The following is a 57213-nucleotide window of genomic DNA, read 5'->3' on the forward strand; positions in this document are numbered from 1 at the left end:
ACCAATAGTGACGGTCTGCTCTTTGCCATCGGCCTGGGCCAGCAGCAGACCGGTGGCAGCTTGGCCTTTAGGTCTGACGACAAGCCAGCGTTTGCCGTCCGGCAGCGACTGATCGGACAGACACTCGAAACCGAGGCTGCCGCAATAAAACGCCTTTGCGCGATCGTAATCGTCAACAACAAGCGAGACGAGCGCAATGTGTCGTAAGGACGTAAAGCCGGACGTCATGGATCTGCCTCGGCCTTTACATCCGACTTGACCTTGCCCTTGCGCTTCAGACCGCGTTTCACCATGCCGAGATTTGCACCGCCGGAGGCAAAGGCCACACCGAAATAGATGATCATGGCACCGAAGACGAGCGCGAGCAGCGTCCCTGCCCTAACCGCAAGATTGGAAGCGGACGACAGCTCATAGGAGAAGTAAGATAGCGCATAGTGAATAGCGAGCGCCATGAGCCCTGCCGCCAGAATGAGCCGGGGAATGCGCAGAAGAAGCGGCATGTCGAGCGTCCAGTGGCCGCGCCACATCAGCATGCCGAAGAGCAGTGCGGCATTGACCCAGCCGGCAGTAATTTCCGCCGTAGCAATTCCCGGACCGCCGTAGATGGGGAAGAGCGTCAAGGCCAGCGAGACATTCACCACTACGGAAATGGCAGCGAAAATCATAGGAGTTCGCGTATCTTCGCGGGCGAAGAAGCCGGGAATGAAGGCCTTGATCAGCACGAAGGCCGGCAGACCAAGTCCATAGATGCCAAGGATTTGCGAAACGGTGATGGTGGCCGAGGGCAGGAAGTTGCCGCGCTCATACAAAAAACGGACGATTGGCTCTGCCATCACGAGCAACGCGGCTGCCGCAGGCAGGGTCAGGAACAGAACGAATTCGACCGAGCGGTTCTGCAGGTTGGCCGCTTCCGCCGCTTGGCCGCCGCGTAGCGCGCGCGCCAATTCCGGCAACAGGACAGTTGCCACTGCAATCCCGACAACGCCGAGCGGCAACTGATAGATGCGATCGGCATAGGCAAGCGACGAGATGACGCCATTGCCGCCGGAGGCGATGTTGGTGTTGATCAGAAGATTGATCTGAGTGATCCCGCCGGTGATTGCCGCAGGGAGCGCCAGAATCAGCAGACGCTTGACATTGCTCGTCAGTTTTGGACGGCGAAAGCCGATGCGAATTCCGGCATGACGGACAGCCACCCAGACGATGGCAAGCTGAACGAAACCTGCGGCCATCACACCCCAGGACAGTGCGTAGCCGACCTGCAACGGATCGTAATTTTTCCACCAGGCGAGCGCCAGCACCCCGATCAGGATGACGTTGAGAAAGACGGGCGCGATGGCGGCGGCGAAATAGCGATGCAGCGAATTGAGCATTCCGCCCATCATTGCCGCGAGAGACATGCAGGCGAGATAGGGGAACATGATGGTGGCGAGACGCACCGTATTCTCAAACTTCGTGGGATCTTCCACGAAGCCCGGCGCGATCACGGTGCGCACCAGAAATGGCATGGAGAGCTCCATGATGATGGTGAGCGCCATCAGAACCGTGAACAGAACCCCAAAGACCTCTTCGGAGAAACGGCGCGCTCCCTCCATGCCATGGGCTTCGATTTCCTTGGCAAAAAGCGGCACGAAGGCGGAGTTGAAGGCACCTTCGGCAAAGAGGCGACGAAATGTATTGGGAAAACGGAAGGCTGCATTGAAAGCATCCGCCACCGGTCCCGTTCCCACAGCCGCCGCCATTAGCATTTCACGGATGAAGCCGAACAGGCGGCTCCCGAGCGTCGCGCTACCGACGGTGGCGAATTTGCCGATCAGACTCATTTTATGTTCAAACCTTTGCGGTTCGGGCTGCAGGAAGTGCTGCCACATCGGGATGCGCGATGATGCCGGATGGCATGCGGTCGCGTAACTCGTCTTCCTGCTCGGCCATGACGGCTTTCAGCCGCAGCGCGATGTTGGATTGGCGGTTTTCGGTCATCACCTTCTGGCCGAAGAGATCAGTGACGTAAAAGGTATCAATGACTTTTTCGCCGAAGGTGGTAATGCGTGCCGAGGTGATGTCGAGCGACAGATCCGCCAGCACCGCCGTCATATCTGCAAGCAGGCCCGGGCGGTCAAGGCATTCCACCTCGATGACGGTGAACTTGTTGGAAAGCCCGTTGGAGATGGTGACGGATGGCGGGATGTTGAAAGTCTTGCTCTTCTTGCGGCTCTTGGTGCGCGTCGCGATGATTTCCGGAAGCCGCTTCTTGCCAGCCAGAACCTCTTCGATCAGCTTGCCGATATTATTGGCGCGGCGGGTTTCATCCTCGTCGATAGGGAACTCGCGGTTGATCAGGATGGTGTCGAGTGCGCGGCCATCCGATGTGGTGAATATCTGGGCATCGGCGATGTTGGCGCCGGCGGCCGAGCACGCACCGGTGATGATCGACAGCAGACGCGGATGGTCGGGCGCCAGAACGGTGATCTCGGTGATGGCGTGAAAGGAATGCGTGCGGGCCATCGTGGCCAACGCTTTTTCCTGCTTGTCCGCCTCGCGCAGGAAGCGGGTGTGGCGGATCTGATCTTCGAGCGCGACCGAAAGCAGATAGGCATCGTAATGCAGGTTGATGTATTTGCGTCTTGCCTTCTGACCCCAGTCGTCCAGTGCGTCATAAAGGCGCTGACGGGCGATCTTGGCGCGCTCCTTGCGTGAACTTTCGGAAAAGCCGCCGGAGAGAAGAAGCTCGGTTTCGTAGTACAGCGTACGCAGCAACTGCCCCTTCCAGCCATTCCAGACATCCGGCCCGACGGCGCGAATATCGCAAACGGTCAGAATCAAGAGCATCTTCAACCGCTCCATCGACTGCACCTTGTCGGCAAAATCGGTGATCGTCTTGCGGTCGTGCAGATCGCGGGTCTGCGCCACCATCGACATCAGGAGATGCTGCTCGATTAGCCACATGACCGTTTCGGTCTGCTTGGTGGAGAGGCGGAAGCGCTGGCAGAGCTTACGCGCAACGCGCGCGCCGGCAATCGAGTGATCCTCCTGCCTGCCTTTCGCCACGTCGTGGAGAAGGACAGCCACATAGAGAGCGTCGCGATCCTCGATGCCTGGCATCAACTGATTGACGAGCGGGTGGGTATCGATCGCCTGACCCTTCTCGATCTCGGAGAGAACGGCCACGGAGCGGATCAGATGCTCATCGACCGTATAGTGGTGATACATGTTGAACTGCATCATCGCGACGATCTTGCCAAATTCGGGAATGAACTTGCCAAGAACGCCAGCCTCGTTCATCCGCCGCAGCGTCAGCGCGGGATCGCGTTTCGAGGTGAGGATCGCAAGAAACAGCCTATTGGCTTCCTCATTCTCGCGAAGCTCGTGATTGATGAGACCGAGCGAGCGGGTGACGACACGAAGGGCATCCGGGTGTAGCTCGAGATTGTTGATATCGGCCACATGGAAGAGCCGGATCAGGCTGACCGGATCGTTGCGGAAGACATCGGCATTGGCAAGCGCAATGCGCCCGCGATCTTCGACGAACTCGGTGGAGCCAGGAATCTTGCGAAGCCGATGGGCAAAACGGCTGAGGACGCCGGAGAGGCCTGGAACGTCCTTCGCCTGACGATCCTCAAGCGCGGCGCAGAGAATGCGCGTCAGGTCGCCGACATCCTTGGCCACGAGGAAGTAATGCTTCATGAAGCGCTCGACCGCGGATAGGCCGGGTCGTGGCTGGTAGTGCAAGGCAGCTGCGATTTCGCGCTGGATATCGAAGGACAGACGCTCCTCCGCCTTGCCGGTGATGAAATGCATCTGGCAGCGCACCGCCCAGAGAAAATCATCGGCCTTTTCGAACAGCTTCAGTTCGCTTCTGGACAGAACGCCGAGCTTTACGAGTTCCGCCGTATCGCGCACATGGTAGTAATACTTGGCGATCCAGAACAGTGTGTGCAGGTCGCGAAGACCGCCTTTACCTTCCTTCACATTCGGTTCGACCAGATAGCGCGTGTCTCCTGCCTTGCGGTGGCGCTGGTCGCGCTCGGCAAGCTTGGCGGCGATGAATTCTGGGCCGCTACTGGTAACGACCTCGGTTTCGAAGCGTCGCTCCAGCTCGTCGGCGAGAGACTTCTTTCCGCAGATCGGACGCATTTCGAGAATGGCGGTACGGATCGTCATATCCGCTTTGGACAGTTTGATGCACTCGTCCACAGTACGGGTGGCGTGACCGACCTTGAACCCCACATCCCAGAGAATGTAGAGAATGAACTCGATCGCCTTGTGCATATCCGGCGTGTTCTTCAGCGGCAGCAAGAACAGGAGGTCGATGTCCGAGCCCGGCGCCAGCGTTCCGCGTCCATAACCACCGACAGCGGTAATTGCGATGTGGGGCGCATCCTTTGGATAAACATATTGGCAGGCCAGATCGTACAGCACCTCGATCAAACGATCCTGGAGCCAGGAAATGCGCCGCGCGCAGTCGATGCCGCCGCCTTCAGAATCCAACAGATCACGCGCTCTCTGCCGCCCATCATTGCTCGCCTTTTTGAAGATCGGCAGAAGATCGGAACGCACATCGGAAACGCGCTTTCCGTCGCCTTGAAAGACGAGATCGCATTCGTGCTTGAGTGCTGCGACATCCAGTATCGCGGAGAAGTCCAAATCCTTAGAGGCCATTGAGCCGGTATCCATTCCATGCGTCTTGCGCTGCTGGCGCAGCGCTATAGCGATTTTTAGGCCGAATGGACAGGCACTCTACGCGTCAAGCATTGCCAAGTTGTTTCTTGAGCGCATAGAGCGCGTCCAGTGCCTCGCGTGGTGTCATCTCATCGGGGTTGAGCGCTTTCAACGCCTCATCCACCTGGGAGTTGCCACCTGCCCGCGCCGCTTCGCGCCTGACCGCCACCTGAAAAAGTGGCAGATCGTCGATCAACTGGCTTGCCGGGTTCTTGCGATCGGCATCTTCAAGCTGATTTAGAACTTCTCGCGCGCGCTCCACCACAGCGGAAGGGAGACCTGCAAGCTTCGCTACCTGAATGCCATAGGAGCGATCTGCGGCCCCTGGTCCGACCTCATGCAGAAAGATAACATCGCTTTCCCATTCGCGCACTTTCATCGTGACGTTGGAAAGACGTCCGAGCTTTTCGGAGAGTACCGTCAACTCATGGAAGTGGGTGGCGAAAAGACCGCGGCAGCGGTTGACCTCATGCAGATGCTCAACCGTTGCCCAAGCAATCGAGAGACCATCGAAGGTCGCGGTGCCGCGTCCGATCTCATCGAGAATGACAAGCGAACGTTCGGTTGCCTGATTGAGTATCGCCGCCGTCTCGACCATTTCCACCATGAAGGTGGAGCGGCCACGGGCAAGATCGTCGGAAGCGCCGACGCGCGAGAACAGGCGGTCGACGATGCCGATATGGGCGGCTTCCGCCGGCACGAATGATCCGATTTGGGCGAGGATAGCGATCAGCGCATTCTGGCGCAGGAAGGTGGACTTACCCCCCATGTTCGGGCCGGTCAGCATCCAGATCGCGCCATTGCGATTGCCGTCGGTGGCAGAGAGATCGCAGTTGTTCGCGATGAAAGGACCGCTCGACTGTCGGCGCAGCGCCTGCTCCACAACCGGATGACGCCCACCGCGGATCGCAAACGTCATGGAGCTATCGACCACCGGGCGGCAATAGGCCTGCTCGGAGGCTAGATGCGCGAGGCTTGTCGCGACATCGATGGCCGCAAGCGCCAGTGCGCCCGCCTTGATGACTTCGGCCTCAGCCACGACCGCCTGCACCATCCGATCGAAAGCCTGCAATTCCATGGTCAGTGCCTGGGCGGCGGCATTGGCGATACGGCTTTCCAGATCGGCAAGCTCAGTCGTCGTGAAGCGCATGGCGCCCGCCATTGTCTGGCGATGAATGAAGCGGGCCTTGGCCTCGTCGCTGCCCATCATCACGTCCGCATTGCCAGCCGTGACCTCTATGAAGTAGCCGAGCACATTATTATGCTTGATCTTCAGCGACTTGATGCCGGTCTCTTCTGCATATTGCAGTTGCAGCCCGGCAATCACCCGGCGCGACTGGTCGCGCAATGCACGCACCTCGTCAAGCTCGGCATTCGACCCTTCACGGACGAAGCCACCATCGCGCTTCAGAAGTGGCAGATCGTCTGCCAACATCTCCGACAGCATGGCTTCGAGCGCAGAAGGCAATGCTTTCAGATCGGCGAGCGCCTCGGCCAACTCATTCGGCAACAGCCCCTGGTCGAGCAATTGCCCGACGATGGCCGCAGCGGCCAGTCCTTGGCGGATGGCGCCAAGATCACGCGGTCCACCTCGCTCGAGCGCCAGGCGTGACAGCGCACGCGGCATGTCCGCCACCTGTTTCAGCGCGTCGCGCAAGCCATCGCTCAAGGACACGTCGTCGATCAGATACGCGACCGCATCGAGACGAGCGTTGATCCTGTCGGGATCGGTCAGCGGCGACATCAACCTTTCGGCCAGTAACCGCGCTCCGCCGCCGGTGACCGTGCGGTTGATGGCCTGAAGCAGCGATCCGTCCCTCTCTCCGGCAAGCGTCCTGGTCAGCTCCAGGTTTGCGCGGGTGGCAGGATCTATAAACAGCGTCGAGGCAGAGCTTTCCCGTTCCGGCGCACCGAGCGGCGGTCGTTCGGCAATCTGGGTCTTTTCCACATAGGCCACGGCAGCGGCGGCGGCGGCCAGTTCGACGCGAGAGAACGCGCCGAAGCCATCCAGCGTCGAAACGTTGAAGTAGCGGGCGATGCGCCCCTCTGCAGTCGCGCTATCGAAGAGGACGGCAGGCTGCGGGACGGCCACGCGACCCAGCATGTCGAAGGTCGGGCGCAGTTCCTCATCGTGAAACAGGCTGTCGGCCACGATCAGCTCACGCGGATCGATGCGCCATATATCGGCAAGCAGACGTGTCAGCGTGGTTTCCGCCAGCCGGAAAACGCCGGTGGAAATATCAATCCAGGCAAGCGCGAATTGCGCTTCCGAACTGCCGCGGATGCGGGCAAGCGCCATAAGATAGTTGGATTCAGTCGGCGAGAGCAGCTTTTCCTCGGTCAGGGTACCGGGGGTCACGAGTCGCACGACATCGCGTTTGACGACGGATTTCGACCCGCGCTTCTTGGCTTCTGCAGGATCTTCCACCTGCTCGCAGACGGCAACGCGATAACCGCGCATGATGAGCTTTTGAAGATAGTCGTCCGCCGCATGAACCGGCACGCCGCACATGGCGATATCCTGGCCCATATGCTGGCCACGCTTGGTCAGCGTGATCCCGAGCGCCCTCGACGCTTCCACCGCATCTTCGAAGAACAGTTCGTAGAAATCGCCCATGCGATAGAAAAGCAGCGAACCGGGGTTATTCGCCTTGATCTCGATATACTGCTCCATCATCGGCGTTGCCGATGCGCGGCTTTCTTCGGAAATGAGCGAGGCGGTGGAATGGACGTCCGTCAATGGCTTGATCGTATCTGCTTGAGGCTCAAGAAAACAAAGCCGGAGACTACCGGTGCGATCCCTCAAGGACAACACGCACAACGACGAACCCACAGGAAGCTTGACAGTCTGCGCAAGAACCACCGTCAATCGACGGCAAGGTTCGGACGGCATCAGCCGTTAAAGCGCTCGGCATCCCCGCCATAGTAGGTGATGTAGCGACCGGCTATCGACGACACCGGCAGAATGACCAGGACGTCGGTGGTATTGAAAGCCTGATCGACCACGGCTCCCGCGCCGAACATGGCGCCAAGGCGCATGTAGCCCTTGATCAGCGGCGGCATGGCATTCAGCGCCCGGCGCGGATTGATGGCTTCGAGCGGCATCATGTCCATCTCACAATAGAGTTCCGGCAACGCTTCAGCGCGCCAGTCGTCCTTGGCGCCGCAGGTGTGATGCAGGAAGGAGAGCGCCAGCGCATGGGCTTCCGGCTGGATGCCGGGGAAGGATGCACAGCCAATCATCGCATCCATGCGATGACGAACTGCATAGGCCCAGTTGCCCTGCCACAGAAGCTCGACAGTTCTCTTCGTGCGGTATTCCGGCAGGACGCAGGAGCGGCCGAGCTCCATAAAGCGCTTGCCCGGATGGCGCGCAATCAGGCCTTCGATATTGAACTCGCTCGCCGAATAAAAACCCTTGTTTGCCTGCGCCGTCTCTTGCCTCAGCAGGCGATATGTCCCGACAATCTGATCTTCGGGATCCCCTTCGATAGCGTTGTCGAGAACAAGGAGATGGTCGCAAACGGCATCGAAAGCATCGATATCGCGTCTCCGGCGCATCGCGTCTGCGGGAAGCCTCGCACCCATTTCATCGACGAAGACGCGGAAGCGCACCTGCTGGGCCGCGTCAATCTCGCGCTCGTTTCTGGCAAGGCGCGTTTCGAGGGAGCCGATACGGCCAAAAACATCGGCCTCTCGCTTTTCGGCAGCCGGCAAAACAGCGCCGCCCAAGCTCTTGCCAATGATGCTGCGTTCCAGAACTTCCGAGACCATGGAGAATCGCCCCGCCACCGTTTGATCTTGGCGTCATAAATCACTTCTTGACGACAAAACAGTGACAGTTAGCCGCGTAAGTGACGTAGCGTAAGTTAAATTTTGCCGCGCACTGTCTCAGGGGGTTCGTCAAGTCTTCTTTCTTGCCGACTTTGCATGGAGCAACTCGTCGAGAATGACGCAGCCCGCACCGATGGTGATGAAGGAATCGGCCAGGTTGAACACGGCAAACGACCATGTCTCCGTGTGGAAGAGAATGTAGTCCACCACATGCCCGTAGAGAAAACGGTCGAAGATGTTTCCAGCAGCACCCGCGATGATCAGCGCAAAGCCGAGATGGGCGAAGGTGCGCTCACCATCGGTCTTGCGCCAGAGCCAAATGACGAAGGCGACGATCAGGAGCCGCATGGTGACGATGGCCCAGCCCTCCATGCCAGACAACATGGAAAAGGCCACGCCGAGATTATAGGTGCGGTAAAGCGCCAGAAACGGAATGACCGGCACCATCTCCTGCAAAGGGAGATATTTTTCCACCAGAAGCTTGATCACCTGATCAGCAATCACCGCCAGAAGAATAAAAGCGATGGCGGGAGCGGGTTTGGAGAAGAGAGCGGGCTTAGCCATTACTTTACCGTCGCAAGTTCGAGAAGATGACGGCGCGCTTCAAACAGCATGACTGCGCTTGCGATCGCCAGATTGAGAGAGTCGGCGCGGCCCTGTTGCGGGATGCGGGCAAGCTGGTCGGCCTGAGAGGAAAGCTCCGGCGGAAGGCCCGACTGCTCGTTGCCCATGAGGAGCACGACCGGCTTCCGCTTGTAATCGATCGTGCGGTAGTCCACCGAGCCGGCAAGATGGGTTGCGACGACACTGACACCAGCACCCTTTCGCCAGCTCAGGAACTCGTCGACCGAAGCGCGCGCCACTGGCATGGCGAAGACTGAACCCATGGTGGCACGCACGGTTTCGAGGGAGAAGGGATCGGTACACTCGCCGACAAGGATCACGCCCGAGGCACCGGCTGCATCCGCCGTGCGGATGATCGTGCCGAGATTGCCGGGGTCGCGCACCCGGTCGAGCGCGACATAAGTTTCGCCCGCAGCCGGTCTGATGTCTCGAAGAGGCTTCCATTTCTGGTCGAAGATGCCGACGACCATCTGCGGATTATCGCGACGGGTGATGGACGAGATGACTTTCTCGCTGACTTCAAGCACGAGACCACCCGACGCCACCGTCTTGACCGCGGCCTGCTCGACCAGCGGCTTGCCCTTGGCGGCCTTGGCATAGACCAGCGTGCGGATCGTCCAGCCAAGCTCCAGCGCATCGATGACGAGCTTCAGCCCTTCCGCCATGAAGGTACCGCTTTCTTCGCGGCCTTTTTTCTGGGTAAGGTTCTTGATGTCCTTGATGATCGGGTTGGCAAGGCTGGTGACTTCCTTGACCTGCCCCACCCTGCGTGGGCCGTTTTCATGGCGGTCGTTCATTTCGGCACCCAACGGCTGAAGAGAGAGGTTGAAAGCACGCGGCCCGGCGTCTTCCCATCGAGACCCGCTTCGCGGATCACCAGTTCGCCTGAGGCCACTTCGCCGCCTGCACCGCGCATGGTTTCGCGCATCAACTCATGCATGGAATAGAAGCTGGCGCGAATGGAATAGGCGGTCAGCACGAAGCCGAGCGCCTTGGGCGACAGGATCTCGCGGCAGACATCCAGCATTAGCGGCAGGTGATCGTAGAGATCCCAGATCTCGCCATGGGTTCCGCGGCCAAACTTCGGTGGATCGGTAAGGACGATGTCGTAGCTGTTGCCACGACGCTCCTCGCGCAGGACAAATTTCATGGCGTCTTCGCAGATCCAGCGGATCGGCGCGTTTTCAAGCCCCGCAAGCCTCTGGTTTTCGCGCGCCCAGCCAATCGCCTTCTTCGACGCGTCCACATGGGTGACTTCCGCTCCCGCGGAAGCCGCGACAAGCGAGGCGACACCGGTGTAACCGAACAGGTTCAGAACCTTGAGCGGGCGGTCGGCCTTCTCGATGGTCTGCTTCAGCCATTCCCAATGAACGATCTGTTCCGGGAAAACACCAACATGGCGAAACGCGGTGAAGCGGCCGAGAAAATCAACGCCGAGCAGAGAGAGCGGCCATGTCTCGCCAAGCGCCTGTTTGGGAAAACGCCAACGGCCACTGCCTTCTTCATCCGTATCGCCGGTAAAGATCGCATCGGCATTGTCCCACACGCGCTCCGCCAAGCTTGGGCGCCAGAGCGCCTGCGCTTCGGGGCGAACGATGCGGTACTCGCCATATTGTTCGAGCTTCAGGCCGTTGCCGCTGTCGATCAGGTGAAAGTCACCGGCGCCGAGCGATTCGAGGATGACCGGCACCTGTTCTGTCGGAAGTGTCCCGGAACGCTCCTTCAACGGGCGTGGAGGGGTTGCTTCGACGGCTGGAGCGGAGGCTTGCACCTTTTCCTTTTGGGCGGTGGCAGCGGGGCGAACGTAATCTGGAGCGCGTGCGCGCGCAGCGTCCTTCTGGCGAGGCGGCTTGCTGCCGGGCTTGCCTGAGCGATTGTCCTGTCCGGCGCGCGGTTTTGCGCCCTGGCGGTTGTCTTTCTTCTTCAACGACGGTCTTTCCACGTCTCGACGCGAGAGGTACGGAGAATGGCCATACCACTCGCGCTTTCCTGTCTGCATCCCGGGCCAACGGCGGCCCGGATGCGGTTGCAAAGCGCATATCACTAGAATGGGGGATTATCAAAGGGCGTGGCAAAATGATGCGCCTTGGCGACGGATCAAAGAACCAAGAGCCGCCGCCTATTTTGCGGCAAGCTGTCTCGACACGGGTGATGCCGTTTGCGTGTTAGCCGCTGCCTTGGTGGCCTCATCGTGCCAGCGAATGGCTTCTCGCGCCTCGAGACGAGCGCGCTTGCGGTGCTTGCCCTGCGAAATCCAGGTCGCTGCAGAGCCGAGCAGAATGCCGAACAAAACCGACAGAAAAATGAAAACGAAGAAGGGTGCGGTAAACGAGAGAACGCTGTCACTGGGTTGGAACGGATTGAGCGCCAGTGTCACACTCTCGCGGTTTGCCACGCACAGGATGATCAGAATGATGGCCAGTGGCAAAAGGATCAACAGGTTGACGATCTTCTTCGACATTCAAGGTACTCCGTCTTTGGGGGCCTTCATGCAATCTGGACGAACGTCACGCCGGACTTAAGGATTGTCGAGCGTCGATTACGCTCAATCCTCGTCTTCGACGTCGCCCATGCCCGGGTTGAGCCTTTCGCGAAGCTCTTTGCCGGTCTTGAAGAAGGGAACCCATTTTTCCTCGACAAAAACGGACTCACCCGTGCGCGGGTTCCGTCCAGAACGAGAGGGCCGGTTCTTGACGGAGAAAGCGCCAAATCCGCGGAGTTCGACCCGGTTACCGGCTGCGAGCGCATCGGTGATTTCATCGAGAACCGCGTTGACGATATTTTCGACATCGCGGTGATACAGGTGCGGGTTACGCGCAGCAACAATCTGCACCAGTTCAGACTTAATCACGATTGCCCCCTGAAAGGATTGGTCTTTTAACGGCCATCAACCTGCCAAACCGAAACAAGACCGTCAAGAAACAACTTGTCGGTGCTGAGTTGGCTCGGCGCTGCAATCGGCAAAAACGCGTCGAGGCCCAGCATTTTTGCAAGGCCTGCGATGCTGAAGATGGAAAAGGGCGAGCGCTTCGAGGGAGCAGTCCATTCAACGATCGGCAGATCCTTGGGCAGGCCGCGGCTTTCGAAATAGGATTTGATCTCCTTTTCGCCGCCCAGCGTATCGATAAGCTTGACCGCGATAGCCTGACGGCCGGTGAAAATCGATCCGTCAGCAAGCTTCAACACCTCTTCGCGAGGAAGCTTTCTGCGATCGGCCACCAGATCCACAAACCAGTTGTAGCTGTCCATGATCATATTGCGGATCATGACTTTCGATTCTTCAGGCGGTTCGTGGAAAGGAGACGGCTCCGCCTTCATAGGGGAGGATTTGATTTCCTGTAGCGATACGCCAAGCTTATCGAGCAGCGGCCCTACTTGCGGGTATTGGAAGATGACGCCGATGGAACCGGTGATGGATGTGTCGCCCGCAATGATGGTATCTCCAGCGGTGGCGATCATATATCCGGCAGACGCCGCAAGCGTGCGGACATCGGATACGACAGGCTTTTTCTCAGACACCGCGCGGATCGCCTTGAAAATGCGCTCGCCGCCATAAGTCGTGCCCCCGGGCGAAGAAATGGAGACGATCAGGCCTTGAGCGCTGGTGCTGTCGGCGATTTTCTGAAGCCGCTCCAAGAGCTCGGTGTCGTCCTGGATCAAGCCACTGATCTCGATCTTGGCGATGTGGGGCCGAGCACTCGATTCAGGCGCTGCGAGTGTGAATCGGTAAAGGGCAAAGAGAGCCGCAACAGCCAACAGAACAGCAGCCACCCGCCAGAATGTGAGCTTGCGGCGCAGTTGCCTGCGGTCTGCGATTGCCATCTGGTCCATCAAATCACCTTCGCTTCAGGGCAACAACAGCATCAGCACGAAAATCGGAACGGTTTTCGCAAAGCACGATGCGTAAATTAAAAAAGACAGAGCGGCCTTTTTGCGTCCATGGACGCCAGGCGCTCCAAGCTCCAATCTCGCCTCCGGCATATGAACCTTGTAACGGCCTCTTGCAAGCGCGAGACCTTAACGAAGGTTGAAATTTATAAAAAACACCCGGCTCTTGCGCTCTTTCTGAGAAAAACCATATTGGCAGAGCAAGGCCATCGTGCCAAACACATTAGATAAACATGTAGAGGGCCAGCATACCACCTTGGAGTGTATGGTGAGGTCCCCGGATTTGACGAATGCTCGAAAGACTTAACCAGGCGGCACCCGGCATGGCGGCGGCTGACAAGATGTCAGACGCGTATGCTATGGCTAAGCGGCACTCTGCGCGCGTGAGACGGCTGAAGGTCGCGCTTCCGATTGCGGCAACCGCTATTTCGCTTGCCTTTATTGGAGTATCGCTCGCCCGCACATGGATTCCGGATGAGGTTTCGCTACAGAGCGCCTCGATCGAGGACGGCAAGATCGTGATGGAGAAACCGGCTCTCGCGGGGCGAAACAACAAGGGTTTCGATTATTCGATGAATGCCGATCGGGCCTTGCAGGATATTTCCAGTCCCAACCTCATGACGCTGGAGAAAGTGTTGGCAGCCGTACCTATGAACGATATCGTGGCGCAGGTGGTGGCGCAGGAAGGCATCCTGGACAGGACGACAAATCGGTTGAAAATGACCGCGCCCTTTGACATCAATCTGAGCAATGGCCTAAAAGCCAGATTTCAGTCTGCAAACGTCGACCTTAAAGCGGGAACGATGGAGAGCGACCAGCGGGTCGACATCACCACGAAGGAAGGCTCGATTGTTGCGGAAAGCCTACGCATAGCCGATAATGGCAAAACGATTGTATTTTCGGGGCAGGTACGAGCTCGTATTGCTGCATCCACCATTCAGAACGCAGGCAAGTGAGAGCCCGACCAGATGATGCAGATTTCCCGCAAGTCCCACTTCAAGACGACCGCCGGCATCCCGGCACTCTTTCTCCTGTCGTGCCTGGCTGCCCCAGCATTGGCGCAGAACACGACCAGCAAGATGGACGGCATGAAGCTTTCCAGCGACCAGCCGATTGCGATTGAAAGCGATCAGCTCGAGGTTCGCGACCAGGAGCACAAGGCCTACTTCACGGGCAACGTGAAAGTGGTTCAGGGAACCACGACGCTGCAGGCCGGCAAGATGACGGTTCTCTACAAGAACAAGGGTGACGGGCAGACGACATCGGTCACCGGCGGCAACGCTGATATCGACAAAATTTTTGTCGACAACTCAGTTTACCTCACATCCGGTACGCAAAAGGCGACCGCCGATCATGGCGAATTCGACATGGCGTCGCAGACCTTCACTCTTTCCGGCAAACAAGTCGTCCTGTCACAGGACACCAACGTGTTTACCGGCTGCAAGCTGACCGTGCTGATGAATACTGGCGAAGCGAAGCTTGAAAGCTGTGGCGGCCCGGTCCGCATCATGCTCGATCCCAAGTCGCAGAAAAAGCAGTAAGTCTGATCATCGTGAAAATGCCTTCGATTTCAAAGCTGCTTGGCAGAGATTCCGCACGTCCGTCCGCAGATGCGGCGAGCGCAGCCGAGAAGGCTCGCTATGAAGGCACGCTGATCGCGCATGGCCTGACAAAGACGTATAATACGCGCCGTGTCGTCAATGGCGTGTCGCTCGTCGTGCGCCGCGGGGAAGCTGTCGGGCTCCTCGGGCCGAACGGTGCCGGCAAGACAACCTGTTTTTACATGATCACCGGCCTCGTGCCGGTGGATGACGGCAAGATCGCGATCAACGGCAACGATGTGACCGGTATGCCGATGTATCGCCGTGCGCGTCTTGGCGTCGGCTACCTTCCACAGGAAGCATCGATCTTTCGCGGCCTGACTGTCGAGGACAATATTCTTGCCGTTCTGGAAGTCCACGAAAAGGACGCCAAGAAGAGAAACCGCAAGCTCGATGAGCTGCTTGAAGAGTTCCATATTTCGCAGCTGCGTAAATCCCCAGCGGTTGCACTTTCGGGCGGCGAACGTCGTCGCCTTGAAATCGCGCGCGCTCTGGCAACCGATCCCACCTTCATGCTGCTGGACGAACCCTTTGCGGGCGTCGATCCGATTTCCGTCAGCGATATCCAGAATCTGGTGCGCCACTTGACGGCGCGCGGGATCGGCGTTTTGATTACCGACCATAACGTCCGTGAAACACTCGGCCTTATCGATCGTGCCTATATCATCCATGCGGGTGAAGTGTTGACCCATGGTCGCGCCGACGAGATCGTCAATAACGCCGATGTTCGCCGCCTCTACCTCGGAAACAACTTCAGCCTCTAGCCTTGCTCAGATCCAGGCACGGCCTCGATTTCTGACGGTAAGATGATGAGTTGACGTCTTTTTGCGGCAAAGATTCTTACGACCTTCCCTAGTCTTGATCTTGACCAAACCCAAATAAAAAGCAATTTTTGGGCCAAGTTCTTTTCGTTTTACCGAAAAATCAAAAAATCTGGTAAAATGGGGTTCGTTTGGGAGTCGAGTGTCGGTCATGGCCTTGTCAGCCAGCTTGTTATTGCGTCAAAATCAGTCACTTGTGATGACTCCGCAGCTGATGCAGTCGATCCAGCTGCTTCAGATGACGCATATGGAACTGGTCAACTTCATCGCACAGGAAGTCGAAAAAAATCCTCTGCTTGAAATTGCGGCAAATGATAGTGAGTTTGGCGAAACATTCAGCAATGACAATAGGGACGGGACACCCGTTGCGGATGCGATAGAGCCGCCGCACGCGTCGGAAGCGACCGAATGGTATGCCGATGATGCGCCCATTCTCAACGAAGCGCTGGACACCAATTTTGGCAATGTCTTTCCAGACGACGAAAGCGGACGCAGAGCAGATGCGCCGGAGCTTCTTGGACAGTGGAAGTCTATGCCCGGCGCGGAGGTCGCGGACGACTACGACCTTGATGATTTTGTCGCACGTAAGCCGAGCCTGCACGACCACATTGCACAGCAGGTGCCGTTTTCGATTACCGGCACGACTGACCGCATGACGGCCGACGCCCTTCTCGATCATCTGGACGAGAGCGGTTATGTCGCGGTCGACGCCATCAGCGATATTACGGATCGCCTTGGCAGATCGGCAAAAGATGTCGAGCGGGTCCTACGCATTCTCCAGACCTTCGATCCGCCAGGCGTCTTCGCCCGCACGTTAAGCGAATGTCTGTCCATCCAGCTTCAACAGAAAGACCGTCTGGACCCTGCCATGCGTGCATTCGTCGGCAATCTGGAACTTCTGGCAAAGCGGGATTTCGTTACGCTGAAGAAGCTGTGTAACGTGGATGAGGATGATCTTCTCGACATGCTGAGCGAGATCCGCAGTCTCAATCCGCGGCCGGGCGCAGGTTTCGAAACAGGCGCGTGCGAAACCATCATTCCAGACATCATCGTTCATCCATCGAACGATGATGGCTGGCTAATCGACCTCAATCCAGAGACGCTACCGCGTGTCTTGGTCAATCACAGCTATTTCACCGAGGTTTCCAAGTTGAAGCCCCGGGCAGGAGAAGACGACGAATTTCTCTCGACGTGCATGCAGACGGCCAACTGGTTGACACGCAGTCTCGACCAGCGGGCGAGGACAATCATGAAGGTGGCTAGCGAAATTGTGCGCCAGCAGGATGCGTTTCTCCAGCATGGCGTCGATCATCTTCGTCCACTCAATCTGAAGCAGGTTGCCGACGCCATCAAAATGCATGAATCGACGGTGAGCCGCGTCACGTCGCGAAAATACATGCTGACGCCGAGAGGCGTCTTCGAGCTCAAATATTTCTTCAGCGTTTCGATCGGCTCCTCGGAAGGCGGCGACAATCATTCAGCAGAAGCGGTACGACATCGTATCCGTATGATGATTGCCCAGGAGGCCCCGGAGTCCGTTCTCTCCGATGACGATATTGTCGATCAGCTAAAGAAAAATGGCATTGATCTGGCGCGACGCACGGTCGCAAAATATCGTGAAGCGATGAACATCCCCTCCTCCGTTCAGCGACGTCGGGAGAAAAAAGCGCTTGCGCGACTGGCGTCGGCTTAACGCCTTTCTTTCATATTTTACAAACACTTAACATTGACGATTGACTTGCCATACCGACAAGGCTAGAAGCTCGCCGCAGACGAGGCTGGGGCCTCAATGCGGAATTTCGTTGAGGGGGCAGCGGCATTCGGCGGCAAAGACGCGAAAGAGATCGCGAAACGCTTGGATGAGCGCTCAGCTTGACGTAAGCTGGTACACGCAAATCACTGAAAAAGGAAAAATTCCATGAGTGTGCGTGTATCTGGTAAACATATGGATGTGGGCGAGTCTTTCCGTCAAAAGATCGAGGACAATATAAGCCAAGCCGTTACCAAATACTTCGATGGGGGGTATTCAGGCCAAGTGACGGTCGCGAAGTCGGGCCAGCTTTTTGCTTCAGACTGCAAGATCCACCTCGACACCGGGGTTGTTCTGCACGCGGCAGGACAGGCCAATGATCCGCAGGCCAGCTTCGATGCGGCGGCAGAGCGTATCGAAAAGCGCCTGCGTCGTTACAAGCGCCGGCTGAAGGATCACCATAACGGTTCATCCGCCAAAGGCATCGATGAGGAAGTCGCCTACAGGGTGATGGACGCGGTTCCGGATGAGGATGAGGAAATCGCGGAAGATTTCGCCCCGACGATCGTGGCCGAGACTTCCAAACAGATCAAAACCATGACGGTTGCGAGCGCAGTCATGGCTCTCGATATGACCGACGAGCCAGTTCTGCTGTTCCGCAGCCCGTCGAAAGAACTCAACATCGTCTACCGTCGCCACGATGGAAATATCGGCTGGATCGACGCGGCGATGATCAAGAGCTGAAGTCTAGAAGATCCGGGAGACGCTTCACGCGTCTCCCGGTTCGTCTCGATGGCATGAAGGAAAAAGAAATGGCATTGGCAGATTTGCTGCACCAGGATGCGATTATTCCCGCACTCAAGGTCAATTCCAAGAAGCAACTCCTTCAGGAACTGGCAGCAAAGGCATCCCGTATCACCGGGGTTTCCGAGCGGGATATATTCGACGTCATCCTGCAGCGCGAACGGCTTGGCTCCACCGGCGTTGGCCACGGCATTGCCATTCCACATGGAAAGCTCAGCAGCATCTCCTCCATCACCGGCGTATTCGCACGCCTTGAAACACCCGTCGATTTCGAGGCGCTGGACGACCAGCCTGTCGATCTGGTCTTTCTCCTGCTTGCCCCCGAAGGCGCTGGCGCCGACCACCTCAAGGCTCTGTCTCGCATTGCGCGCGTCTTGCGCGATACGGAACTGGTGGCGAAGCTTCGTGCGACAGACTCCGACACCGCGATTTACACGTTTCTTAACCAAGAGCAGGTGAACGCCGCCTGAACGCCGAAATAGGCTTCACGAAAACTGTCGTTCTGGCATTCATACCATAGAGCAAAGGCCCGGACATCGATAGGATGTCCGGGCCTTTGACTTATTCACTCCGATGAAGCGAAGATAATTCTCAGGCGTCTTTCTCATTGAAGACGCTGGTACCGGGTTCGGCACCGGCAGGGGCTTCAGCCTTCGGGCCACCCTTCGCAACGCCGACCATGGCCGGGCGAAGAACGCGGTCGCCAATGGTGAAGCCCGCCTGCACCACCTGAACGACGGTGTTGTTCGGTACGGTGGTGTTGGGGATTTCAAACATGGCCTGATGAAAATTCGGATCGAATTTTTCGCCTTCGGCCTCGATCTTCTTCACGCCGTGACGCTCGAGTGCCGACAGCATGGAGCGTTCGGTCATATCGACGCCTTCGATCAAGCCTTTGATATTGGCTTCGGCGCTCGCCTTCAGCTCTTCCGGGATCGTGTCCAGCGCGCGGCGAAGGTTGTCGGAGACGGCCAGCATATCGCGCGCGAATCCAGCGACGGAATAGGCCTTTGCGTCCTTGACCTCACGTTCTGTGCGACGGCGAAGATTGTCCATCTCAGCCGCCAAACGCAGAAACTTGTCGCGTAGATCGGCATTTTCCGCCTTCAGCACATCGATTGGATCGGGTTCTGCCTGCTCAGGCACCGCATTTTCCGCCGTGGTCGCTTCCACTGCATCGTCGGCAGCGCCCGCGTCAGGTCCGGTCTTGTTGGTGTCATCAGTCATGACGTTCTCCAGATTATATGTGTCTTATGGCTTGCAAATTGGATTGAGCCCGATATCGAGCTTTGCCATGCAAAAATCAAGGCTTACGGGGAAAAGGAGCAATTTTTCAATCAACGTCGCGCTTAGCGCCGCTTGGTCGAGAGCCGCGCCATGATCTGGGCGGTGTAATCCACCATGGGAACGATCCGCGAATAGTTGAGCCGGGTCGGACCAATGACGCCGACAGCACCCACCACCCGGTTCTCGTCGTCCTTGTAGGGCGCGACAATCAACGACGAGCCCGAAAGCGAAAACAGCTTGTTCTCCGAGCCGATGAAGATTCTGACGCCGGAACCCGTTTCCGCAAGATTGAGAATCTCGATCAGGTTTTCCTTGCGCTCCAGATCGTCAAAGAGAAGCCGAACGCGATCTATATCCTCTTCGCCAGCCAGTCCTTCGAGAAGATTGGAGCGGCCCCGCACGATAAGACGGCCAAGTTTTCCTTCCTCATTGTCACCTGACCAGACGGCAAGGCCTCTTTCGACCAGATCCTGCGCAAGCGTACTCAGTGCGCTTTGAAGCTCATTCTTTTGTCGCGCTATTTGGGAGCGCAGTTCCGGCAGCGTCTGGCCACCAAGATGCGCATTGATAAAATTGGCAGCCTCGGTCAATTGCGACGAGGTGATGCCGGCAGGCAGTTCGATGATCCGGTTTTCCACCTGGTTATGGTCACCGACCAGAATCGCGAGCCCTTTCGTGGGCTCGAGCCGGATGAATTCCACATGTTTCAGAACGGCGTCGTTCTTGGCAGTTAGCACCAGCCCAGCTCCGCGCGACATGCCGGACAGCATGCTGCTCGCTTCGTAGAGAAGGCCTTCCAGGGACTGCTCGCGACCCGAAATCGGGCCGATATGACGGTCGATATTGGCGCGCTCTGCCTCGGGCAATTCACCCACCTGCATGAAAGCGTCGACGAAGAAGCGCAATCCTGTCTGCGTGGGCAGCCGACCGGCACTCACATGCGGCGAGTAGATTAGGCCGAGTTCCTCCAGATCGCTCATGACATTGCGCACGGAAGCAGGCGACAGCGACATGGGAAGCAGGCGCGAGAGACTGCGCGAACCGAGCGGTTCGCCTGTTTCGAGATAACCTTCCACGATGCGCCTGAAGATTTCTCGCGAACGATCGTCCAGAAGCGCACCGGGCTCTTTGCCAATGGGAGGAGTTATGCCCATGCCGCTCATTCTTCCCGAAGCTGTTTTTGACTGTCCTGAATATAGTCACTCGGTCTTCCAAGTAAAAACGGAAATTCGGCTCTTCGGCCACCTGTGCCGCTTTTCCTTTGCAAAACCTGCTCCCTGACCTTAGAAGGCGGGCATCACAGACGGAGACAGATCATATGCGGCCTTCAGGCAGAAAAACCGACCAGATGCGCAAGGTGTCCTTCGAGCGCAACTTTTCCAAGCATGCCGAAGGATCCTGTCTGGTGAAGTTCGGCGATACGCATGTGCTGGTGACGGCAAGCCTCGAAGACAAGACGCCACCGTGGCTGCGCAATAGCGGCAAGGGTTGGGTCACCGCAGAATATGGCATGCTGCCACGCTCCACTCATGAGCGCATGAAGCGTGAAGCATCTTCCGGCAAGCAGGGTGGCAGGACGCAGGAAATCCAGCGCCTCATCGGTCGCTCGCTACGCGCAGTCGTTGACTTGCAAGCGCTCGGCGAGCGACAGATCAGCATCGATTGCGATGTCATCCAAGCCGATGGCGGTACCCGCACCGCCTCCATCACCGGTGCCTGGATTGCTCTTCACGACTGCCTGAAGTGGATGGAAAGCCGCAACATGTTGAAGGTCGAGAAGGTTCTCAAAGACCATATCGCCGCCATCTCCTGCGGCATCTTCGCCAATCAGCCGGTGATCGATCTCGATTACCTGGAAGATTCCTCTGCGGAGACTGACGCCAATTTCGTCATCACCGGTTCCGGCGGCATCGTGGAAATTCAAGGGACCGCGGAAGGCAAGCCTTTCTCGGAAGAAGAGTTCCTGACGCTGCTTGGCCTTGCCAAGGCCGGCTGTGCCGATCTTGTAGAGATGCAGAAGCAGGCGATTGCCTGAACGGGACGCGAAACATGCGCAAGCTTGACACCAAAACCATCGTCGTTGCCAGCCACAACAAGGGCAAGATCGCCGAGATCGCCGATCTAATCGGCCCACTCGGGTTTTCGGCAAAATCGGCAGCCGAATTGAACTTCAAAGAACCCGCCGAAACCGGCACGACTTTCGAAGAAAACGCTGCCATCAAGGCGCTGGCGTCTGCCACTGCATCCGGCATGCCGGCGCTCTCCGACGACTCCGGTCTGGTGATCGATGCGCTGGACGGCGCGCCGGGCGTCTATACCGCAGACTGGGCTGAAACCGGCAACGGCACGCGTGACTTTGCCATGGCGATGCAGAAGGTGGAAGACGCGCTTCGGGAGCGTGGAGCGACAAAACCTGATCAACGCACCGGCCGCTTCGTCAGCGTTCTTTGCCTGGCCTGGCCTGACGGCCATACCGAGTTTTTCCGCGGTGAAGTGGAAGGCACGATCGTCTGGCCGCCTCGCGGCACGAGCGGTTTCGGCTACGATCCGATCTTCCAGCCAGAAGGCTATGCAACCAGCTTTGGCGAGATGACTTCCGACGAAAAGCATGGCTGGCGCCAGGGCGATGCGACAGCGCTGTCGCACCGCGCACGCGCTTTCAAGATCTTTGTCGAAACCTGCCTGGAGGCATGAGCAGCACGATGACCGGGAGCGGCCTTTTTCCTGCGCCCGGCGCACATCCGTCCGGATATGCGGACCTTCTGCCGGATACAGGCGAGCCGGGCTTCGGCATCTATGTTCACTGGCCTTTCTGCGCGGCCAAGTGTCCCTATTGCGATTTCAACAGCCATGTCCGCCACCAAAAGGTGGATCAGGAGCGGTTCGTTGCCGCCTTCCTTCGTGAAATGGAAACGATGCGGCAGTTGAGCGGCCCGAAGGTCGTCACCAGCATTTTCATGGGCGGCGGCACTCCATCGCTGATGGACCCGCAGACGGTCGGTGCAATCCTTGACGGTATCGCCCGCCACTGGAGTGTGCCGAATGGCATCGAGATCACCATGGAGGCTAACCCCTCCAGCGTCGAGGCAGAGCGTTTCCGTGGTTATCGGGCAGCTGGCGTCAACCGTGTTTCCATGGGTGTGCAGGCGCTGAATGACCGCGACCTGAAATTCCTTGGACGCCTTCACGATGTCGCGGACGCGCTCAAAGCCATCCGGCTGGCGCGCGAGATCTTTCCGCGCATGTCTTTCGATCTTATCTACGCCCGGCCCAATCAGACGGTAGAAGAGTGGGAGAAGGAGCTTGAAGAGGCAATCTCCTATGCCGTCGACCACCTGTCGCTCTACCAGTTGACCATCGAGGAAGGGACCGCTTTTTACGGTCTGCATAAGGCAGGCAAGCTGATCGTGCCGGATGGCGAGCAATCGGCAGTGCTCTATGAAGCAACGCAGGAGATCACCGCGCGCCATGGGCTTCCGGCCTATGAGGTTTCCAATCACGCACGTCCCGGTGCTGAAAGCCGCCACAACCTCACCTATTGGCGCTATGGCGACTATGCCGGAATCGGCCCCGGCGCCCATGGACGCTTGACAAAAGGCGGTGAGAAACTCGCGACCGCCACAGAGCGGCATCCTGAAACATGGCTGCAATCAGTGGAGCGCGATGGACACGGCATGGTGGATCAGGAATTGCTGGGGCTTGACGAACAGGCCGACGAGTTGCTGCTCATGGGATTGCGCCTGCGCGAAGGCGTCGATCTTGCCCGCTGGAGCGCATTTTCCGGTCGCGATCTGGATCCGGACCGAGAGGCCGTTTTACTGGAACACGGTTTCGTCGAACGTCTTGGAAACTCACGCCTTCGCTGCACACCATCCGGCATGCTGATCCTGGATACCGTTGTTGCCGATCTCGCTTGAGGTAGATGCCTCGAAGCGTTCATTATCGGCAGGACTCCATGGAGCCGATCAGCTGATCCTGTAGGCAATATAAATAAGGGTTGCTGCAATGACCCAAAGCGCCAGACGCCCCCAACGGGTGTGACGTGCTTCCGCCTTGCCGATGGCTTCAGCCGTGCGATCATCGAAACGCAGACCGTTTTCGCTCATATACATCAGTTCGGAATGCAGCTTTTCGGTCTTGGCGGCAATCTCAGGGGCCGCTTCCGCCAGCTTGATTGCTGCCTTCACGCCGTCCTTCAGATCGGTGACGATACGCTTTGGCCCGAGATTATCGCGGATCCAGCCGCTGACGACGGGGTCTGCGGCCTTCCACATGTTGAAGCGCGGATTAAGGATACGTGAGACGCCTTCGACGACGACCATGGTCTTTTGCAGCATGACCAGTTCGGGGCGCGTTTCCATGTCGAAGAGTTCGGTAACCTCGAAGAGCAGCGTCAGCAGCTTGCCCATGGAGATGGTTTCGGCAGGCTGACCATGGATCGGCTCGCCAATGGCGCGAATGGCCTGGGCGAAGCTCGCCATATCGTGGTGGGCTGGAACGTAGCCTGCCTCGAAATGCACTTCGGCCACGCGCATATAGTCGCGGGTGATGAAGCCATAGAGGATTTCCGCCAGGAAGCGACGTTCCTTTTTGCCCAGCCGTCCGGCAATGCCCATGTCGACAGCCACGATGATGCCCTTCGGATCGACGAAGAGGTTGCCGGGATGCATGTCAGCGTGGAAGAAGCCGTCGCGCAAGGTGTGGCGCAGGAAGGACTGGATCAACGTATCGGCTAGCGCATTCAGATCGTGGCCGGCGGCTTTCAGAGCCTCGGTGTCCGACATCTTGATGCCGTCGATCCATTCCATGGTCACGACATCGCGCCCGGTGCGCTCCCAATCCACCTCCGGTACCCGGAAGCCTGGATCGCCCTGCGTGTTTTCGGCAAGCTCGGAGAGAGCCGCCGCCTCGAGGCGCAGGTCCATCTCGATCTTGGTGGTCTGTTCCAGCGTCTTTGTGACTTCGACGGGTCTTAGACGCCGGGCGGAGCGAACGAAACGCTGCTGCAGATCAGCCACCAGATACATGGCTTCCAGATCGTCCTGGAAGCGTTGGCGGACACCGGGGCGGATAACTTTGACCGCTACCTTCTTGCGTCCTGCCGGCGTATCGATGACGGCCGGATGAACCTGCGCTATCGAGGCGGCGGCTATCGGACCACCAAATTCCACATAGAGCTCAGAGATTGGACGACCGAGAGAGCCTTCGATATTCGCCTTGGCCGCGGCGACCGGAAAGAAATCCATGCGATCCTGAAGACCGGCCAGATCCTCGGCAAAGTCCGCACCCACAACGTCTGGACGGGTCGCCAAAAACTGTCCCATCTTGACGTAGGATGGTCCAAGCCGACTGACGGCCTTGGAGAGACGGTCGCTGCGCCCGCTTCTGAGCGCCGTGTTGCGCGCAAGCGGTTTCAGCATGCCTTTGACGAATTTGGCAGATGCTGGAAGCCCTTCGGCAGGGAGCGCTAGGACCACACCCTCGCGAACCAGAACCCAGCCAACCTTGGCCAGGCGAAAATATGCACCGAGAGTGCTCATGCGGATGCCTTGCTATGTGCCGGAAATGCCATTGATCAGAGTTTCCAGCCAGAATGCAGCGCGGCAATTCCGCCTGTGTAATTGGTGTAGCTCACCCGAGAAAAACCTGCGGTGCGGATCATGGCGGCAAAATCATCCTGCCTTGGAAACTTGCGGATAGACTCCACCAGATACTGGTAAGGCTCTGCATCGCCCGTGATCATCTTGCCGAATTGCGGAATGGCGTTGAAGGACCAGGCATCGTAGACCTTGTCCAGCATCGGCATCTCCACTTCGGAAAACTCCAGCACAAGAAGACGCCCGCCGCGCTTTAGAACCCTAAAGGCTTCCGATAGCGCCATATCGATGCGCGGAACGTTGCGGATGCCGAAAGCGATCGTATAGGCGTCGAAACTGTTGGCTTCGAAAGGCAGTTCCTCCGCATTGGCCTCCACGAAGGTCAGGTTTTCCGTCAGACCCTTCTTGGCAGCGCGCTCCTCGCCGACGCCGAGCATGGAACCGTTGATATCGAGAACCGTAGCGTGCGCCAAACGGTTTGAGGCTTCGACGATGCGGAAAGCGATGTCGCCTGTGCCACCCGCCACATCGAGCACCTTATAGGACGGGTCCTTGCGGGGGGAGAGCGCGCCGATCATCGCATCTTTCCAAACCCGGTGCAGGCCCGCCGACATCACGTCGTTCATGATATCGTAGCGCTTGGCGACCTTGTGGAAGACATCGTTGACCATGCCCTGCTTCTGGCCCTCATTGACCTGACGGAAGCCATAGGAGGTTTCCATGCCGCCTTCGGCTGTCGTGCGGGCTTCGGTCATGATCAGTCTCCATTCTTCGATTGCGACTAGAGGGCCGTGCCTCCTTCAAGACGCACGGAGGATACTCTAACTCTTCAAACCAACACATAGCGAAAACGCCTCTGCAACGCTATCTGTTGCAACATAGATATGGCCTACGCCATGTATGTGTGCCGTCTATAGACCACAAGGTCACCGTGATAAACAGACGTTAAGAGAGTGCCATGCCCGAATTGCCAGAAGTGGAAACCGTTCGACGTGGTCTATCGCCCGTCATGGAAGGCGCCCGAATAGAAAGACTTCTCCTCACCCGCCCCGATTTGCGTTTCCCTTTTCCGGAAGGTTTTGCCGAACTGCTGGAAGGCCGCGAGATCCTGTCGCTCGGGCGTCGGGCGAAATACCTGCTGATCGAACTCGATAACGGGCTCACCATTGTCTCGCATCTTGGCATGTCCGGCTCCTTTCGCATCGAAAGCGAGGCCGATGCGCCCGAGACACCTGGCGAGACACCCGGAGATTTCCATCACCCGCGCTCCAAGGACGGCAAGCACGACCACGTTATCTTTCATCTGGCGCTTGGAGCAGAGAAGACGCGCATCATCTATAACGACCCGCGTCGCTTCGGCTTCATGCATCTGGTGCGCCGCGCCGATATCGACCTTTATCCGGCCTTTGCCGGACTTGGCCCCGAGCCGACAGGAAATGCTCTGAGCGCCAGCTATCTCGCTGGCCGCTTCCAGGGAAAGTCTCAGCCGCTGAAGGGCGCTCTTCTGGATCAGAAGGTCATTGCCGGTCTTGGCAATATATACGTGTGCGAAGCCTTGTGGCGCTCCCATTTGTCGCCGCTTCGTGGCGCCGGAACGCTCGTAACCAAGGCGGGGAAACCGAAGCCCGCGCTGGAAGTCCTGACTGAAAACATCCGTGCGGTGATTGCCGATGCAATTGCCGCTGGCGGATCGTCGTTGCGCGATCATATTCAGACCGATGGGTCATTGGGATATTTTCAGCATTCATTTTCCGTCTATGATCGGGAAGGCCATGCGTGCCGCCTCCCTGGTTGCGGCGGCACGGTGGAGCGGATCACCCAGAGCGGGCGCTCCACCTTCTATTGCGCAGCGTGTCAGAGATAGAGCCAGGAAGTCAGGGAGAGGACAACAGCCATGGATTACGAAACCATTATTGTCGAGAAGCGCGACGCTGTCGGTATCGTTACGCTTAATCGTCCGAAGGCGTTGAACGCGCTCAACTCTACGCTCTTGAAAGAGCTGCGCCATATTCTCGCAGCCTTCTCGGTGGATGACTCCATCGGTGCAATCGTCATCACCGGCTCGGAAAAGGCATTTGCCGCTGGCGCTGACATCAAGGAAATGAGCACGCTCGATTTTGTCGATGCCTATCTCGGTGATTTCTTGGGTGGGTGGGACGATGTGGCAGCCAACCGCAAACCTGTGATCGCAGCCGTCTCGGGATTTGCCCTTGGCGGAGGATGCGAGCTTGCCATGATGTGCGACTTCATCATCGCATCCGATACGGCAAAGTTTGGCCAGCCTGAGATCACGCTTGGCATCATTCCAGGCATGGGCGGATCGCAACGCCTGACGCGTGCAGTCGGCAAGGCAAAGGCGATGGATCTGGTGCTGACCGGGCGCAAGATGGATGCAGCCGAGGCCGAGCGTGCGGGCCTAGTTTCGCGCATCGTTCCCGCCGAAAAGCTTTTGGATGAAGCGGTCGAAGCGGCCACGACAATATCATCGCTCTCGCGCGCATCTGTGCTGATGGCAAAGGAAAGCGTCAACCGCTCCTTCGAGGTTTCATTGTCAGAAGGACTGAGGTTCGAGCGGCGCCTCTTTCAGTCTCTTTTCGCCACACAAGACCAGAAAGAAGGCATGGACGCGTTCATAGAGAAGAGAAAGCCCCTGTTCCAGAACCGATAGCGCCGGTCCGCGCAGGTGGGCGACGGTTACGACTGACGAGTTCCCTGCGACTTCAGCTCACTGAGAAGGATTCGGAATCTCGGTTGTTTTTATGCGAAACGCGTTGACGGGCAGCGGCTTTAGGGTTATATGCCCGCCCACGGTTAGGGAACGCCATCCGGCTCGTCCCAGTTACTCCCGCACTTTTGGAACATGAGGTCTTCGAACGACCCAATCCTGTGGTTGCGGATTTTGGTTTGAATTCGAAGAGAGGCATACATGGCCAATACAACTTCGGCGAAAAAGGCGACTCGCAAGATCGCTCGCCGTACCGCAGTCAACAAGGCTCGCCGTTCGCGCGTCCGCGGTTTCATTCGTAAGGTCGAAGAGGCCCTGGCAACTGGCGACCTCGCAGTCGCGACGGAAGCCCTCAAGGCTGCACAGCCTGAGATCCAGCGCGCCGCCACGAAGGGCGTCATGCATTTCAACACTGCATCGCGCAAGGTTTCTCGTCTGGCTCAGCGCGTTAAGGCTCTTTCGGCCTAATCCGGCTAAGACAATATTGTGATTCAAAAGCCTGGCCCTTCGGCCGGGCTTTTTCCGATTCTAACCGTCCGTTAACGCTTTCACGATTAGCATGACATTTATGCTTCAAACACGTGACGTAAAAAACGTATAAATTTCAAATAGTTACAGAAGGTCTTTCAAGGCGCGCCGTCCTGCCGCAGCGGAAGACAGTCACAATTTCGAGTCAAGCATTTTTTTATTTTTTTGCCAAAACAGGCCTCAAAAATAGCGTGAAAATGAATCTCATTGATTCATAAGCGATTCTCCAAACAGGGTCGCCGCCGATGCAAAACGGCTCCAACGAGTCAATGGCAGATCAGCTCGGCCACAGAAAAAACGCCATTGATCTCGGTATGCGATCCTGCCTAAATGCATCTCGACAAGGGGCGCGGATATCTATCCACAAGCTATCTCGAAACAAAGTTCGAAGGCGTCAGCCCCTTGCGGACGGGTTCTTTTCGGACCCGTTTTTTCAAGTCACTGGATATGCTTGGCTGCAACCTGGGCAGGTTGCAGAAATGTATTCGTGCGGCTTGATGACAAGTGTCCGAGTTGTGATGTGTGAGTATGCGTTGACATGTAGCATGCCTCTTCATGAGGGAGAGGTCACTGGGATAGCCGGCTCGCGGTGGAAGCCTTGCGCTTCAGGATGGTTTTAGAGGGGCCATCTTAACGGGGACAATAAGAGGGGTATCCCTGGCGGGGCTTTGGAGCTCTGTCAGGCTATGATTGGCAATTTGAAAGGCGGCAGTAATGCAATTGAATTTGGCAATGGGTGCGGTGGCAAACGGGGACCGCACACAGAACGCTTGTGATGCAGTTGGCAATGATGCCGCGGGGAATACATCTGATATGAAAAACGATGCGCTGTTCGAGCGTTTTAGCGCGAGATTGAAGGCGCAGGTTGGTCCCGAAGTGTATGCGAGCTGGTTTGCGAGGCTGAAGCTGCATTCGGTGTCCAAGAGCGTCGTTCGCTTCACCGTCCCTACGACATTTCTCAAATCCTGGATCAATAACCGCTATATCGACCTGATGACCAGTCTGGCGCAGGCAGAGGACCCGAACGTCCTGAAAGTCGAGATTCTCGTCCGTTCTGCCAGCCGTCCGGTTCGGGCCGCGCAGCCTGACGACAGAGCGCAGCCGATGCAGGACGTTGCGCCCACGGCACAGCGCGCCAAGCCGTTCATGCCGCCGCAGATATCAAGCACTCCTGCGCAGGCCAGCACCGCATCGGTGTCTTCTTCGCGCTCTTCGAGTTCCGGACCGCTTTTCGGCTCGCCGCTCGATAGCCGCTTCACCTTCGATACCTTCGTCGAAGGCTCATCGAACCGCGTTGCGCTTGCGGCCGCAAAGACCATCGCGGAAGCCGGTGCAGGTGCGGTGCGTTTCAATCCGCTTTTCATCCATGCCGGTGTTGGCCTTGGAAAAACGCATCTTCTGCAAGCCATCGCCAATGCCGCAGTCGACAGCCCACGCAATCCGCGTGTCGTCTATCTGACGGCAGAATACTTCATGTGGCGCTTTGCCACCGCTATTCGAGACAACGACGCGCTGACGCTGAAAGATACGCTGCGCAATATCGATCTTCTGATCATCGACGACATGCAGTTCTTGCAGGGCAAGATGATCCAGCATGAGTTCTGCCATCTGTTGAACATGCTGCTCGACAGCGCAAAGCAGGTCGTTGTTGCTGCAGATCGCGCGCCATGGGAGCTGGAATCGCTCGATCCGCGCGTCCGCTCGCGTTTGCAGGGTGGCATGGCCATCGAGATTGAAGGCCCGGATTACGATATGCGCTACGAAATGCTGAAACAGCGTATCGAGACTGCCCGTCAGGAAGATCCGAGCTTCGAAATCGGCGAGGATATCGTGTCCCATGTTGCCCGCAGCGTCACTGCAAGCGGTCGTGAGCTGGAAGGCGCGTTCAACCAGCTGATCTTCCGTCGCTCCTTTGAGCCGAACTTGTCCGTCGAGCGTGTGGACGAGTTGCTCGCGCATCTCGTTGGGGCTGGCGAAGCCAAGCGCGTGCGCATCGAAGACATTCAGCGGATCGTCGCTCGCCATTATAACGTGTCGCGTCAAGAGCTGGTGTCGAACCGCCGCACCCGAGTTATCGTCAAGCCACGCCAGGTGGCAATGTATCTTGCAAAGATGCTCACCCCCCGCTCCTTCCCGGAAATCGGTCGCCGTTTCGGCGGACGCGATCACACGACAGTGCTGCACGCTGTCCGCAAGATCGAGGAGTTGATTTCGGGCGACAGCAAGCTTGGCCATGAGGTCGAGCTGTTGAAGCGACTGATTAACGAAAACAACGCCTGATGAAGATGGCGCGGCAGGAAATCATGACCGCGCCCTTTTAAACTCTGTATCAGGCGCCAGTCTTTGGTCCGTCGGAGACAAGTCCTTCGATAATCCCGGCACTGCCATTGAAAAGCCCGCCTATCGTTTCCGATGGCGGGCTTTATGCATGTCGACTATCGAGACTTCAGCCTTCTATCACTTGGTGCCGTACATACGGTCGCCGGCGTCGCCGAGACCCGGGACAATATAGCCCTTCTCGTTCAGCTTGCGATCGATCGCCGCGGTATAGATCGGCACATCGGGGTGCGCCTCGCGGAAGTTCTTGATGCCTTCCGGTGCTGCAAGCAGGCAGAGGAAGCGCATGTTCTTCGCACCGCGCTCTTTCAGTTTTTCGACAGCTGCAATCGAGGAATTGCCGGTGGCCAGCATAGGATCGACGACGATGATCAGGCGTGCGTCCAGGCTTTCCGGTGCTTTGAAGTAATATTCGACGGCTTCCAGCGTATCGTGATCGCGATAGACGCCGATGTGAGAGACACGCGCCGACGGCACGAGTTCCAGCATGCCTTCAAGCAGTCCGTTACCTGCGCGAAGGATAGAGGCAAATACCAGTTTCTTGCCTTCCAGCACTGGTGCCTCGATGGTTTCCATGGGCGTCTCGATGGTTTCCATCGTGAGGTCCAGGTCGCGCGTCACTTCATAGCACAGCAGCGTGGAAATCTCGCGCAAAAGACGCCTGAAGCCTGCCGTGGAGGTTTCCTTCTTGCGCATGAAGGTAAGTTTGTGCTGCACAAGCGGGTGATCGATGACTGTTACGCCGTCCATGGACGCTGGCCTTTCCTTTTTACTTTTATCTCTGTTCTCTTCGAACAAATGCTGGCTTTTCGCAAGACCGTCCTTCCGGTTTACACCGTGTCTACTGTCTTACCATCAAGGAGCAGCACCTGTCGAAGCATCGAAACGCGCCAGGAGGCGGCTTCGGGTCGCCTCATCGACGAAGGCAGCTTCCAGCGCCGTGCGGGTAAGCGCATTGATTTCGCCGTCAGAGAAGCCGAAGGCATGTCGAGCAATCTCATATTCCTGTGCCAGAGATGTGGCGAAGAATGGTGGGTCATCCGAGCTGATGCAGGTTCGAACGCCAGCATCGCGCAGTCGCTTCAACGGGTGGCTTTCGAAATCGGGATAGACGCTGAGCGCAATGTTGGAGCCTGGGCAAACTTCCAACACCGTCCCGAGTTCTACCAGACGCTCGACAAGGGCCGCATCCTCGATAGCGCGTACACCGTGGCCAATACGCTGGGGCTTCACCAGGTCCAGCGCATCGGCGACGCTGAATGCGCCGCAGACTTCGCCCGCATGAATGGTGAGACCGAGACCGGCATCGCGGGCAATGTCAAAGGCCCGAGCATAGTCGGCGACGCGGCCCATACGCTCCTCACCCGCCATGTTGAAACCGGTGATCAGCGGATGCTTCACCCTGGCGGCGTATTGCGCAGCGGCAACCACGCTGTCAGGTCCGAAATGGCGTTCGCCGGTGACAATGATACGCGCTTCGATCCCGGTCTTGCCCTTCGCACGCCGCATGCCCTCGGCTATGCCAGCGAGATAGGCATCCGCGCCGAGCCCGATGCGATCTCCGTGATCGGGGGAAATGATCAGTTCGCTATAGATGGTGTTCTCGCATGCGAGTTCGGTCAGGTAGGCCTCTGCCAGAGCTGCGTAGTCCTCCTCCGTCCTGAAGACCTGCGCCACGTCGTCGTAACAGCGAATGAACTCGGCAAAATCGTTCCAGACATAGGCGCCATCGCGCAGGAACGCGCTCGTCTCGACATTGTATTTGCGCGCCTGTTCCAACACGAGAGCGGGCGGCGCCGCTCCTTCCAAATGGCAGTGGATTTCAGCTTTCAACAGATGATGGGTCACATAAAACTCCTGCCGTGCCTTCCGGACGGTATGCTGAGGTGTGCTGCAATACTCTCGCCAATATCGGCATAGCTTGAGCGAATTCCGATGTTTCTCTCGCGAATGCCTGGTCCGAAGGCCATGATTGGCACGCGCTCGCGTGTATGGTCGGTGCCGCGCCAGGTGGGATCGCAGCCATGATCGGCAGTCAGGATAGCGAGGTCGCCCGGCTGCATCTTGCGGTGAATTTCTGGAAGTCGCGCATCGAACATCTCCAATGCAGCGGCATAGCCTGCAACATCGCGGCGATGACCGTAATGCATGTCGAAATCGACGAAATTGGTGAAAACGAGATCGCCGTTCAGAGCTTCCTCCATGGCCTCAAGCGTGGCGTCCATCAAGGCCTCGTTGCCATTTCCCTTGATGACACGCGACACGCCTTGGTGGGCGTAGATATCGCCGATCTTGCCGATCGCCAGCACCTTGCGGTCCCTATCGACCAGACGATCCAAAAGTGTTGGTTCAGGCGGCAGCACGGAAAAATCCCGCCGATTGCCGGTACGCGTAAAGGTCGCCGATGTCTCCCCGATAAAGGGGCGAGCGATAACGCGCCCGATATTCAAGGGGTCGAGAATTTTTCGAACCACTTCGCAAAGGGCGATCAAACGATCAAGGCCAAAATGGCTCTCATGCGCGGCAATTTGGAAGACCGAGTCCGACGAGGTGTAGCAGATGGGCTTTCCAGTGCGGATATGCTCCTCACCAAGGCGGCCAATGATGTCGGTGCCGGAGGCATGACAATTCCCCAGGATACCGGGCACTTCGCCCTTCTCACAAATCTCATCGACCAGTTCGGACGAAAAGGCTTCCCCCTCGGTCGGGAAGTAGCCCCACTCGAAACGGACTGGTGTTCCGGCAATCTCCCAATGCCCCGAGGGAGTATCCTTACCCTTGGAAACTTCGTTAGCGCAGCCGTGCAAGCCGTAAATCCTTTCTGGCGGCGGCATTCCGGCCAGACTTGTGCCGCTCGCAAGCCTCGCAATCTCAAGCAAGCCAAGCGCTGACATGTTCGGGAGCTTGAGCGGACCCGATCTCAACCCCGCTCTATCGGCCGCACCTGCGGCGCAGAATTCGGCGATATGGCCGAGCGTATTCGAGCCGAGATCTCCATAATGCTCGGCATCGGGCGCACCGCCCACGCCAAAAGAATCGAGAACAAGCAGAAATGCGCGGGCCATGCTTCACCATGAAAGTCGCGACAGGATTATCGCTTTGCAGCGCCGATATATAGAACACCACAAAGGAAAAGGTGAAACGCTTTATTGGGAAGGACCGTCTGCGTCATCCCCCTCATTACGCTTCGGCGCATTCAGATTGCGGGTCACGTACCAGCCAGCAGCAACGGTCATTGCGGCCAGAACGTACCACGTGATGGCGTAGGAGAGATGGTTGTTTGGAAAGGTCAGCATGGTCTTGCCGCCAATCGGCAAGTTGCCGGGATTTGGCGTCGCATCGGCATCCACATAGAAAGGCGCAACATCGCCAAGCGACTTGTCCTTGGCGATCTCGGCAATATTGCGTGAGTACCAGCGATTGTTCTGAGGATCATTGGTGCGCAGGAAGAGCCCACCGGTTTCCGGCGCCCGCATGAGACCAATGACGTCTACGCGGGCTGGTAATTCGCCTGCAAGACGCGTAGCCGGGTCTCGCTTGTCGGTTGGCACAAAGCCGCGATTGACGATCACTACGGAGCCGTCATCGCGTTGCAAAGGGGTCAAGACCCAAAAGCCCGGTCCAAGATCGGACACCGTATAGACCTGCACCTCATCCTGATGGCGGAAGACGCCCGTCAGCCGGACGCGACGGTACTCATATGTCGAAGGATCGGTCAGTGTTGCCCATTGCGATTGCGGCGGCGCGTCTACGGGCTCTGCATGGGCCCGCTCTTCTACCTGCTGAATGAGATCGAGCTTCCAAGACAGTCGCTTCACCTGCCAGGTGCCGAGCGCCAATAACATGCCTGTAAGAATGACAGTCATCAGAACGACGACAACGACGGCGGGGCGAATGCGCATTTTGCCTTCCGTTTGGATTGGGGTCTGCATGGTGTGTTCCTCAAGAGCGTCATGCTCAAACACATAACCCCATGAATCCGCTCTCCGATTCATGGGGTTATGTGTCTGCTCGGAGGGATGATCCGCGCCGTATTCAGGCGCGGATCTTCATTATTAAAACCGGTGCGTCACGGCAGATTCTTCATCTGCTCCATCGTCATGGTCGGCATCATGTTCTTGTTCATGTTGTACATGACCCAGAGGGAGCCGACGAGCGCGATCATGACGACGACCAGCGTGAAGAGCAGCGACATGAAGGTCCAGCCGCCCTGCGACTTGGTGTTCATGTGCAGGAAGTAGATCATATGGACGAAGACCTGAACCACGCCAAAGGCCATGATGATGATCACAGTAGCGGTGCGGCTTTCCAGAACGTCTCCCATCACCAGCCAGAAGGGAATGGCAGTGAGGATAACCGACAGTATGAAGCCGATCATGTAGCTCTTGAAGGAGCCATGATCCTCGCCGCTCTCATGGTGATGATCGTCCCCATGATCGGCATGACCATGCGCGTGGTCGTGTGAATGCGTGTTCGAACTCATCACAGAACTCCAACCAGATAGACGAAGGAAAAGACGCCGATCCAGATGACGTCGAGGAAGTGCCAGAACATCGAAAGGCATGTCAGGCGACGCATGTTTTCCGCGTGCAAGCCGAACTTCTTGACTTGCACCATCAACGTGACCAGCCAGATCACGCCGAAGGTGACGTGCAGGCCGTGGGTGCCGACCAGCGCAAAGAAGGCGGACAGAAAGGCGGAGCGATGCGGGCCGGCACCCTCTTCGATCAGGTGATGGAACTCATAGAGTTCAAGACCGAGGAAGCAGAGACCGAAGACACCGGTAATGGCGAGCCAGAGCAGTGTCGAATTGACCTTCTTCTTCTGCGCTTCCAGCATGGCAAAGCCATAGGTGATGGAGGAGAAGAGCAGGAAGCCGGTGTTGATCGCAACCAACTTGAGATCGAAGAGATCCGCGCCCGAAGGACCAGCCGCATAACTGCGGCCGACAACGGCATAAGTTGCGAAGAGCGTTGCAAAGATCAGGCAGTCGCTCATCAGATAGAGCCAGAAACCGAGCGAGGTGCCGTTTTCCGGATGATGGTCTTCCTTCAGGTAGAAGACCGGCTTTTCCGCGCTGTCGGCGGTCTGTGCGGGTGCTTGAGACATGAGTTACGCCTGAGTTGCCAGCAGCTTGGTGCGCGCTGCTTCGACTTCCGCCACATCCGTTTCCGGAATGTAGTAGTCGCGATTGTAGTTGAAGGTGTGGGCAATCGAGACCGCGATGATCGCGAGCAAGCTTGCAGCGGCAAGCCACCAGATATGCCATACCAGACCGAAGCCAAGAGCGACGCTGATGGCGCTGATGATGACGCCCGTGCCCGTGTTCTTCGGCATGTGGATCGGGATGAAACCCTCCACAGGACGCTCAGCGCCACGCTTCTTCATGTCCGCCCAGGCATCGACATCGTGTACGACCGGCGTGAAGGCGAAGTTATAGGCAGGTGGCGGAGAAGACGTCGACCATTCCAGCGTGCGACCATCGAAGGCGTCGCCCGTGACGTCGCGCAACTGCTCGCGCTTCAGGTATCCGAAGACGATCGACAGCAGGAAGGAAGCGATGCCGACGGCAATGATGGCTGCGCCGATCGCAGCGATCACGAACCAGATCTGCAAGGACGTGTCCTCGAACTGGCTGAGACGACGGGTCACACCCATCAGGCCGAGAACGTAGAGCGGCATGAAGGCAACATAGAAGCCGACAAACCAGCACCAGAAGGACATCTTGCCCCAGAACGGATCAAGACGGAAGCCGAAGGCTTTCGGGAACCAGTAGACGATACCGGCCAGAACACCGAAGACCACGCCGCCGATGATCGTGTTGTGGAAGTGAGCGATCAGGAACAGCGAATTGTGCAGTACGAAGTCAGCCGGAGGAACCGCGAGCAGAACGCCGGTCATACCGCCGATGACGAAGGTGATCATGAAGCCGACCGCCCATAGCATCGGGACGTCAAACTTGATCCGGCCCTTATACATGGTGAAGAGCCAGTTGAAGATTTTCGCGCCCGTCGGGATCGAGATGATCATCGTCGTGATGCCGAAGAAGGCGTTGACGCTGGCACCAGAACCCATGGTGAAGAAGTGGTGCAGCCACACGACATAGGCCAGGATGGTGATGACGGCAGTTGCGTAAACCATAGAGGTGTAGCCGAAGAGGCGCTTCTGGGAGAAGGTCGCAACGATTTCCGAGAAGATACCGAAGGCCGGCAGAACCAGGATGTAGACTTCAGGGTGACCCCAGATCCAGATGAGGTTGACGTACATCATCGGATTGCCACCAAGGTCATTGGTGAAGAAGTTCATGCCAAGATAACGGTCAAGCGTCAGCAGGGCGAGCGTGCCGGTCAGGATCGGGAAGGATGCCACGATCAGGATGTTGGAACACAGCGACGTCCAGACGAAAATCGGCAGGCGCATCATGGTCATGCCAGGGGCGCGCATCTTGATGATGGTGACGATCAGGTTGATACCCGACAAGGTCGTTCCCACACCAGCGATCTGCAGACCCCAGATATAGTAGTCGACGCCAACGCTCGGACTTCCCTCGATGCCAGACAATGGCGGATAGGCCAGCCAGCCGGTCTGAGCGTATTCACCGATAAAGAGCGAGATCATGGTGATCACCGCGCCTGCGGTCGTCATCCAGAAGGAGAAGTTGTTGAGGAAAGGGAAGGACACGTCGCGCGCGCCGATCTGTAGAGGCACGACGTAGTTCATCAAACCGGTGATCATCGGCATGGCCATGAAAAAGATCATGATGACGCCGTGCGCGGTGAAGATCTGGTCGTAGTGGTGCGGCGGAAGGTAGCCTTCCGCTCCACCAGAGGCGATCGCCTGCTGGACACGCATCATGATCGCGTCGGCGAAGCCGCGCAAAAGCATGACGAGGGCCAGAATGATGTACATGATGCCGATCTTCTTATGGTCGATCGATGTAAACCATTCCTTCCAAAGATAACCCCAAAGGCGGAAATAGGTGACGAGACCGAGGACGGCTGCGCCGCCGATCGCCACCGCAATGAAGGTGACAATGAGAATGGGCTCGTGGAGCGGGATGGATTCCCACGTCAGTTTCCCGAACAGGAACGACGTTTGATCGGTGGTGGCGACCATTTTAGCCTCTTGCTTCAATCTTAAGGGCGGCGCGATAGCGCGCCGCAGACAATCATTTCAATGTCAGCCAGCGTCGGCTGGAGCAGCGGCTGCTTGCGCCTTGACCTGCGGCAGCGCAGCCGGCTCGAAGGTCTGGCCTTCGATCGTGGCAGGCAGGGAGCCAGGACCGGTGGCCACACCGTAAGGCGAAAGCGGAGTGCAGACGACGGAGTTCAACGCCTTGGCGATATCGATGCCCTCCTTGCCGCCGCCGCCATTGGCGTCGACATGCATCATGTCGCGCATGCACAGCTTGTTCGGCTCGACGCAGCGATTGAGAATGGCGTCGTAAAGCTCGGGATCGACATTGGCGAAGTATTCGACCGGGTTGCGTTCGCTCGGCTTGGCAAAGTCCAGATATTCCATCCGACCGAAAGGCTTGCCGCCATCCTTGACCTTGGCCACCCATTGATCGAAGCCCTGCTGGCTAAGGCCATGGAACTTGAAGCGCATATGCGAGAATCCGGGACCGGAGAAATTCGCCGAAAAGCCGTCATAGACGCCTTCGCGATTGATCACGGCGTGAAGCTTGGTCTGCATGCCGCCCATGGCGTAAATCTGACCGGCAAGCGCTGGCACGAAGAAGGAGTTCATTGCTGTCGTGCCGGTGATCTTGAAGTTGATCGGAACGTCGACAGGGGCTGCGAATTCATTGACGCTGCCGATGCCAAGTTCGGGATAGAAGAACAGCCACTTCCAATCCATGGCGACGACTTCGACCGTCAGCGGCTTGACCTCTTGTGTTACTTCACGGGTTTCATCGATGCGATCGAGCGGACGATATGGGTCTAGACGGTGGGTAGCGATCCAGGTGACGGTGCCAAGCATCAGAATGATGGCGACAGGTGCCGACCAGATGACCATTTCCAGACGTGTGGAGTGGTGCCACTCGGGGTCGTAATCGGTGGCCTTGGCGGCTTCGCGATACTTCCAGGCGAAGAAGATTGTCAGAGCGATGACCGGAACAATGATCAACAGCATGAGAACCGTGGCAGTGATGATCAGATCTGCCTGCTGGCGGGCGACATCGCCCGAGGGGTTCATGACGACGAGGTCACAGCCGCTGAGCAGCAGCAACGACGAAAGGCCCGCAAGGGCCGCGGTAAGTTTCTTGATCGTGCGCACGTTCTTCAACTCGATTATTCGGTATGGACTGGAATTAGTTGCCAAATGTCATTTAATAAATGTGTAATTTTGTCGCGGTGCAGCGGCGTTTTGCGCTGCAACAATGACACCCGGATGCGAAGATCGCCATTGATCTTACAAATACCCTAAACGGCATCGGATCTGCAAGGAATTTCAGGCAATTCCGTTTGACGCTTGAAGTGCAGTGTGTGACAATCCGCCGCATGTAACGCAACGGATGAGGAGCCGCCTGCGTTATGGCATGGTTCGGAATATCTAGGAGGGATTATCATGAGCTATACTGACACCGCTTCGACTTTTCCGGGCTCTGGTGCCCCTTCGGGTCAGGCTCCTGTCGCGGTTGACCCTGACCGTATCACAATGGCTGTCATTCTGGCGAGAATGACGGAGTTTTTCGACTTTTTCGTTTATGCAATCGCCTCCGTTCTGGTCTTCCCTTACGTCTTCTTTTCATTTGCGGACCCACTGACGGCAACCCTTTATTCCTTCGCGGTTTTCTCGCTCGCCTTCGTAGCGCGACCCATCGGCTCGCTCATCTTCCTGCAGATCGACCGAAAGTTCGGGCGCGCCGTCAAGCTGACCGCTGCGCTCTTTACCCTCTGCGGCTCAACCATGGCGATCAGCTTCCTGCCCTCCTATAGTGATGTCGGCGTCATCGCGCCGATCCTGCTGGCGGTGTTCCGTATTGGTCAGGGTCTCGGTCTCGGTGGCGCATGGGATGGCCTTGTGTCGCTTCTCGCCATGAACGCGCCCGAAAGGCAGCGTGGCTGGTATGCGATGATGCCTCAAATCGGTGCGGCCATGGGCTTTGGCCTTGCCAGCGCGTTCTTCATCATCTTCGTGACGCAGCTGTCCAACCCGGAATTTCTTGGCTGGGGCTGGCGCTTCCCCTTTTTCGTCGCCTTGGCACTGAATGTTCTGGCTCTTTTTGCACGGCTGCGTATGATCGTGACACCTGAGTTCCAGGCCATGCTGGCGCAGCATGAACTTGAACCGAAACCCATGTTCGAAATGCTGCGTACACAGGCGCGTGTCGTCATTACCGGCGCGTTCGTGCCTCTTGCGAGCTTTGCTCTTTTTCACCTCGTTACGGTCTTCCCGATCAGCTGGGTGGTTCTGCATACGCAGCAGCGCTTGTCGGACTTCCTCTTCGTCCAGTTCATCAGCGCGATCATCGGCGGTGGAATGATCGTCGTTTCCGGCGCGCTTGCCGACCGTATCGGTCGCCGCAAGTTGCTGGTGATTGCGGCAACGCTGATCGGCATCTTCAGCTTCGTGGCGCCGATCCTGATGGCATCCGGCGACATCGGCCGTTACCTCTTCGTGCTGATCGGCTTTTCGCTCCTTGGCCTCTCCTTCGGCCAGGCTGGCGGAGCGCTCGCGTCCCGCTTCAGCCGGGAATATCGCTACACCGGTGCATCTCTCACCTCCGATATCTCGTGGCTGATCGGCGCCGGTTTTGCACCGTTGGTGGCGCTTGGCTTCTCGTCCAAGTTCGGCCTGTTCGCTGTCGGTCTCTATCTGCTGTCCGGCGCGGCTTGCACAATCGTGGCGCTGTTCTTCAGCCGTAAACTCGATATGCCAGCCTGATCACGCTGACAGTAAAGACCTGCCTCTAGAAGCAAAGCTGCGGAACCCTTCGGTTCCGCAGCTTTATTGTTTCAACCCACCAGAATTGTTTCAGTGAAGCGTGCCTGAAGCCGACCTGCACATGCACGAAGACAGAAGTGGAGAAACGGGGGGCAGGCGCCATAACTGCCTCTAACACCTGTTCGAATATTCTAGGTGTTCTAAAGCCGCCTCGCCCGCCGTTTGTTTGCCGCTACTGTTGCCGAACCCCTCGACGTGCTTCGCATCGTCAGCAGTCACCGCAAACGATGGGGTCTCCCTCGCGCTTGGCGAAGTAGTAATCGCGACTGATCGTGATCGTCTTCAAATTGGAAGACAATGTCGGCATGACAGTCAGGAGTTCGTGCGGCACCGAGAATTCTGCATGAACGAGAAAGTCGGCGGCCGAGCGCAAGTTCGCCGGTACGTCCACGCGCGCACCGAGCGTATATGGGCGCCCGTCATCCTGATCCCAGGACCAAGCGACCGTCGCAACCTGGTTGGCGTCGATCGCGATGCCCGTGATCTTCAACTTCATTCCATCAACACTATAGGGGCTCAATATCGTGGCAGCGAGATTTTTCATCGTCTTCAGATAAGCCTTGGTGACGCTCGACTGCGCAGAAACGTTATCCGCTATCGTTCCAGCAGACCGCGTCGCCCGCTTATAGACGCTGAAGCCCAGAGTTAGTTCAAATGAAGTCAGATAGAGGGAAACGAGCAGTGGGAAGATGATTGCGAACTCGATTGCGCCGACGCCTTTTTTGTCCCTGGCGAAGCGACGAAAATTTCCGCCTGTCCCTATATGCGATAGCCGAGATTTAATCGTCATATCCGCTCACTAGTAGCTTTCGTTGCGATAGGCGTCCGTCGCAACGATGAGAAAATGGGAGGGCATCGAGCCATCGGCCGGGCGGATTTTCGTCAGATAGGGACGAATGAGATCCGTCATGACCTGCCAGCGATAGTAGGAGCGCAGCATATTGATCGTGCCAGATCCACCGGGCTTAAAGCCAAAGGTCGACGTATTGAGATCGTAGTAATCGCCGGTCTTGATCAGTGGAATGGCCGCGGGCATATCTGCGAAGCTATTGAATTGCCGAAGATCGATATAGAGCTTGGATGGGGTTTTGATCTCGTCTTCAGGGCAGGTGACGAGTATCGAGACTTCCTGGCAGAAGGCCCGACGAAAATCTTCTCTGGTAATCGTGCTGCTGATCTGCCCCGTGCGCAACTTTCGCGCCATCGTATCGGTCGCATTAACGAAAAGCTGCTCGCCCATCAGCGCGATGAATGTTTCGATAATCGCAAAGACGACCAGAAAATATGGCAGTGCCAAAAGGGCAAATTCTATCGCTGTGGCGCCGTCGCGGGAACGGATCAGCCTGCCAGATAATGCCTTTTGCAACATTGGCCTTTGCATGACGTTTTTCTATCTCTGCCGGAAACTGATCTTGAGGAATTGTCACCTGGAAAGATCATTATGGAGGCTTTGTTTATATTTCCTTGTCCGAAAGGTTTGCATTTGCGGCATGTGCCAATTTTCAGCATCTATCCATGCCGCTGGATCGCGCGCCAATGCGAAAAGCCCGGCTAGGCCGGGCTTGGAAAAATGCGATGGTCACGAGCCTGAAAGCGTGAAAATCAACACGCTTCAGGCGAGAGAGGCTCAGTCAGCGTCAGCTCGACGGAGTTCTTCGAGTGTCGGCACCGAGGTGATGTTATAGCCGCAATCCACATAGTGGCATTCGCCCGTCACGCCGCGGGAGAGGTTCGACAGGAGATAAAGTGCCGATCCACCGATATCGTCGATATCGGCTGTGCGCCGAAGCGGCGCGTTCTTCAGGTTCCAGGCAAAGATAGCTCTGGCATCCGAGATACCGGCACCTGCCAGCGTACGAACGGGACCTGCCGAAATGGCGTTGACGCGAATACCCTTCGGACCGTAATCGGCCGCCAGGTAGCGCACCGAGGCCTCGAGAGCCGCTTTGGCGACACCCATGACATTGTAGTTCGGAATAACACGCTGCGACCCATTATAGGTCAGCGTCAACATGGAACCGCCATCTGTCATCAGACCTGCAGCCCGCTTGGCGATTTCGGTGAAGGAGAAGCAGGAGATGACCATCGTGCGGCTGAAATTCTCGCGCGTGGTATCGGCGTAGAGACCTTTCAACTCATTCTTGTCGGAGAAGCCGATGGCATGAACGACAAAGTCGATCGAACCCCAACGCTCACGCAGCGCCTCGAAAAGCGCGTCTACGGACGCGATATCTTCGACATCGCAGGGCACGATAAAATCGGAGCCAAGCTCTGCGGCGAGCGGCTTCACGCGCTTGCCAAGCGCCTCTCCCTGGTAGGTGAAAGCCAGTTCCGCGCCTTGCGCGGCCAGCGCCTTGGAGATACCCCAGGCGATAGAGTGATTGTTTGCGACGCCCATGATGAGGCCGCGTTTACCCTGCATGATGCCGTTCATGGGCAATTATCCGTTATAGCGCTGGAAGACGAGCGTGGCGTTGGTACCGCCGAAGCCGAACGAGTTGGAAAGCACGGTGTCGATCTTGGCGTCATCGATCCGCTTGCGAACGATCGGAACGCCATCGAACTCCGGATCGAGTGTCTCGATATGGGCACTTTCTCCGATGAAGCGCTCCTGCATCATCAACAAACCGTAGATCGACTCCTGAACGCCGGCGGCGCCGAGCGAGTGGCCCGTCAGCGACTTTGTCGACTGGATATGCGGGATCTTGTCGCCAAAGACTTCGCGGATCGCGCCGATTTCCTTGCTGTCGCCCACAGGCGTGGAGGTGCCGTGGGTATTGACGTAATCGACATCGCCCGTCACCGTCGCAAGCGCCTGGCGCATGCAGCGGATGGCACCTTCACCGGAGGGAGCGACCATGTCGTAACCGTCCGAGGTTGCGCCGTAGCCGACGATCTCGGCATAGATCTTTGCGCCGCGGGCCTTGGCATGTTCCAGCTCTTCCAGAACCAGAACGCCTGCGCCGCCGGCTATCACGAAGCCATCGCGGTTGACGTCATAGGCGCGCGAAGCGACCGAAGGCGTGTCGTTATACTTGGAAGACATCGCGCCCATAGCGTCGAACAGGTTCGACATGGACCAGTCGAGATCCTCATGACCGCCGGCAAACATCACATCCTGCTTGCCCCACTGGATCATCTCAGCCGCATTGCCGATGCAGTGCGCAGACGTCGAGCAGGCCGACGAGATGGAGTAGTTGACGCCGTGGATCTTGAACCATGTGGCAAGCGTTGCAGATGCCGTCGACGACATGGCCTTCGGCACGGCAAACGGGCCGATGCGCTTGGGGCTGTTGTTCTTCAGCGTGATGTCGGATGCCTCGACGATGGTGCGCGTGGACGGACCGCCCGAACCCATGATGATGCCGGTGCGCTCATTGCCGCTGATATCGCTTTCTTCCAGGCCGGAATCGGCGATCGCCTGCTTCATCGCAACATGGTTCCACGCTCCGCCCTGGGAGAGGAAGCGCATGGCGCGGCGGTCTACCAGATCGGTCGGGTCTAGCGATGGCTTGCCCCAGACCTGGCACTTGAAGCCGTGTTCGGCAAAGTCTGGCGAGAACGAAATGCCGGACTTTGCGTCTCTCAAGGAAGCCGTGACTTCGCCCGCGTCGCTGCCGATCGATGAAACGATACCGAGGCCGGTGACTACAACTCTTCTCATGAAGGTGACCTTTTCTTAGAGCTTGCCGCAGATGGCGCGAGTGGCGCCCGTCTCGCTAAAGACGTCAGGCGGTCTTTTCCTTAGACAGACCAACGCGGAGGTCCGTCGCTTGATAGATGGTTTCGCCATCGGCCTTCAGCCAGCCATCGGCGGTGCCGAGCACGAGCCGGCCGCGCATCACGCGCTTGAAATCGATGCCATACTGCAAGAGTTTGGTTTCAGGACGAACCATGCCCTTGAACTTCACTTCCCCGGTCGACAGCGCCATGCCGCGGCCAGGTTCACCCAGCCAACCGAGGAAAAAGCCGGTCAGCTGCCACATGCCGTCGAGGCCAAGGCAGCCAGGCATGATCGGGTTTCCCTGGAAATGGCAGGGGAAGTACCAGTCGTCCGGGCTTACATCATATTCCGCGCGGATGAAGCCCTTGTCGAACTCACCGCCGGTTTCGGAAATCTCAGTGATACGATGAACCATCAGCATGGGAGGCAGAGGAAGCTGAGCATTGCCTGGGCCGAACAGCTCGCCGCGGCCACACGCCAGAATTTCCTCGTAATTATAGCTGGATTGCCTCGTTGCCATTCTTTCCGTTTCCCGTCTCGTCGTGTTTCTAGACTTCTGTAAAGCAAGTTAAGCTCAAAATGAAGCGCCACAAGGGCAGCATACATATTCAGAGTAGACCAACTTGCCCTAAGCCCGTTCCCAATATGGCGCCCGCATACAGGAAGCGTAAGGACGGAACCAGAGGAAAATTGCAAAAACGGCCCTTTTGGCGCCAACAGGACAGACCGCTCCGCTGGAAACTATTGAAAGCCTTGCCCTTAAAAGATATATGCATCCTCAAGACGTACTTTATAACCGTTCTCAGGAACCCGGACCGATGGCATTCGACGCCACCTTGGACATTGGAACACGGCTACGCCGCTTCGGCCTGCGCCCGACACGCCAGCGCATTGCGCTCGGCGATTTGCTGTTCGCCAAGGGTGACCGTCATTTGACGGTCGAGGAACTGCATGACGAGGCTGTTACCGCCGGCGTGCCCGTATCCCTGGCAACGGTCTACAATACGCTGCATCAATTCACCGAAGCAGGCCTGATCCGCGTGCTGGCGGTCGAGGGGGCGAAAACCTATTTCGACACCAATGTTTCGGATCACCATCACTTCTTCGTCGAGGGTGAAAACGAGGTCTTGGATATTCCCGTGAACAATCTTGAGATCAGCAATCTTCCCGAGCCCCCGCAGGGAATGGAAATCGCCCATGTGGACGTGGTAATCCGTCTGCGGCGTAAAGACAGCTAATGGTGCGCTTGCATCACAAATGGCGTCATGAGGCACCGCGAGGTGCCTTTATCGTTTCGGAGGTTCGCTCCGCAGACTTTTAAAGCGTACCGCGATCGTCAAATTCGCATCATGCGCTTTAGGTCCTCGTTTTGTCGCATGTCGTGATCAGAACCCAAGATTTACATGACGTCTTCCGGTGGCCGTCCGGGGCGCGATCTGTAAGGCGGAAATGTCCAGCCGAAGATCAATGCTCCGCTTCTGATGCTAAAAGCCGTCAAGACACCTGCCGACGACGACACGATCAGGGGTGCGCCAAGGAAATGCACAAGGGTGAACACGCAGGCACCCGCAAGCGCGCAGCTGATGTAGATTTCCGGACGCAGCAGAACGGACGGCTCGCCAGCCAGAATATCGCGCAACACGCCGCCGAACGTGGCCGTCATCGTCCCGGTGACGATGGCAACGGTTGGAGAACCCGTCGCCGCGAGCCCTTTGGCTGCGCCCATGACGCAATAGGCCGAAAGCCCGATGGCATCGAGCCAGATCAGCAGGCGATAACGGGATTCGAAGAGATGCGCGGTGAAATAGACGACCGCAGCCACGCCTACGCAGACAAGGATATAGGTGGGATTAGTCACCCAGAACACCGGGGCACGACCAAGGACCAGGTCCCGCAACGTGCCGCCGCCAATGCCGGTGACCGCAGCAAAGAACATGAATCCGATAAAATCCAGCTGCTTGCGCGAAGCCGCGAGAGCGCCCGTCGCAGCAAAAACGGCAACGCCCGCATAATCGAGAAAAGCCAGAAGTGACATTGAGAGGCGCTCCTCAATTTCGCGGTCGGTCAGTGTGACGCAAGCACGGCTGATTATACACATCGACAAAACCATGCCTGCGCCATCCATAACGCAAATCCGGTAAAGGTGAAGCGGTTTTGCTAATGGACACGCCGCGTGCGTGACCGACGCAAGATCTTCAGCCGGTTTTGCCGCGGCGGCGATGGACGAAACACCACCTCAAAGCGTGGGAGCGATGCTGCGGGATCGCGACAGGCTTTGCGGCTAAAGCAGATCGCTTTCGCTACACAAGGGATAAGCGGCTATCATCATGAAGGATATTTGCCTTGAGACGTCTCCTCTCCTCCATGTTTTGCCTTTTCGCGCTTTTTAGCCTGGCAGTCCCGGTGCTGGCGCAACAGGAGCTTCTCAGCGATCCCGAAATCTACGAGAAGAATTTTTTTCAGAAACAATGCAAGGTCGCCGAATTCGGGCCGGACTTCATTTCGCGGATAGACATCAACAATGATGGCCTGATCGATGCAGTGACCAATCGCGGCGCACTGACCTGCGACGGCCACAAGAGCACCACCTGCAATGACGATGGCTGCCCTTACAATTTCTACGTTCAGGTCAAGGAAGGCGGCTATCTGTTGATCGCCACTGCGACGATCTACGGCTATGACTTCATTCAGCGTTTCGGCAACATGGTCTTTGTGCTGAAAATGCATCCGCGCTATTGCGAGCGCACTGACAGCGCGCCGTGTGAAATGACGGTTCGCGTCCGCGGAACGGCCTTCGTGACGCTTTCACGCAAGTGAAGCGTCAAACGCGATTGGGAAAACGCGTGATCGCAACCCTCTGGTTATAGCGGCTCCTAAGCGAGCGTGGCATCAGCATGCTCGCCAGCGCCACAAAGAACACCAAGAGGCTGACGACGAGAAGCGCGCTTTTCGGCACTGCGCTGGCGAGGATGGCGCCGCTGATTGCTCCGGATACCATGCCGATCCAAGGAACGAGCTGGATCGTCCAGTCGCGTTTGCGCTCCCCTAGAATAAACCGGCCGATGCCGCGACCGAAGCGCGAAAGAGCGCCCGTCACATAGGTCAGCCCTATTGGCAGACCTTCTATATGCTCGACTGCCGCGTTGATGGTGCCCATGGCGAAGACGATCAGATAGAAGTCGAAGGGCTTCAATTGCGAGGTCTGCAACAGGGCTGCCACTGCCAACATAATGGCGACCGAGCAAAGTACGGTGAAGATACGGCGGTGCGACGAATGGGCTATAATGATGCCTGCGGCATTGCCCGCGACGAAAGTGGCGATGGCGAGAAGAAGCTTCCACGCATGATCATACTGCCCGGCCTCAAGGGCAATTGCCGCGCGCGTCGTGTTCCCCGTCATGAACGACACGAAATCACCTGACATGACCAGGCCGACGGCGTCCGTCATTCCCGCGACGAATGAAATGGCGGCCACCAGCGAAAGCCCCATTCCGGTGCGTCTTGCCTTGATGATATTGCGGCGTCTTTGTATGGTCATGGTGCCTCGGCATGCAGAGACTACGGCGAGCGATCATGGATTCTACGCATGTGGATATTGCCATTTCAACAACGCGATCCGGGCGGTTGTGAAGCCATGCCTGATAAAAACGATTTTCTTATCTTCGCGGTCTTGCTAAAGCGCCCTGCGTCCTGACGGACGCGCCAAACCGCGTCGCGCTTTTCGAGACTATCAGGCCCGATGCTCTAATCATGAAAGGCTTTCTGCGTGAAACATGCAATCATCGTGATGGGCGTTAGCGGCTGCGGCAAATCCACAGTCGGCGCGGAGCTTGCGGAAAAGCTTGGTATCCCGTTTCAAGAGGGGGACAGGCTGCATCCCAAAGCCAATGTCGAGAAGATGAGTGCTGGTATTCCGTTGACCGACGAGGACCGCTGGCCTTGGCTCGATCTTGTGGGTGCAGAGCTACGCCAAGGCTACGAGGCCGGCGGCGTGGTGATCTCATGCTCGGCTCTGAAAAAATCCTATCGCGACCGGCTGCGGACCGCTTGCGGCGGACCGTTGGCCTTTGTCTTTTTGGAAGGCAGCGTCGAGCTTCTGACCAGGCGCATGGGTGCGCGTAAAGGCCACTTCATGCCGCTTTCACTTTTGAAGACGCAACTCGACACGCTGGAAGTCCCGACCGGCGAACCGGGCGTCGTGACCGTCAATATCGATGCCACACCCGACGAGATCGTCGAGCGAGCTCTGACCGGGCTGAAGGCCTGATACCAAAGATCACTGATGCTTCCCCATTCGACCGGATCGCTTTTGTTGTTCGGCTAGGAGAAGACCGCAGTCGGACCACAAGATCCGGCGAGGATTTTCGACAACGTCCGAACGCCAGAATCGACCGGCCCGACAGGGGTGGCCTGGAAATCGGCCACCATCAGTGACCTTAGGTATTATAGTCCGAGCCTGTCACGCAGGCCATACCACCACGCACCCAGCATGGTGAGCGGCACGCGGAACGTCTTGCCGCCTGGGAATGGGAAATTCGGCAGCGACGACCAGACATCGAAGCGTCCTGCCTGACCGGAAACGACTTCTGCCAGAATGCGTCCGAGCAATTGCGTTGTCGTTACGCCATGGCCGCTATCGCCGTGGGAGAAATAGATGTTCTCCGACAGGCGCCCCATATGCGGAATGCGCGTGAGCGTCAGCGCGAAATTACCGCTCCAGGCAAAGTCGATCTTCACGTCCTTCAACTGCGGAAAGGTTTTGAGCATGTTGGGACGAATGACGCTCGTCAGATCGGCTGGATCGCTTCCGCCATAACCGATACCGCCGCCATAGAGCAGGCGATTGTCGGAGGTGCGACGATAGTAATCGAGAATGTAGTTGGCATCTTCGACGCAGTAGTTTGCCGGAAGCAGGTTTTCGATCAGGCCAGCATCGAGCGGCTCCGTTGCCATCACCTGGCTGGACACCGGCATCATCCGGTCGCCGATTTCCGGCAAGAGCTTGCCGAGATAGGCATTGCCACAGACCAGCACATATTTTGCCGTGACCTTGCCATGAGCGGTCCTGACTGTCGGATTCGCACCTTTGTCGACGCCAATTACCCTGGAGTTTTCGAAAATGCGGCCACCCAGTTTTTCAATCGCGGCCGCCTCACCGAGCACGTAGTTCAGCGGATGGATATGGCCGCCGAAACGATCGATCATGCCACCGGCATAGCGGTCGGAGTTCACATATTTACCGACCTCAGCCTTGGACACCATTTCCAGCCCGGAATGCCCATGCTTCTCCCAATGGGCCTTGTTGGCTTCCATTTCCTTGATCTGCTTTGGCGTGAAGGCTGCGAAGAAACCGCCATCCACCAGGTCGCAGTCGATGCCGTATTTCGCCACCCGTTCGCGAATGATATGGCCGCCTTCAAGCGACATCTCACCGAGTTTAACCGCTTTCTCGTGTCCATAGCGGCCCGCAATTGTTTCCAGATCGCGGCTGTAACCATTGACGATCTGCCCGCCATTGCGCCCGGATGCACCAAAACCGATGCGCGTGCCTTCCAGTACGATGACCGAGAAGCCTTTTTCCGCAAGCTCGAGTGCCGCGGACATGCCTGTGAAGCCAGCGCCGATAATGCAGATATCCGCATGCATCTCGCCTTCGAGCGTCGGGCGTACCGTCTTGTCATTGGCAGAAGCCGCATACCAGGAGGTTGTATGCCCGGGGTTGGGAAGCGCCGTCACGTGAGCCATGATTCACACCGTCCTGATATAGGCGTCATATTCCACATCGGTGACGCGAAGAGAGAATTCTGAAATTTCCTGCTGCTTGCAGGCCGCATAGAGCGTTCTGTAGCGCTGGCCGAGCGTGGCATAGGCGAAGCTGGAGCGGCCAAAGCGCTGTACCGCGTAGTCCCAGTTGGTCGGCAGCGGCTCATGATTGATGGCGTGGCTATCGCCAGCAATCGCGCCGCCGGGCTGGCGCTTCTCCCGCATGCCGGACAGAGCCGCATTCAAGATCATGGCGAGTACAAGATATGGGTTGGTATCCGCGCCGGCCACACGATGTTCGATGCGGGTGGCAGGTTTGCTGGCGGTGATGACGCGCACCGCGGCAGAGCGGTTATCGAAGCCCCATGACGCATAGGTGGGAGCATGTTCGCTTGGGCGCAGGCGGCGATAGGAATTGGCGTGCGGTGCAAACACCGCCATGCTTTCTCCCATATTCTCCAGAAGGCCTCCAACGCTGTGCATCAGCGCTTCGGAAGGGCCATCTTCACCCATGTAGATATTTCTTCCATCCTTATCCAGAACGGAGAAATGCACGTGCATGCCGTTGCCTGCCTGAGTGCCATAGGGTTTGGCCATGAAGGTTGCATCGAGCCCATGCTTGCGAGCGACACCCTTGACGATCCGTTTGAGAAAGACGGCGAAATCCGCCGCCTGTAGCGCATCGGGCACGTGATTGAGATTGATTTCATATTGGCCGGGGCCATTTTCCCGCAGCGTGGTGTCGGCCAGCACATTCTGGGCGCGGCAGGCCGTCGCGATGTCGTGGAAGACATCTTCGAAATCCTGAAGTTCTGAAATTGAAAGAACCTGAGTCTGGCCTGTGTGCCAGCGCCCTTCCCGGCTGTTGGGCGGTCGAACGGGATCTAGCGCGGACCGGACTGGATCGATCAGATAGAATTCAAGTTCGGTCGCCACAACCGGGGTTAAGCCACGCTTGGTAAAGCTGGACAGCACCTGGGCCAGAACATGGCGCGGATCCGCAAAAAAGCCCGCGCCATCCGGCTCGGTCATAGCGAGCAGCACTTGCGCGGTGGGTCGCCCAAGCCAGGTCACGCGCGACAGCGTTCCCGGTACGGCAAAACACAAGCCATCAGGATCACCCGTTCCTTCCGCCAGACCGGCAGCGTTCACATCGCGGCCCCAGATATCCAGCGCATAGACGGAACGGGGAACAGCCATGCCTTTTTCCAGCACGTCAAGCGCCCGCTCTCGCGGGATCCACTTGCCTCGGGGAATGCCGTTGGCATCTATGACGAAGGCTTCGAGAATTTCGATGTCGGGATTCTGTTGGAAAAAGGTCTTTGCGTATTCGATATCAGCCATCATTCACCAGGAGGTAATTGCTCTTTCGGTCTGCCGGGAAAGCCGGCGCTAAAGAAAGCCGTCCTGCTGCTGGTAGATCAGATATCGCGCCGTCATCGTGACACCATGCCCCGCTGCATCCCTTTTCCTCCCTGCTGGCCATGTTAAGCAGGCTTTCGCAGGAAGGCCACCCCCATTCTGTATATTAGGGGTTGAAGCGCTCTGCGGCGTAAGGGGCGAGAGGGATGACCGGAGTTTCGCCAAGCATGGCTTCTGCCAGAATGCGCCCGGTGATAGGCCCAAGGGTCAGGCCGTGATGGGCATGACCGAACGCAAACCAAAGGCTCTTATGGCGCGGCGCCTTGCCGATGACTGGCATCATATCCGGCGTGCAAGGACGCGCTCCCATCCAGGGCTCCGCATCCAGCCTGCCCCCTAACGGAAAGATGGTGCGGGCCACGCGTTCTGCGCGGAACAATTGGACAGGTGATTTCGGCGCGTCGCGATCGGCAAATTCCGCGCCCGTCGTCAGGCGGATGCCTTTCTTCATCGGCGCCAGGAAATAACCGCGCTCGGCATCGATCAGCCAGTTGTTAAGTTTCGTTCCTTCTTGCGGCGCGTAGTGCATGTGGTAACCACGCTTCACCCCCATAAGGAAGCGGTAGCCAAGCCGCGTCGTCACGGTATCGGCCCATGGACCAAGCGCAACGACGACGCTCTCGGCCTCGACAAGCCCGTCGACGGTCTGAATTTTCCATCCGCCCGGTGTCTGCGATAGAGCCGCCGCATCGCCCTTGACGAAGGTACCGCCAAGGCTCTCAAACAACCGCATGTAAGCCATGGTCAGCCCATGCGGGTCAAGCACCGACCACGGATCGTTCCATTTCAACCCGCCGACGAAATCCTGAGAAAGATGGGGCTCGGCCTCAGCCAACTCCTGCCGGGTCAGCTTCGTGTGGGAAATGCCGTGATCGCGGGCGAGCCGCTCGGCAAAGGCGAAGTCGGCATCGCGCTTCACTTCCGTTCGATACGCCTCCATCCACCCGTTCTTGACGATGAGATCATGGGCTTTCGCCTCATCGATCAGGATCGAATGCTCGGTGATCGAGTGTTCGATCAGAGGCGTATAGGCCCGGGAAATCGCCGCATGGCGCGCAGGTTGGGAATGATACCAGTATCGCGCCAGAAACGGCGCGATTTTCGGGACAGCGGCCATGTGATAATGGGCATCGATGCGGTTGTTGAGCGAGTAGCGTGCCAGTAGGCCAATATCCTGCGGGAAGCCATAAGGAACGACACCCTCACGCTGGATGAGACCGGCATTGCCAAAGGATGTTTCTTCACCCGGACCGCGACGATCCAGAAGCACGACGGATTTTCCGCGCCTTGCCAGTTGCACCGCCACCGAAACTCCGATGATTCCGGCGCCCAATACGATCACATCCGCTGCCATGCTCTTCTTCCTCTGTCCGTCATCAGACGTCTTGAGGAAGATGGCGCTCCCCGCCGGGGAACGCAACAGCAAAACCGCTTTACGGCTTCTTGGCGAAAGTCCCTACTCGCTGACGGCTGCAGTCTTGACCGCTTCGATATTGAAGGCTGCCGCCATCAGCGCACGGGTGTACTCTTCTTTCGGCGCTTCGAAGATCGACTTGGCGGGACCGCTTTCAACGATCTTGCCGTGGCGCATGACGATAACCTCATTGGCAAGCGCCTTCACCACCTTGAGGTCGTGGCTGATGAAGAGATAGGCCAGATTGTGTTTGGACTGCAGATCGCGCAGGAGATCGACGACCTGCGCCTGCACGCTCATGTCCAGCGCCGAGGTCGGCTCGTCCAGCATGACGAAGCGGGGTTTCAGCACCATGGCGCGCGCAATCGCGATACGCTGTCGCTGGCCGCCTGAGAATTCATGCGGATAACGCCAGCGCGTGGCAGGATCCAGCCCCACCTCTTCCAGCGCCTTGGCGACGCGCCGATCGCGCTCGTCATAGGAGAGCGATGTCTCATGAACCTTCAGACCTTCGGCAATGATGTCGCCCACCGACATGCGCGGGCTCAGCGAACCATAGGGATCCTGGAACACCACCTGCAGCCGGTTTCTGAGCGGTTTCATCATGGAATAGGAATAGCTGTCGATGGACTGGCCGATGAAGCTGATGCGGCCTTTCGAGGAAATCAGCCGCGATAATGCAAGTCCGAGCGTCGTCTTGCCGGAGCCCGATTCGCCCACCACGCCGACCGTCTGGCCTTCACGAAGCGTGATATCGATGCCATCCACCGCTTTGACGTGATCCACGACCTTGCGCATCAGCCCGGCCTTGATCGGGAACCAGACCTTGATGTCGTCGCCCTGCATCACCACAGACTTGCTGTCGTCGGCAGGCGGCGGCTCGCCCTTCGGTTCGGCAGCCAGCAGATGGCGGGTATAGGCGTGCTGGGGATTGTTGAAGACCTGCTCCACCGTGCCGGTCTCGACGATCTTGCCCTTGGTCATGACGCAGACGCGGTCGGCAAACTTTCGCACGATGCCGAGATCATGAGTGATGAACAGCATGGACATGTGATGCTGATTTTTAAGCCCGGCCAGAAGCTCGAGAATTTGCGCCTGCACCGTGACATCGAGTGCCGTCGTCGGCTCATCGGCAATCAGCAGCTTGGGGCGGTTGGCAAGTGCCATGGCAATCATCACACGCTGACGCTGGCCACCTGAAAGCTCGTGCGGAAAGGCCTTCAGCCGCTTTTCAGGCTCGCGGATACCCACCTGATTGAGCAGCTCGAGAATACGTGCCCGTGCGGCCGCGCCGGTGAGCGCCTGATGCAGCTCCAGAATTTCGCCGATCTGCCGCTCGATGCTGTGAAGCGGATTGAGCGAGGTCATGGGTTCCTGGAAGATCATGGTGATGTCGTTGCCGCGCACCGATCGCAGATCGCGCATCGGCAGGTTGAGCAAGTCCCTGCCCTCGAAGAGGATCTGGCCTGACGGATGACTTGCTGCAGGATAAGGCAAGAGCTTCAGGATGGAGTTTGCCGTCACCGACTTTCCCGAGCCGGATTCGCCCACCAACGCCAGCACTTCGCCCGGCATGATCTCGAAGGAGACGCGGTCGACGGCGAGGCTTTCCTTGCCGCCCTGATGAAAGGCGACGGAGAGGTCTCGGACGGATAGGAGGGGTGCGGTCATTGTGCCTGCATTTGTTGGAGACATGGCCATCACCGGAACGTCTTGCGCGGATCGAAGGCATCGCGCACCGCCTCGCCGACGAAGATCAGCAGCGACAGCATGATCGACATGGTGAAGAAGGCGGTCAGCCCCAGCCAGGGCGCCTGAAGATTGTTCTTGCCCTGGGCAATCAACTCGCCAAGCGACGGCGAGCCGGGCGGCATGCCAAAGCCCAGAAAGTCCAGCGAGGTCAGCGTGGTGATCGAGCCGGACAGGATGAAGGGCAGGAAGGTCAGCGTCGCGACCATGGCGTTGGGTAGCAAATGCCGGAACATGATGGTGCCATTGCCGACGCCGAGAGCACGTGCCGCATTCACATATTCGAAATTGCGCGCTCTCAAGAATTCAGCACGAACGATGCCGACGAAGCCGACCCATGAGAAGAGCAGCATGATACCGAGCAACACGAAGAAGCCGGGTGGCAGGATGGCTGCGATAATCAGCAGAATATAGAGCACCGGCATGGACGACCAGATTTCGATGAAGCGCTGCATGAGAAGATCGGTCCAGCCGCCGAAGTAGCCCTGCACGGCACCAGCCGACACGCCGACGATGGCCGAGCATATGGTCAGCGCAAGGCCGAATAGCACCGAGATGCGGAAGCCATAAATGATGCGGGCGGTGACGTCGCGCGCCTGATTATCGGTGCCGAGCCAGTTGAGGTTGCCAAGCGTACAGCCGGGATCGGACGCACCTTGCGGATAACCGGAGCAACGCTCCTCTTTGTCCATCAGCCAGAAGGGCGGCGTTGGTGCAGAATGGGGAATGTTGGAATTGACGGTCTGGTAGGAATAGCGGATCGGCGGCCAGATCATCCAGCCGTTGGCATTGATCTCGTCCTGGATGAAGGACGATTTGTAATCGGTTTGCGCCAGGAAGCCGCCAAACTTCTCTTCCGGGTAATCCACCATGACCGGAACCAGAAGCTCGCCCTTATAGGAGGCGAGGATCGGTTTGTCGTTGGCGATGAACTCGGCGAAGAGGCTGAGGCCGAACAGTACGAGAAAGAGCCAGAAGGACCAGTAGCCGCGGCGATTGGCCTTGAAATTCTGCCAACGGCGAATGCTCGTGGGCGAAAAGAAAGGGCGCTTCTGCACAGGCATCGCTTCTGCGGCAGGGGGTGTTGTGGGCGTGGAGACAGTCATCACACGTCCCTCCGCTCGAAGTCGATGCGCGGATCGATCCAAGTGTAGATCAGATCTGAAATCAGACTGACGACGAGCCCCATGAGCGAGAAGATAAAGAGCGTACCGAACACGATCGGATAATCACGATTGACGACGGAGAGATAGCCCAGTCGCCCAAGTCCATCCAGCGAGAAGATGTTTTCGATCAAGAGCGAACCGGTGAAGAAAGCAGAGATAAAAGCGCCGGGGAAGCCAGCAATGACGATAAGCATGGCGTTGCGGAAGACGTGGCCATAAAGGACCTTACGCTCCGACAGACCTTTGGCGCGCGCGGTCACCACATATTGCTTCTTAATCTCATCGATGAAGGAATTCTTGGTCAAAAGCGTTGTGGTGGCAAACGCAGAGAGCACGAGTGCCGTCAGTGGCAGCGCCAAATGCCAGAAATAGTCGATGATCTTCTGCCACCACGCCAATTCGGAAAAATTATCCGAGGTAAGGCCCCGCAGCGGAAACCAATCGAAGAAAGAGCCGCCAGCGAAGAGGACGATCAACAGAATGCCAAAAAGGAAGCTTGGCACCGCGTAACCGACAATGACGATGCCGGAGGTCCAGACATCGAATTTGGAGCCGTCCTCCACCGCTTTCTTGATCCCGAGCGGAATGGAAATTGCGTAGGAAATGATCAATATCCAGAAGCCGAGCGAGATCGACACCGGCATTTTATCGATAATGAGATCGATGACAGACGAGTTCCTGAAAAAACTGTCGCCGAAATCGAAGCGGATATAATTCCACATCATATCCAGAAAGCGTGTCAGCGGCGGCTTATCGAAGCCGAACTGCTTTTCGAGCTTGGCGATGAGTTCGGGATCAAGACCCTGAGCACCGCGATATTTCGAGCCGCTTTCATCCAGACCACCACCACCCATAAGGTCGCCGCCTCCGGACAGACGATCGGCAGCGTTATCGCCGGAGCCGGACAGCTGTGCAACGACCTGCTCGACCGGGCCTCCGGGTGCAAACTGGATGACGAGGAAGGAGATGCCCATGATCCCGATGATGGTCGGTATCATCAGCGCCAGACGTCGCAGAATATAGGCTCCCATCAGAGATTACACTCCGGGCAAGCGCGCGCCGCTGTCATCCTCACTGTCAAACCGTTTCCTTTCCCGGCGGGCGGCGACACGCGCCTTCCCAATGATTCGTCTTCATTCATGTGAATCAAGGCTTGGTCGATAAAGCAAGACCAAGCTCATTTCCCGGCACTGGCTGACCACCATGCTCCCGGGAAACCGACGCCGTAGTACGGCAAGTCTGTCGGACGAACGATGGTGTTCCAGTAGGCAACTGTCATCTCGCCGCGGTAGAATTGCGGAATGACGTAATTCCCTGCCAGGAGGACTCGGTCCAGCGCCTTGACGGCGGCAACCTGGTCCTCACGCGTGGGTGCAAAGATGATCTTGCGGATGATTTTATCGATGGCGGGATTGCTGATACCGGCAAAGTTCTTCGAACCCTGACGAGTGGCTGCTGCCGAACCCCAATAATCGGCTTGTTCATTGCCCGGATTGGAGGTCTGAGCCC

54 protein-coding genes (2 of these 54 only partly in view) are annotated in these 57213 nt (G+C 57.6%); 17 read left to right on the top strand and 37 right to left on the bottom strand.

From position 1 onward, the window contains the following. The 11 genes from ACQZ5M_RS06655 to sppA all read right to left on the bottom strand — a co-directional run. A protein-coding gene (locus ACQZ5M_RS06655; protein WP_449079293.1) for a VOC family protein crosses the window boundary here: on the bottom strand, positions 1–228 show its 5' portion. Its footprint begins 192 nt before the window's first position; 228 of the gene's 420 nt are visible here — the first part of the coding sequence; the start codon lies at positions 226–228; the stop codon falls past the left edge of the window. Further along, positions 225–1823, bottom strand: a complete 1599-nt coding sequence (gene murJ, locus ACQZ5M_RS06660) for a murein biosynthesis integral membrane protein MurJ (protein ID WP_296077727.1) — start codon at positions 1821–1823, stop codon at positions 225–227. Before murJ ends, ACQZ5M_RS06655 begins: the two co-directional genes overlap by 4 nt. Positions 1824–1830: 7 nt before the next feature. After that, positions 1831–4659 carry a [protein-PII] uridylyltransferase gene (locus ACQZ5M_RS06665; RefSeq protein WP_449079294.1) on the bottom strand — a complete coding sequence of 943 codons (2829 nt, stop codon included), beginning with the start codon at positions 4657–4659 and terminating at the stop codon, positions 1831–1833. An 85-nt stretch (positions 4660–4744) separates the two neighbouring features. Beyond that, positions 4745–7396, bottom strand: coding sequence for a DNA mismatch repair protein MutS (gene mutS, locus ACQZ5M_RS06670; RefSeq protein ID WP_296101664.1), 2652 nt, complete (start codon positions 7394–7396; stop codon positions 4745–4747). Between the two features lie 215 nt (positions 7397–7611). After that, positions 7612–8493: a l-ornithine N(alpha)-acyltransferase gene (olsB, locus tag ACQZ5M_RS06675; protein ID WP_449079295.1), complete on the bottom strand. Its 882-nt coding sequence runs from the start codon at positions 8491–8493 to the stop codon at positions 7612–7614. A 129-nt stretch (positions 8494–8622) separates the two neighbouring features. Further along, positions 8623–9117, bottom strand: coding sequence for a signal peptidase II (gene lspA, locus ACQZ5M_RS06680; RefSeq protein WP_296077729.1), 495 nt, complete (start codon positions 9115–9117; stop codon positions 8623–8625). Next, the gene (locus ACQZ5M_RS06685; RefSeq protein WP_296040794.1) at positions 9117–9974 is read right to left on the bottom strand and encodes a TrmH family RNA methyltransferase; all 858 of its coding nucleotides are present in this window, start codon (positions 9972–9974) and stop codon (positions 9117–9119) included. Before ACQZ5M_RS06685 ends, lspA begins: the two co-directional genes overlap by 1 nt. After that, positions 9971–11104, bottom strand: a complete 1134-nt coding sequence (locus ACQZ5M_RS06690; protein WP_449079296.1) for a class I SAM-dependent methyltransferase — start codon at positions 11102–11104, stop codon at positions 9971–9973. Before ACQZ5M_RS06690 ends, ACQZ5M_RS06685 begins: the two co-directional genes overlap by 4 nt. A gap of 192 nt (positions 11105–11296) precedes the next feature. Then, positions 11297–11638 carry a LapA family protein gene (locus tag ACQZ5M_RS06695; RefSeq protein ID WP_062443025.1) on the bottom strand — a complete coding sequence of 114 codons (342 nt, stop codon included), beginning with the start codon at positions 11636–11638 and terminating at the stop codon, positions 11297–11299. An 84-nt stretch (positions 11639–11722) separates the two neighbouring features. Beyond that, positions 11723–12028, bottom strand: a complete 306-nt coding sequence (locus ACQZ5M_RS06700) for an integration host factor subunit beta (RefSeq protein ID WP_062427118.1) — start codon at positions 12026–12028, stop codon at positions 11723–11725. A 26-nt stretch (positions 12029–12054) separates the two neighbouring features. Continuing rightward, positions 12055–13008 carry a signal peptide peptidase SppA gene (sppA, locus tag ACQZ5M_RS06705; RefSeq protein WP_296040804.1) on the bottom strand — a complete coding sequence of 318 codons (954 nt, stop codon included), beginning with the start codon at positions 13006–13008 and terminating at the stop codon, positions 12055–12057. Between the two features lie 347 nt (positions 13009–13355). Between sppA and lptC the strand changes: the two genes are divergently transcribed. From lptC to ptsN, 6 genes are all read left to right on the top strand, one after another. Then, positions 13356–14021: an LPS export ABC transporter periplasmic protein LptC gene (gene lptC / locus ACQZ5M_RS06710; protein WP_296016010.1), complete on the top strand. Its 666-nt coding sequence runs from the start codon at positions 13356–13358 to the stop codon at positions 14019–14021. 12 nt (positions 14022–14033) lie between these two features. Then, positions 14034–14606: an LptA/OstA family protein gene (locus ACQZ5M_RS06715; RefSeq protein ID WP_296016008.1), complete on the top strand. Its 573-nt coding sequence runs from the start codon at positions 14034–14036 to the stop codon at positions 14604–14606. Between the two features lie 17 nt (positions 14607–14623). Continuing rightward, a complete protein-coding gene (lptB, locus tag ACQZ5M_RS06720; protein WP_296016007.1) occupies positions 14624–15430 on the top strand; it encodes an LPS export ABC transporter ATP-binding protein in 807 nt (268 codons plus the stop codon). A gap of 208 nt (positions 15431–15638) precedes the next feature. Then, positions 15639–17180, top strand: a complete 1542-nt coding sequence (gene rpoN / locus ACQZ5M_RS06725; RefSeq protein WP_296083918.1) for an RNA polymerase factor sigma-54 — start codon at positions 15639–15641, stop codon at positions 17178–17180. Positions 17181–17405: 225 nt separating this feature from the next. Beyond that, positions 17406–17981, top strand: coding sequence for a ribosome hibernation-promoting factor, HPF/YfiA family (hpf, locus tag ACQZ5M_RS06730; RefSeq protein ID WP_296016004.1), 576 nt, complete (start codon positions 17406–17408; stop codon positions 17979–17981). A gap of 68 nt (positions 17982–18049) precedes the next feature. Beyond that, entirely contained in the window at positions 18050–18511 is a 462-nt protein-coding gene (ptsN, locus tag ACQZ5M_RS06735; protein ID WP_296016002.1) for a PTS IIA-like nitrogen regulatory protein PtsN, read from the top strand. A gap of 121 nt (positions 18512–18632) precedes the next feature. Here the strand turns inward: ptsN and grpE are convergent, their stop codons facing one another. Next, positions 18633–19268, bottom strand: a complete 636-nt coding sequence (gene grpE / locus ACQZ5M_RS06740) for a nucleotide exchange factor GrpE (RefSeq protein ID WP_296083919.1) — start codon at positions 19266–19268, stop codon at positions 18633–18635. 122 nt (positions 19269–19390) lie between these two features. Beyond that, positions 19391–20482: a heat-inducible transcriptional repressor HrcA gene (gene hrcA / locus ACQZ5M_RS06745; protein ID WP_296015999.1), complete on the bottom strand. Its 1092-nt coding sequence runs from the start codon at positions 20480–20482 to the stop codon at positions 19391–19393. A 164-nt stretch (positions 20483–20646) separates the two neighbouring features. On the opposite strand from hrcA, the gene rph reads away from it, so the two are divergent. Genes rph through hemW form a run of 3 tightly spaced genes read left to right on the top strand, consistent with a single transcriptional unit; the run spans position 20647 to position 23245 of the window. Further along, positions 20647–21363 carry a ribonuclease PH gene (gene rph, locus ACQZ5M_RS06750; protein ID WP_296015998.1) on the top strand — a complete coding sequence of 239 codons (717 nt, stop codon included), beginning with the start codon at positions 20647–20649 and terminating at the stop codon, positions 21361–21363. Positions 21364–21377: 14 nt separating this feature from the next. Continuing rightward, positions 21378–22022, top strand: a complete 645-nt coding sequence (gene rdgB, locus ACQZ5M_RS06755; protein WP_449079297.1) for an RdgB/HAM1 family non-canonical purine NTP pyrophosphatase — start codon at positions 21378–21380, stop codon at positions 22020–22022. Positions 22023–22030: 8 nt separating this feature from the next. Continuing rightward, positions 22031–23245: a radical SAM family heme chaperone HemW gene (gene hemW / locus ACQZ5M_RS06760; protein WP_449079367.1), complete on the top strand. Its 1215-nt coding sequence runs from the start codon at positions 22031–22033 to the stop codon at positions 23243–23245. Between the two features lie 48 nt (positions 23246–23293). Here hemW and ubiB read toward each other — a convergent pair whose 3' ends face one another. After that, positions 23294–24868 carry a 2-polyprenylphenol 6-hydroxylase gene (ubiB, locus tag ACQZ5M_RS06765; protein WP_296015995.1) on the bottom strand — a complete coding sequence of 525 codons (1575 nt, stop codon included), beginning with the start codon at positions 24866–24868 and terminating at the stop codon, positions 23294–23296. A 35-nt stretch (positions 24869–24903) separates the two neighbouring features. Continuing rightward, positions 24904–25680, bottom strand: coding sequence for a bifunctional demethylmenaquinone methyltransferase/2-methoxy-6-polyprenyl-1,4-benzoquinol methylase UbiE (gene ubiE, locus ACQZ5M_RS06770; protein ID WP_449079298.1), 777 nt, complete (start codon positions 25678–25680; stop codon positions 24904–24906). Positions 25681–25883: 203 nt separating this feature from the next. Between ubiE and mutM the strand changes: the two genes are divergently transcribed. From mutM to dnaA, 4 genes are all read left to right on the top strand, one after another. Then, on the top strand, positions 25884–26789 hold the full coding sequence (mutM, locus tag ACQZ5M_RS06775; RefSeq protein ID WP_449079299.1) for a bifunctional DNA-formamidopyrimidine glycosylase/DNA-(apurinic or apyrimidinic site) lyase: 906 nt from the start codon (positions 25884–25886) through the stop codon (positions 26787–26789). A 30-nt stretch (positions 26790–26819) separates the two neighbouring features. Then, positions 26820–27593 carry an enoyl-CoA hydratase gene (locus tag ACQZ5M_RS06780; RefSeq protein WP_449079300.1) on the top strand — a complete coding sequence of 258 codons (774 nt, stop codon included), beginning with the start codon at positions 26820–26822 and terminating at the stop codon, positions 27591–27593. A 258-nt stretch (positions 27594–27851) separates the two neighbouring features. Beyond that, the gene (rpsT, locus tag ACQZ5M_RS06785; protein ID WP_062427133.1) at positions 27852–28118 is read left to right on the top strand and encodes a 30S ribosomal protein S20; all 267 of its coding nucleotides are present in this window, start codon (positions 27852–27854) and stop codon (positions 28116–28118) included. A 774-nt stretch (positions 28119–28892) separates the two neighbouring features. Further along, complete coding sequence (dnaA, locus tag ACQZ5M_RS06790) at positions 28893–30458, top strand: chromosomal replication initiator protein DnaA (RefSeq protein WP_449079301.1); 1566 nt, start codon at positions 28893–28895, stop codon at positions 30456–30458. A 177-nt stretch (positions 30459–30635) separates the two neighbouring features. On the opposite strand, the gene upp is transcribed toward dnaA, so the two are convergent. The 8 genes from upp to cyoA form a co-directional block, all read right to left on the bottom strand. Beyond that, positions 30636–31265, bottom strand: a complete 630-nt coding sequence (gene upp / locus ACQZ5M_RS06795) for a uracil phosphoribosyltransferase (RefSeq protein WP_062427135.1) — start codon at positions 31263–31265, stop codon at positions 30636–30638. Positions 31266–31370: 105 nt separating this feature from the next. Then, positions 31371–32363 carry an adenosine deaminase gene (locus tag ACQZ5M_RS06800; RefSeq protein WP_296040858.1) on the bottom strand — a complete coding sequence of 331 codons (993 nt, stop codon included), beginning with the start codon at positions 32361–32363 and terminating at the stop codon, positions 31371–31373. Next, a complete protein-coding gene (locus tag ACQZ5M_RS06805) occupies positions 32360–33580 on the bottom strand; it encodes a phosphopentomutase (protein ID WP_449079302.1) in 1221 nt (406 codons plus the stop codon). Before ACQZ5M_RS06805 ends, ACQZ5M_RS06800 begins: the two co-directional genes overlap by 4 nt. 81 nt (positions 33581–33661) lie before the next feature. Then, entirely contained in the window at positions 33662–34447 is a 786-nt protein-coding gene (locus tag ACQZ5M_RS06810; RefSeq protein ID WP_449079303.1) for an SURF1 family protein, read from the bottom strand. Positions 34448–34584: 137 nt separating this feature from the next. Further along, the gene (cyoD, locus tag ACQZ5M_RS06815) at positions 34585–34998 is read right to left on the bottom strand and encodes a cytochrome o ubiquinol oxidase subunit IV (RefSeq protein ID WP_296105598.1); all 414 of its coding nucleotides are present in this window, start codon (positions 34996–34998) and stop codon (positions 34585–34587) included. Further along, on the bottom strand, positions 34998–35624 hold the full coding sequence (gene cyoC, locus ACQZ5M_RS06820) for a cytochrome o ubiquinol oxidase subunit III (protein ID WP_296040874.1): 627 nt from the start codon (positions 35622–35624) through the stop codon (positions 34998–35000). Before cyoC ends, cyoD begins: the two co-directional genes overlap by 1 nt. Before the next feature lie 3 nt (positions 35625–35627). Then, complete coding sequence (gene cyoB / locus ACQZ5M_RS06825; protein WP_296101563.1) at positions 35628–37631, bottom strand: cytochrome o ubiquinol oxidase subunit I; 2004 nt, start codon at positions 37629–37631, stop codon at positions 35628–35630. A 63-nt stretch (positions 37632–37694) separates the two neighbouring features. After that, on the bottom strand, positions 37695–38786 hold the full coding sequence (gene cyoA, locus ACQZ5M_RS06830) for a ubiquinol oxidase subunit II (RefSeq protein WP_296101667.1): 1092 nt from the start codon (positions 38784–38786) through the stop codon (positions 37695–37697). Between the two features lie 300 nt (positions 38787–39086). Here cyoA and ACQZ5M_RS06835 point away from each other — a divergent pair, with 300 nt between their 5' ends. Then, on the top strand, positions 39087–40406 hold the full coding sequence (locus tag ACQZ5M_RS06835) for an MFS transporter (protein ID WP_296015975.1): 1320 nt from the start codon (positions 39087–39089) through the stop codon (positions 40404–40406). Between the two features lie 268 nt (positions 40407–40674). On the opposite strand, the gene ACQZ5M_RS06840 is transcribed toward ACQZ5M_RS06835, so the two are convergent. From ACQZ5M_RS06840 to fabA, 5 genes are all read right to left on the bottom strand, one after another. Next, a complete protein-coding gene (locus tag ACQZ5M_RS06840) occupies positions 40675–41256 on the bottom strand; it encodes a TadE/TadG family type IV pilus assembly protein (RefSeq protein WP_449079304.1) in 582 nt (193 codons plus the stop codon). Positions 41257–41265: 9 nt separating this feature from the next. Further along, positions 41266–41847 carry a TadE/TadG family type IV pilus assembly protein gene (locus ACQZ5M_RS06845; RefSeq protein ID WP_449079305.1) on the bottom strand — a complete coding sequence of 194 codons (582 nt, stop codon included), beginning with the start codon at positions 41845–41847 and terminating at the stop codon, positions 41266–41268. 246 nt (positions 41848–42093) lie between these two features. Continuing rightward, the gene (gene fabI / locus ACQZ5M_RS06850; RefSeq protein WP_296040882.1) at positions 42094–42900 is read right to left on the bottom strand and encodes an enoyl-ACP reductase FabI; all 807 of its coding nucleotides are present in this window, start codon (positions 42898–42900) and stop codon (positions 42094–42096) included. A 6-nt stretch (positions 42901–42906) separates the two neighbouring features. Continuing rightward, positions 42907–44130, bottom strand: a complete 1224-nt coding sequence (fabB, locus tag ACQZ5M_RS06855; RefSeq protein WP_296040883.1) for a beta-ketoacyl-ACP synthase I — start codon at positions 44128–44130, stop codon at positions 42907–42909. 64 nt (positions 44131–44194) lie between these two features. Continuing rightward, complete coding sequence (gene fabA, locus ACQZ5M_RS06860; RefSeq protein ID WP_296015964.1) at positions 44195–44710, bottom strand: 3-hydroxyacyl-[acyl-carrier-protein] dehydratase FabA; 516 nt, start codon at positions 44708–44710, stop codon at positions 44195–44197. A gap of 298 nt (positions 44711–45008) precedes the next feature. Between fabA and irrA the strand changes: the two genes are divergently transcribed. Next, complete coding sequence (gene irrA / locus ACQZ5M_RS06865; protein WP_296015963.1) at positions 45009–45428, top strand: iron response transcriptional regulator IrrA; 420 nt, start codon at positions 45009–45011, stop codon at positions 45426–45428. Positions 45429–45589: 161 nt separating this feature from the next. Here irrA and ACQZ5M_RS06870 read toward each other — a convergent pair whose 3' ends face one another. Further along, the gene (locus tag ACQZ5M_RS06870) at positions 45590–46225 is read right to left on the bottom strand and encodes a trimeric intracellular cation channel family protein (protein ID WP_296015961.1); all 636 of its coding nucleotides are present in this window, start codon (positions 46223–46225) and stop codon (positions 45590–45592) included. A 329-nt stretch (positions 46226–46554) separates the two neighbouring features. On the opposite strand from ACQZ5M_RS06870, the gene ACQZ5M_RS06875 reads away from it, so the two are divergent. Beyond that, positions 46555–47007 (top strand): hypothetical protein, encoded by a 453-nt coding sequence (locus ACQZ5M_RS06875; protein ID WP_296016028.1) that lies wholly within the window; start codon positions 46555–46557, stop codon positions 47005–47007. Positions 47008–47011: 4 nt separating this feature from the next. Here the strand turns inward: ACQZ5M_RS06875 and ACQZ5M_RS06880 are convergent, their stop codons facing one another. Further along, a complete protein-coding gene (locus ACQZ5M_RS06880; RefSeq protein WP_449079307.1) occupies positions 47012–47728 on the bottom strand; it encodes a YoaK family protein in 717 nt (238 codons plus the stop codon). A gap of 249 nt (positions 47729–47977) precedes the next feature. Between ACQZ5M_RS06880 and ACQZ5M_RS06885 the strand changes: the two genes are divergently transcribed. After that, positions 47978–48457 carry a gluconokinase gene (locus tag ACQZ5M_RS06885; protein ID WP_449079368.1) on the top strand — a complete coding sequence of 160 codons (480 nt, stop codon included), beginning with the start codon at positions 47978–47980 and terminating at the stop codon, positions 48455–48457. A 176-nt stretch (positions 48458–48633) separates the two neighbouring features. On the opposite strand, the gene ACQZ5M_RS06890 is transcribed toward ACQZ5M_RS06885, so the two are convergent. The 7 genes from ACQZ5M_RS06890 to ACQZ5M_RS06920 form a co-directional block, all read right to left on the bottom strand. Continuing rightward, the gene (locus tag ACQZ5M_RS06890; protein ID WP_296078686.1) at positions 48634–49935 is read right to left on the bottom strand and encodes an NAD(P)/FAD-dependent oxidoreductase; all 1302 of its coding nucleotides are present in this window, start codon (positions 49933–49935) and stop codon (positions 48634–48636) included. A gap of 3 nt (positions 49936–49938) precedes the next feature. Next, positions 49939–51300 (bottom strand): glutamine synthetase family protein, encoded by a 1362-nt coding sequence (locus tag ACQZ5M_RS06895; protein WP_296015957.1) that lies wholly within the window; start codon positions 51298–51300, stop codon positions 49939–49941. 181 nt (positions 51301–51481) lie between these two features. Next, entirely contained in the window at positions 51482–52729 is a 1248-nt protein-coding gene (locus ACQZ5M_RS06900) for an NAD(P)/FAD-dependent oxidoreductase (protein ID WP_296078687.1), read from the bottom strand. A 102-nt stretch (positions 52730–52831) separates the two neighbouring features. Next, entirely contained in the window at positions 52832–54460 is a 1629-nt protein-coding gene (locus tag ACQZ5M_RS06905; protein WP_296078688.1) for an ABC transporter ATP-binding protein, read from the bottom strand. Between the two features lie 29 nt (positions 54461–54489). Then, a complete protein-coding gene (locus tag ACQZ5M_RS06910; RefSeq protein WP_449079308.1) occupies positions 54490–55644 on the bottom strand; it encodes an ABC transporter permease in 1155 nt (384 codons plus the stop codon). Further along, entirely contained in the window at positions 55644–56735 is a 1092-nt protein-coding gene (locus tag ACQZ5M_RS06915) for a microcin C ABC transporter permease YejB (protein ID WP_296078689.1), read from the bottom strand. Before ACQZ5M_RS06915 ends, ACQZ5M_RS06910 begins: the two co-directional genes overlap by 1 nt. Before the next feature lie 146 nt (positions 56736–56881). Continuing rightward, a protein-coding gene (locus ACQZ5M_RS06920; protein WP_296078690.1) for an extracellular solute-binding protein crosses the window boundary here: on the bottom strand, positions 56882–57213 show its 3' portion. The gene runs 1513 nt beyond the window's last position; the window shows 332 of its 1845 coding nt (coding positions 1514–1845); its start codon lies beyond the right edge, outside the window; its stop codon occupies positions 56882–56884.

This window comes from Rhizobium sp. 22-785-1 (genome assembly GCF_053521965.1).

Excerpts from the sequence above, each read along its gene's own strand:
- cyoD (WP_296105598.1), bottom strand. The coding sequence starts at position 34,998 with ATGAGTTCGAACACGCATTCACACGACCACGCGCATGGTCATGCCGAT.
- sppA (WP_296040804.1), bottom strand. The coding sequence starts at position 13,008 with ATGGACCAGATGGCAATCGCAGACCGCAGGCAACTGCGCCGCAAGCTC.
- ACQZ5M_RS06900 (WP_296078687.1), bottom strand. The coding sequence starts at position 52,729 with ATGGCAGCGGATGTGATCGTATTGGGCGCCGGAATCATCGGAGTTTCG.
- hemW (WP_449079367.1), top strand. The coding sequence starts at position 22,031 with ATGACCGGGAGCGGCCTTTTTCCTGCGCCCGGCGCACATCCGTCCGGA.
- fabI (WP_296040882.1), bottom strand. The coding sequence starts at position 42,900 with ATGAACGGCATCATGCAGGGTAAACGCGGCCTCATCATGGGCGTCGCA.
- rpoN (WP_296083918.1), top strand. The coding sequence starts at position 15,639 with ATGGCCTTGTCAGCCAGCTTGTTATTGCGTCAAAATCAGTCACTTGTG.
- ubiE (WP_449079298.1), bottom strand. The coding sequence starts at position 25,680 with ATGACCGAAGCCCGCACGACAGCCGAAGGCGGCATGGAAACCTCCTAT.
- lspA (WP_296077729.1), bottom strand. The coding sequence starts at position 9,117 with ATGGCTAAGCCCGCTCTCTTCTCCAAACCCGCTCCCGCCATCGCTTTT.
- rph (WP_296015998.1), top strand. The coding sequence starts at position 20,647 with ATGCGGCCTTCAGGCAGAAAAACCGACCAGATGCGCAAGGTGTCCTTC.
- ACQZ5M_RS06895 (WP_296015957.1), bottom strand. The coding sequence starts at position 51,300 with ATGATGGCTGATATCGAATACGCAAAGACCTTTTTCCAACAGAATCCC.
- ACQZ5M_RS06875 (WP_296016028.1), top strand. The coding sequence starts at position 46,555 with ATGTTTTGCCTTTTCGCGCTTTTTAGCCTGGCAGTCCCGGTGCTGGCG.
- ACQZ5M_RS06780 (WP_449079300.1), top strand. The coding sequence starts at position 26,820 with ATGGATTACGAAACCATTATTGTCGAGAAGCGCGACGCTGTCGGTATC.
- ACQZ5M_RS06905 (WP_296078688.1), bottom strand. The coding sequence starts at position 54,460 with ATGACCGCACCCCTCCTATCCGTCCGAGACCTCTCCGTCGCCTTTCAT.
- ACQZ5M_RS06915 (WP_296078689.1), bottom strand. The coding sequence starts at position 56,735 with ATGGGAGCCTATATTCTGCGACGTCTGGCGCTGATGATACCGACCATC.
- rdgB (WP_449079297.1), top strand. The coding sequence starts at position 21,378 with ATGCGCAAGCTTGACACCAAAACCATCGTCGTTGCCAGCCACAACAAG.
- ACQZ5M_RS06685 (WP_296040794.1), bottom strand. The coding sequence starts at position 9,974 with ATGAACGACCGCCATGAAAACGGCCCACGCAGGGTGGGGCAGGTCAAG.
- ACQZ5M_RS06880 (WP_449079307.1), bottom strand. The coding sequence starts at position 47,728 with ATGACCATACAAAGACGCCGCAATATCATCAAGGCAAGACGCACCGGA.
- ACQZ5M_RS06870 (WP_296015961.1), bottom strand. The coding sequence starts at position 46,225 with ATGTCACTTCTGGCTTTTCTCGATTATGCGGGCGTTGCCGTTTTTGCT.
- lptB (WP_296016007.1), top strand. The coding sequence starts at position 14,624 with ATGCCTTCGATTTCAAAGCTGCTTGGCAGAGATTCCGCACGTCCGTCC.
- ACQZ5M_RS06885 (WP_449079368.1), top strand. The coding sequence starts at position 47,978 with ATGGGCGTTAGCGGCTGCGGCAAATCCACAGTCGGCGCGGAGCTTGCG.
- cyoC (WP_296040874.1), bottom strand. The coding sequence starts at position 35,624 with ATGTCTCAAGCACCCGCACAGACCGCCGACAGCGCGGAAAAGCCGGTC.
- dnaA (WP_449079301.1), top strand. The coding sequence starts at position 28,893 with ATGCAATTGAATTTGGCAATGGGTGCGGTGGCAAACGGGGACCGCACA.
- fabA (WP_296015964.1), bottom strand. The coding sequence starts at position 44,710 with ATGGCAACGAGGCAATCCAGCTATAATTACGAGGAAATTCTGGCGTGT.
- cyoB (WP_296101563.1), bottom strand. The coding sequence starts at position 37,631 with ATGGTCGCCACCACCGATCAAACGTCGTTCCTGTTCGGGAAACTGACG.
- ubiB (WP_296015995.1), bottom strand. The coding sequence starts at position 24,868 with ATGAGCACTCTCGGTGCATATTTTCGCCTGGCCAAGGTTGGCTGGGTT.
- ACQZ5M_RS06910 (WP_449079308.1), bottom strand. The coding sequence starts at position 55,644 with ATGACTGTCTCCACGCCCACAACACCCCCTGCCGCAGAAGCGATGCCT.
- mutM (WP_449079299.1), top strand. The coding sequence starts at position 25,884 with ATGCCCGAATTGCCAGAAGTGGAAACCGTTCGACGTGGTCTATCGCCC.
- ACQZ5M_RS06715 (WP_296016008.1), top strand. The coding sequence starts at position 14,034 with ATGATGCAGATTTCCCGCAAGTCCCACTTCAAGACGACCGCCGGCATC.
- fabB (WP_296040883.1), bottom strand. The coding sequence starts at position 44,130 with ATGAGAAGAGTTGTAGTCACCGGCCTCGGTATCGTTTCATCGATCGGC.
- ACQZ5M_RS06835 (WP_296015975.1), top strand. The coding sequence starts at position 39,087 with ATGAGCTATACTGACACCGCTTCGACTTTTCCGGGCTCTGGTGCCCCT.
- ACQZ5M_RS06845 (WP_449079305.1), bottom strand. The coding sequence starts at position 41,847 with ATGCAAAGGCCAATGTTGCAAAAGGCATTATCTGGCAGGCTGATCCGT.
- ACQZ5M_RS06695 (WP_062443025.1), bottom strand. The coding sequence starts at position 11,638 with ATGTCGAAGAAGATCGTCAACCTGTTGATCCTTTTGCCACTGGCCATC.
- lptC (WP_296016010.1), top strand. The coding sequence starts at position 13,356 with ATGCTCGAAAGACTTAACCAGGCGGCACCCGGCATGGCGGCGGCTGAC.
- ACQZ5M_RS06810 (WP_449079303.1), bottom strand. The coding sequence starts at position 34,447 with ATGCAGACCCCAATCCAAACGGAAGGCAAAATGCGCATTCGCCCCGCC.
- rpsT (WP_062427133.1), top strand. The coding sequence starts at position 27,852 with ATGGCCAATACAACTTCGGCGAAAAAGGCGACTCGCAAGATCGCTCGC.
- upp (WP_062427135.1), bottom strand. The coding sequence starts at position 31,265 with ATGGACGGCGTAACAGTCATCGATCACCCGCTTGTGCAGCACAAACTT.
- ACQZ5M_RS06805 (WP_449079302.1), bottom strand. The coding sequence starts at position 33,580 with ATGGCCCGCGCATTTCTGCTTGTTCTCGATTCTTTTGGCGTGGGCGGT.
- hpf (WP_296016004.1), top strand. The coding sequence starts at position 17,406 with ATGAGTGTGCGTGTATCTGGTAAACATATGGATGTGGGCGAGTCTTTC.
- hrcA (WP_296015999.1), bottom strand. The coding sequence starts at position 20,482 with ATGGGCATAACTCCTCCCATTGGCAAAGAGCCCGGTGCGCTTCTGGAC.
- irrA (WP_296015963.1), top strand. The coding sequence starts at position 45,009 with ATGGCATTCGACGCCACCTTGGACATTGGAACACGGCTACGCCGCTTC.
- ACQZ5M_RS06665 (WP_449079294.1), bottom strand. The coding sequence starts at position 4,659 with ATGGCCTCTAAGGATTTGGACTTCTCCGCGATACTGGATGTCGCAGCA.
- mutS (WP_296101664.1), bottom strand. The coding sequence starts at position 7,396 with ATGATGGAGCAGTATATCGAGATCAAGGCGAATAACCCCGGTTCGCTG.
- ACQZ5M_RS06890 (WP_296078686.1), bottom strand. The coding sequence starts at position 49,935 with ATGGCTCACGTGACGGCGCTTCCCAACCCCGGGCATACAACCTCCTGG.
- ACQZ5M_RS06840 (WP_449079304.1), bottom strand. The coding sequence starts at position 41,256 with ATGACGATTAAATCTCGGCTATCGCATATAGGGACAGGCGGAAATTTT.
- ptsN (WP_296016002.1), top strand. The coding sequence starts at position 18,050 with ATGGCATTGGCAGATTTGCTGCACCAGGATGCGATTATTCCCGCACTC.
- murJ (WP_296077727.1), bottom strand. The coding sequence starts at position 1,823 with ATGAGTCTGATCGGCAAATTCGCCACCGTCGGTAGCGCGACGCTCGGG.
- olsB (WP_449079295.1), bottom strand. The coding sequence starts at position 8,493 with ATGGTCTCGGAAGTTCTGGAACGCAGCATCATTGGCAAGAGCTTGGGC.
- grpE (WP_296083919.1), bottom strand. The coding sequence starts at position 19,268 with ATGACTGATGACACCAACAAGACCGGACCTGACGCGGGCGCTGCCGAC.